This is a genomic window from Lysinibacillus sp. NPDC058147 (genome assembly GCF_042884205.1).
In the GTDB taxonomy this organism is placed as follows: domain Bacteria; phylum Bacillota; class Bacilli; order Bacillales_A; family Planococcaceae; genus Lysinibacillus.
Genome location: NZ_JBHVUJ010000001.1, coordinates 164,276 through 221,946, shown reverse-complemented (window position 1 = coordinate 221,946; position 57,671 = coordinate 164,276). Strand labels below are relative to the sequence as shown.

General features: G+C 37.6%; 54 protein-coding genes and 1 riboswitch (1 of these 55 cut by a window edge). Of the genes, 8 read left to right on the top strand and 46 right to left on the bottom strand.

Annotation, left to right across the window (positions count from 1 at the left end):
- Both ACFVT8_RS01075 and ACFVT8_RS01070 read right to left on the bottom strand, forming a co-directional pair.
- On the bottom strand, positions 1–270 hold the beginning of the coding sequence (locus ACFVT8_RS01075; RefSeq protein ID WP_387082338.1) for a M42 family metallopeptidase. It extends 819 nt beyond the left edge of the window; only the first 270 of its 1,089 coding nucleotides appear in the window; the start codon lies at positions 268–270; its stop codon lies off the left edge, out of view.
- Between the two features lie 97 nt (positions 271–367).
- Entirely contained in the window at positions 368–853 is a 486-nt protein-coding gene (locus tag ACFVT8_RS01070) for a dUTP diphosphatase (RefSeq protein WP_387082339.1), read from the bottom strand.
- 103 nt (positions 854–956) lie between these two features.
- Here ACFVT8_RS01070 and ACFVT8_RS01065 point away from each other — a divergent pair, with 103 nt between their 5' ends.
- Entirely contained in the window at positions 957–1,352 is a 396-nt protein-coding gene (locus tag ACFVT8_RS01065) for a sigma-w pathway protein ysdB (protein WP_387082340.1), read from the top strand.
- A gap of 59 nt (positions 1,353–1,411) precedes the next feature.
- Here ACFVT8_RS01065 and ACFVT8_RS01060 read toward each other — a convergent pair whose 3' ends face one another.
- The 25 genes from ACFVT8_RS01060 to citZ all read right to left on the bottom strand — a co-directional run bounded on the left by ACFVT8_RS01060 (position 1,412) and on the right by citZ (position 27,860).
- Positions 1,412–1,672 carry a DUF1294 domain-containing protein gene (locus ACFVT8_RS01060; protein WP_387082341.1) on the bottom strand — a complete coding sequence of 87 codons (261 nt, stop codon included), beginning with the start codon at positions 1,670–1,672 and terminating at the stop codon, positions 1,412–1,414.
- Positions 1,673–1,767: 95 nt separating this feature from the next.
- Positions 1,768–2,127, bottom strand: a complete 360-nt coding sequence (gene rplT / locus ACFVT8_RS01055) for a 50S ribosomal protein L20 (protein ID WP_004226314.1) — start codon at positions 2,125–2,127, stop codon at positions 1,768–1,770.
- Positions 2,128–2,181: 54 nt separating this feature from the next.
- Positions 2,182–2,382 (bottom strand): 50S ribosomal protein L35, encoded by a 201-nt coding sequence (rpmI, locus tag ACFVT8_RS01050; protein ID WP_004226312.1) that lies wholly within the window; start codon positions 2,380–2,382, stop codon positions 2,182–2,184.
- A gap of 31 nt (positions 2,383–2,413) precedes the next feature.
- Complete coding sequence (gene infC / locus ACFVT8_RS01045; RefSeq protein WP_024363824.1) at positions 2,414–2,917, bottom strand: translation initiation factor IF-3; 504 nt, start codon at positions 2,915–2,917, stop codon at positions 2,414–2,416.
- A gap of 472 nt (positions 2,918–3,389) precedes the next feature.
- Positions 3,390–5,321: a threonine--tRNA ligase gene (thrS, locus tag ACFVT8_RS01040; RefSeq protein ID WP_387082342.1), complete on the bottom strand. Its 1,932-nt coding sequence runs from the start codon at positions 5,319–5,321 to the stop codon at positions 3,390–3,392.
- Positions 5,322–5,962: 641 nt separating this feature from the next.
- A complete protein-coding gene (gene dnaI, locus ACFVT8_RS01035; RefSeq protein WP_387082558.1) occupies positions 5,963–6,892 on the bottom strand; it encodes a primosomal protein DnaI in 930 nt (309 codons plus the stop codon).
- A gap of 11 nt (positions 6,893–6,903) precedes the next feature.
- Positions 6,904–8,286 carry a replication initiation and membrane attachment family protein gene (locus tag ACFVT8_RS01030; RefSeq protein ID WP_387082343.1) on the bottom strand — a complete coding sequence of 461 codons (1,383 nt, stop codon included), beginning with the start codon at positions 8,284–8,286 and terminating at the stop codon, positions 6,904–6,906.
- Between the two features lie 18 nt (positions 8,287–8,304).
- A complete protein-coding gene (gene nrdR / locus ACFVT8_RS01025; protein WP_049667519.1) occupies positions 8,305–8,775 on the bottom strand; it encodes a transcriptional regulator NrdR in 471 nt (156 codons plus the stop codon).
- A gap of 220 nt (positions 8,776–8,995) precedes the next feature.
- Positions 8,996–10,018 carry a glyceraldehyde-3-phosphate dehydrogenase gene (locus tag ACFVT8_RS01020; protein ID WP_387082344.1) on the bottom strand — a complete coding sequence of 341 codons (1,023 nt, stop codon included), beginning with the start codon at positions 10,016–10,018 and terminating at the stop codon, positions 8,996–8,998.
- A 960-nt stretch (positions 10,019–10,978) separates the two neighbouring features.
- Positions 10,979–11,575, bottom strand: a complete 597-nt coding sequence (coaE, locus tag ACFVT8_RS01015) for a dephospho-CoA kinase (protein WP_387082345.1) — start codon at positions 11,573–11,575, stop codon at positions 10,979–10,981.
- 13 nt (positions 11,576–11,588) lie between these two features.
- Positions 11,589–12,461 (bottom strand): bifunctional DNA-formamidopyrimidine glycosylase/DNA-(apurinic or apyrimidinic site) lyase, encoded by an 873-nt coding sequence (gene mutM, locus ACFVT8_RS01010; protein ID WP_387082346.1) that lies wholly within the window; start codon positions 12,459–12,461, stop codon positions 11,589–11,591.
- Between the two features lie 12 nt (positions 12,462–12,473).
- The gene (polA, locus tag ACFVT8_RS01005; protein WP_387082347.1) at positions 12,474–15,101 is read right to left on the bottom strand and encodes a DNA polymerase I; all 2,628 of its coding nucleotides are present in this window, start codon (positions 15,099–15,101) and stop codon (positions 12,474–12,476) included.
- Between the two features lie 205 nt (positions 15,102–15,306).
- Positions 15,307–15,738 (bottom strand): DNA polymerase I, encoded by a 432-nt coding sequence (locus ACFVT8_RS01000; RefSeq protein WP_387082348.1) that lies wholly within the window; start codon positions 15,736–15,738, stop codon positions 15,307–15,309.
- A gap of 712 nt (positions 15,739–16,450) precedes the next feature.
- Complete coding sequence (hflC, locus tag ACFVT8_RS00995) at positions 16,451–17,461, bottom strand: protease modulator HflC (protein ID WP_387082349.1); 1,011 nt, start codon at positions 17,459–17,461, stop codon at positions 16,451–16,453.
- Positions 17,461–18,450, bottom strand: a complete 990-nt coding sequence (hflK, locus tag ACFVT8_RS00990) for an FtsH protease activity modulator HflK (RefSeq protein WP_387082350.1) — start codon at positions 18,448–18,450, stop codon at positions 17,461–17,463. The genes hflC and hflK overlap by 1 nt, the downstream gene beginning before the upstream one ends.
- 174 nt (positions 18,451–18,624) lie before the next feature.
- Positions 18,625–19,338: an LrgB family protein gene (locus tag ACFVT8_RS00985; RefSeq protein ID WP_387082351.1), complete on the bottom strand. Its 714-nt coding sequence runs from the start codon at positions 19,336–19,338 to the stop codon at positions 18,625–18,627.
- Positions 19,335–19,703, bottom strand: a complete 369-nt coding sequence (locus tag ACFVT8_RS00980) for a CidA/LrgA family holin-like protein (RefSeq protein ID WP_079561583.1) — start codon at positions 19,701–19,703, stop codon at positions 19,335–19,337. The genes ACFVT8_RS00985 and ACFVT8_RS00980 overlap by 4 nt, the downstream gene beginning before the upstream one ends.
- 571 nt (positions 19,704–20,274) lie before the next feature.
- On the bottom strand, positions 20,275–21,810 hold the full coding sequence (gene pnpS / locus ACFVT8_RS00975) for a two-component system histidine kinase PnpS (RefSeq protein WP_387082352.1): 1,536 nt from the start codon (positions 21,808–21,810) through the stop codon (positions 20,275–20,277).
- A complete protein-coding gene (locus ACFVT8_RS00970) occupies positions 21,807–22,523 on the bottom strand; it encodes a response regulator transcription factor (RefSeq protein ID WP_100544894.1) in 717 nt (238 codons plus the stop codon). The genes pnpS and ACFVT8_RS00970 overlap by 4 nt, the downstream gene beginning before the upstream one ends.
- Positions 22,524–22,575: 52 nt before the next feature.
- A complete protein-coding gene (locus ACFVT8_RS00965) occupies positions 22,576–23,016 on the bottom strand; it encodes a MaoC/PaaZ C-terminal domain-containing protein (RefSeq protein ID WP_387082353.1) in 441 nt (146 codons plus the stop codon).
- Positions 23,017–23,232: 216 nt separating this feature from the next.
- A complete protein-coding gene (locus ACFVT8_RS00960; RefSeq protein ID WP_387082354.1) occupies positions 23,233–23,727 on the bottom strand; it encodes a hypothetical protein in 495 nt (164 codons plus the stop codon).
- 164 nt (positions 23,728–23,891) lie between these two features.
- Positions 23,892–24,059: a hypothetical protein gene (locus ACFVT8_RS00955; protein WP_387082355.1), complete on the bottom strand. Its 168-nt coding sequence runs from the start codon at positions 24,057–24,059 to the stop codon at positions 23,892–23,894.
- An 87-nt stretch (positions 24,060–24,146) separates the two neighbouring features.
- Positions 24,147–25,085 (bottom strand): malate dehydrogenase, encoded by a 939-nt coding sequence (gene mdh, locus ACFVT8_RS00950; protein ID WP_387082356.1) that lies wholly within the window; start codon positions 25,083–25,085, stop codon positions 24,147–24,149.
- Positions 25,086–25,401: 316 nt separating this feature from the next.
- The gene (gene icd / locus ACFVT8_RS00945) at positions 25,402–26,664 is read right to left on the bottom strand and encodes an NADP-dependent isocitrate dehydrogenase (protein WP_349659215.1); all 1,263 of its coding nucleotides are present in this window, start codon (positions 26,662–26,664) and stop codon (positions 25,402–25,404) included.
- A gap of 80 nt (positions 26,665–26,744) precedes the next feature.
- Positions 26,745–27,860 carry a citrate synthase gene (citZ, locus tag ACFVT8_RS00940; RefSeq protein WP_370075677.1) on the bottom strand — a complete coding sequence of 372 codons (1,116 nt, stop codon included), beginning with the start codon at positions 27,858–27,860 and terminating at the stop codon, positions 26,745–26,747.
- 251 nt (positions 27,861–28,111) lie between these two features.
- Between citZ and ACFVT8_RS00935 the strand changes: the two genes are divergently transcribed.
- Positions 28,112–29,077 carry an AI-2E family transporter gene (locus ACFVT8_RS00935; protein WP_387082357.1) on the top strand — a complete coding sequence of 322 codons (966 nt, stop codon included), beginning with the start codon at positions 28,112–28,114 and terminating at the stop codon, positions 29,075–29,077.
- Here ACFVT8_RS00935 and ACFVT8_RS00930 read toward each other — a convergent pair.
- The 8 genes from ACFVT8_RS00930 to ACFVT8_RS00895 all read right to left on the bottom strand — a co-directional run bounded on the left by ACFVT8_RS00930 (position 29,061) and on the right by ACFVT8_RS00895 (position 39,769).
- The gene (locus ACFVT8_RS00930) at positions 29,061–29,450 is read right to left on the bottom strand and encodes an FxsA family protein (protein WP_387082358.1); all 390 of its coding nucleotides are present in this window, start codon (positions 29,448–29,450) and stop codon (positions 29,061–29,063) included. The two genes, ACFVT8_RS00935 and ACFVT8_RS00930, sit on opposite strands and share 17 nt — an antisense overlap.
- Positions 29,451–29,768: 318 nt before the next feature.
- The gene (pyk, locus tag ACFVT8_RS00925; RefSeq protein WP_387082359.1) at positions 29,769–31,529 is read right to left on the bottom strand and encodes a pyruvate kinase; all 1,761 of its coding nucleotides are present in this window, start codon (positions 31,527–31,529) and stop codon (positions 29,769–29,771) included.
- A gap of 28 nt (positions 31,530–31,557) precedes the next feature.
- The gene (gene pfkA / locus ACFVT8_RS00920; RefSeq protein ID WP_387082360.1) at positions 31,558–32,517 is read right to left on the bottom strand and encodes a 6-phosphofructokinase; all 960 of its coding nucleotides are present in this window, start codon (positions 32,515–32,517) and stop codon (positions 31,558–31,560) included.
- Positions 32,518–32,784: 267 nt separating this feature from the next.
- Positions 32,785–33,741 carry an acetyl-CoA carboxylase carboxyltransferase subunit alpha gene (locus ACFVT8_RS00915; RefSeq protein WP_387082361.1) on the bottom strand — a complete coding sequence of 319 codons (957 nt, stop codon included), beginning with the start codon at positions 33,739–33,741 and terminating at the stop codon, positions 32,785–32,787.
- On the bottom strand, positions 33,734–34,582 hold the full coding sequence (gene accD, locus ACFVT8_RS00910) for an acetyl-CoA carboxylase, carboxyltransferase subunit beta (protein ID WP_387082362.1): 849 nt from the start codon (positions 34,580–34,582) through the stop codon (positions 33,734–33,736). The genes ACFVT8_RS00915 and accD overlap by 8 nt, the downstream gene beginning before the upstream one ends.
- 21 nt (positions 34,583–34,603) lie before the next feature.
- Entirely contained in the window at positions 34,604–35,245 is a 642-nt protein-coding gene (locus ACFVT8_RS00905; RefSeq protein WP_387082363.1) for a FadR/GntR family transcriptional regulator, read from the bottom strand.
- Positions 35,246–35,699: 454 nt separating this feature from the next.
- Positions 35,700–38,783: a DNA polymerase III subunit alpha gene (gene dnaE, locus ACFVT8_RS00900; RefSeq protein ID WP_387082364.1), complete on the bottom strand. Its 3,084-nt coding sequence runs from the start codon at positions 38,781–38,783 to the stop codon at positions 35,700–35,702.
- A gap of 41 nt (positions 38,784–38,824) precedes the next feature.
- A complete protein-coding gene (locus ACFVT8_RS00895) occupies positions 38,825–39,769 on the bottom strand; it encodes a DHH family phosphoesterase (protein WP_387082365.1) in 945 nt (314 codons plus the stop codon).
- A gap of 90 nt (positions 39,770–39,859) precedes the next feature.
- On the opposite strand from ACFVT8_RS00895, the gene ACFVT8_RS00890 reads away from it, so the two are divergent.
- A complete protein-coding gene (locus ACFVT8_RS00890; RefSeq protein ID WP_376075317.1) occupies positions 39,860–40,165 on the top strand; it encodes a YtpI family protein in 306 nt (101 codons plus the stop codon).
- A 125-nt stretch (positions 40,166–40,290) separates the two neighbouring features.
- On the opposite strand, the gene ACFVT8_RS00885 is transcribed toward ACFVT8_RS00890, so the two are convergent.
- Positions 40,291–41,598, bottom strand: a complete 1,308-nt coding sequence (locus ACFVT8_RS00885) for a DRTGG domain-containing protein (RefSeq protein ID WP_387082366.1) — start codon at positions 41,596–41,598, stop codon at positions 40,291–40,293.
- Positions 41,599–41,750: 152 nt separating this feature from the next.
- Complete coding sequence (locus tag ACFVT8_RS00880; RefSeq protein ID WP_387082367.1) at positions 41,751–42,434, bottom strand: metal-dependent hydrolase; 684 nt, start codon at positions 42,432–42,434, stop codon at positions 41,751–41,753.
- 230 nt (positions 42,435–42,664) lie between these two features.
- Between ACFVT8_RS00880 and ACFVT8_RS00875 the strand changes: the two genes are divergently transcribed.
- A complete protein-coding gene (locus ACFVT8_RS00875) occupies positions 42,665–43,753 on the top strand; it encodes a M24 family metallopeptidase (protein WP_387082368.1) in 1,089 nt (362 codons plus the stop codon).
- A 335-nt stretch (positions 43,754–44,088) separates the two neighbouring features.
- Here the strand turns inward: ACFVT8_RS00875 and ald are convergent, their stop codons facing one another.
- Positions 44,089–45,204 (bottom strand): alanine dehydrogenase, encoded by a 1,116-nt coding sequence (gene ald, locus ACFVT8_RS00870; protein ID WP_387082369.1) that lies wholly within the window; start codon positions 45,202–45,204, stop codon positions 44,089–44,091.
- Between the two features lie 359 nt (positions 45,205–45,563).
- Here ald and ACFVT8_RS00865 point away from each other — a divergent pair, with 359 nt between their 5' ends.
- Positions 45,564–46,013, top strand: coding sequence for a universal stress protein (locus ACFVT8_RS00865; RefSeq protein WP_387082370.1), 450 nt, complete (start codon positions 45,564–45,566; stop codon positions 46,011–46,013).
- 249 nt (positions 46,014–46,262) lie between these two features.
- Here ACFVT8_RS00865 and ACFVT8_RS00860 read toward each other — a convergent pair whose 3' ends face one another.
- From ACFVT8_RS00860 to mbcS, 5 genes are all read right to left on the bottom strand, one after another.
- Positions 46,263–47,192 carry a class I SAM-dependent methyltransferase gene (locus ACFVT8_RS00860; protein ID WP_387082371.1) on the bottom strand — a complete coding sequence of 310 codons (930 nt, stop codon included), beginning with the start codon at positions 47,190–47,192 and terminating at the stop codon, positions 46,263–46,265.
- An 89-nt stretch (positions 47,193–47,281) separates the two neighbouring features.
- Positions 47,282–47,785 (bottom strand): thiol peroxidase, encoded by a 504-nt coding sequence (tpx, locus tag ACFVT8_RS00855; RefSeq protein ID WP_337989065.1) that lies wholly within the window; start codon positions 47,783–47,785, stop codon positions 47,282–47,284.
- 252 nt (positions 47,786–48,037) lie between these two features.
- Positions 48,038–48,655, bottom strand: a complete 618-nt coding sequence (locus ACFVT8_RS00850; RefSeq protein WP_387082372.1) for an RDD family protein — start codon at positions 48,653–48,655, stop codon at positions 48,038–48,040.
- Between the two features lie 12 nt (positions 48,656–48,667).
- Entirely contained in the window at positions 48,668–49,681 is a 1,014-nt protein-coding gene (gene sppA / locus ACFVT8_RS00845) for a signal peptide peptidase SppA (protein ID WP_387082373.1), read from the bottom strand.
- A gap of 437 nt (positions 49,682–50,118) precedes the next feature.
- The gene (gene mbcS, locus ACFVT8_RS00840; RefSeq protein ID WP_387082374.1) at positions 50,119–51,708 is read right to left on the bottom strand and encodes an acyl-CoA synthetase MbcS; all 1,590 of its coding nucleotides are present in this window, start codon (positions 51,706–51,708) and stop codon (positions 50,119–50,121) included.
- A gap of 238 nt (positions 51,709–51,946) precedes the next feature.
- A riboswitch (TPP riboswitch) is annotated at positions 51,947–52,045 on the top strand.
- 87 nt (positions 52,046–52,132) lie between these two features.
- On the opposite strand from mbcS, the gene thiM reads away from it, so the two are divergent.
- The 3 genes from thiM to thiE are packed head-to-tail and all read left to right on the top strand — an operon-like array spanning position 52,133 to position 54,334.
- The gene (gene thiM, locus ACFVT8_RS00835) at positions 52,133–52,888 is read left to right on the top strand and encodes a hydroxyethylthiazole kinase (RefSeq protein ID WP_387082375.1); all 756 of its coding nucleotides are present in this window, start codon (positions 52,133–52,135) and stop codon (positions 52,886–52,888) included.
- Positions 52,888–53,712, top strand: coding sequence for a bifunctional hydroxymethylpyrimidine kinase/phosphomethylpyrimidine kinase (gene thiD / locus ACFVT8_RS00830; protein ID WP_387082559.1), 825 nt, complete (start codon positions 52,888–52,890; stop codon positions 53,710–53,712). Before thiM ends, thiD begins: the two co-directional genes overlap by 1 nt.
- Complete coding sequence (gene thiE, locus ACFVT8_RS00825) at positions 53,702–54,334, top strand: thiamine phosphate synthase (RefSeq protein ID WP_387082376.1); 633 nt, start codon at positions 53,702–53,704, stop codon at positions 54,332–54,334. Before thiD ends, thiE begins: the two co-directional genes overlap by 11 nt.
- 228 nt (positions 54,335–54,562) lie before the next feature.
- On the opposite strand, the gene ACFVT8_RS00820 is transcribed toward thiE, so the two are convergent.
- From ACFVT8_RS00820 to ACFVT8_RS00810, 3 genes are all read right to left on the bottom strand, one after another.
- Entirely contained in the window at positions 54,563–54,775 is a 213-nt protein-coding gene (locus ACFVT8_RS00820) for an alpha/beta-type small acid-soluble spore protein (protein ID WP_387082377.1), read from the bottom strand.
- 151 nt (positions 54,776–54,926) lie between these two features.
- Positions 54,927–56,135 carry a tRNA uracil 4-sulfurtransferase ThiI gene (gene thiI / locus ACFVT8_RS00815; RefSeq protein ID WP_323655207.1) on the bottom strand — a complete coding sequence of 403 codons (1,209 nt, stop codon included), beginning with the start codon at positions 56,133–56,135 and terminating at the stop codon, positions 54,927–54,929.
- 3 nt (positions 56,136–56,138) lie between these two features.
- Positions 56,139–57,293 carry a cysteine desulfurase family protein gene (locus tag ACFVT8_RS00810; protein WP_387082378.1) on the bottom strand — a complete coding sequence of 385 codons (1,155 nt, stop codon included), beginning with the start codon at positions 57,291–57,293 and terminating at the stop codon, positions 56,139–56,141.
- Between the last annotated feature and the right edge of the window lie 378 nt (positions 57,294–57,671).

Here is a 57,671-nt window from a genome sequence, read left to right as displayed (position 1 = left end):
TACAGTTTGGAATTTGATGAACCCTTTGTCATCGATTTGAGTAACCATGAAGCCTACTTCATCTAAATGACCTGCAACCATAATTTTAGGACCATTTTCATCGCCTACTTTTTTAGCAATGACGCTACCTAAATTATCTGTTTCAACTAAGTCTGCATATGGTCCAATGTATTTTTTCATGACCTCGCGTGGTGCACGTTCATTACCTGCAATACCATTCGCATCTGTTAAATCTTTAAACATTTGTATTGTTGGATCTAGTTGTGTCATCCTCTTTGCCTCCTGACTCTTGTATCTTCTCTATTATACTTCGTTTACCGAAATATTCCTAGCTTAATCGTCAGAAAATTGGTGTATTTCTTACACTTTAATATCCTGAACGTTGACGCTTATAATTTTCTTCATTTTTCTCTATATATGCCGTAACAACGTCCTCAAACGAAAAGCCTAGATTAAACGCAAGTAATCCATAGCATTGCCAGATCGCTAAATATCTATCCTCTGTTGGTTGACTAATAAAGCTTAAAATATAGTCTTGTGTCATTAAAAATGTCTCTGTTAAATCTCTCTTCTCTTCAATAACGGGCCATTTCTCTATCTCTGTATAACCTTTTAATAGGCCAAGTGATAATATAAAATGAATAGAATCTACATATTCCTCTAAAATCACTTCTCGTTCTGATGCTCCCTTTGTGCTCCAAAACTTAAAGCAACGTGTCTCATTTGCTAGTTCAGCTAGCTCTACCATTAAAGCTAAACCTTTTTCTTTAAATACATTACGTTCAATATTTTGTGTTTTCTCGATGAAATCATCAAGCTCTTTTTGCATTTTAAACAATTGTTGTAAATTCATTTTTTTCTCCTAAATTTCTTAAAAATATTTATAAAAAGTGAAACTAATTGTCCTCTACAATCGTATAGGAAGGAATAACCTTTCTTCAAGGGGGAAATTAAAAATGTTGCCGTTACTTATTCGTCTTGCTGTTATTGCGCTTATTATCTATGTATTTTATAAAGCGATTCGTTATATATCCGATCCTAAGCGAAAACTTGATGAAGCCTATGAAAAAGGCCAATACTATTTTTATGATGACGTCAAAAATGTCCGAAAAAATTTCTTTATTTCTTATAAGGGTGCTCTTTTCGAAGGTGAAAAATACCTCGGCACGACTGAAGATGCCTTCGAGGTTGTTACGATTTTTGTTGGTGCCCGTGACGCCGCTACACTGCAAGGTTTTACAAAAAGAGACTTTGAATACCTACAGCAAGAAATTCTCTTGAACTATCCGAGCGCAAAAATAAATTGGAAGCAACCCATTGAAAAGCTTATGCGCAACACATCCTCATCATGAGGATGTGTTTTTATTTATCGGAACATTTTTAAGTTTTATCGGATTGTTCTTGTGATTTATCACCATAATTGTACTAGTATAAAAAATTGAATAGCTGCTAGCAGTGGGAAGCCAAATGCAAAGCTATTATGGCGTGTTTTATGGCGGAATAAATACATTCCGAGCACGCCTCCTACTGCACCTCCAGCGATTGCTAATGTAAATAATGTGCGTTCTGCAATACGCCATTCATGTTTTTTGGCTTTTGATTTATCCAAGCCCATCATAACTAACAGGACTATAGAAACAATCGCCATATACGCTAATAATGCTTCTCCCATTGAGTACTCCTTTTTATTATCTATTTACTACTACTCTAACACAAAAAAGACTGACGGATAAATCCATCAGTCTTGTGAAAGCATTATATCACTAATTATTTAGCAACAGCTTTTTTAGCAGCGTCAGCTAATTGAGTGAATGCTGCTGCATCAGTTACAGCTAGGTCAGCTAACATTTTACGGTTAACTTCGATACCAGCAACTTTTAAACCGTGCATTAAACGGCTGTAAGAAAGACCGTTCATGCGAGCAGCTGCGTTGATACGAGTGATCCATAATTTACGGAAATCACGTTTTTTCTGACGACGGTCACGGTATGCATATTGACCTGACTTCATTACTGCTTGGTTTGCAACTTTGTATAATGTATGTTTTGAACCATAGTAACCTTTAGCTAATTTTAATACTTTTTTACGACGTTTGCGCGTCACTGTTCCGCCTTTTACGCGTGGCATATGAATTACCTCCTGCTTTTCATTTAAAAATGAATGTTAGTATTTTTTAGTCAATTATTTCATGTAAACAAGTAAAGATTTGATGCGTTTGAAGTCACCAGATGAAACGATGTTTGCTTTACGTAGGTGACGTTTTTGTTTCGTAGATTTGTTTGCGAATAAGTGGCTTCCATAAGCACGGTCATATTTTAATTTACCTGAACCCGTTTTTTTGAAACGTTTCGCAGCTCCACGGTGAGTTTTCATTTTTGGCATGTCGAATTCCTCCTAAACTGTTCGTCTAATATTATTTCTCGTTCTTTGGTTGAAGAACTAAGAACATGCTTCGGCCTTCCATCTTCGGTTTTTGTTCAACCGTCGATACTTCAGCACAAGCTTCAGCAAAACGATCTAATACACGTTGACCAATGTCTTTGTGTGTAATCGCACGACCTTTGAAACGTAGGCTACATTTTACTTTATCGCCTTTTTCAAGGAATTTAATCGCATTACGTAGCTTCGTTTGGAAATCATGCTCATCGATTGTTGGGCTCAGACGAACCTCTTTCATTACGATGACCTTTTGATTTTTACGAATTTCACGGTCTTTCTTTTGCTGTTCAAACTTAAATTTACCATAGTCCATGATACGAGCGACTGGCGGCTTGGCTTGAGGGGCCACAAGGACAAGATCCAAGTTTACACGAGTGGCGATTTCTAGCGCTTCATTACGTGTCTTTACACCAAGCTGGTCACCATTGTGATCGATTAATCGAAGTTCACGTGCGCGAATGCCTTCGTTTACATACATGTCTTTGCTAATAGTAATCCACCTCCAAGTAGTTGTCGCGAATACATGGTTTGGGCAAAGCCTTGCCCGGTTGAACGGTACATCCTCTTGTCATGTCCATAAAAAAAGGACGGACACTTGAAGATGTCCGCCCGCTATATGTGCATGCGCAAGTCTGCGCAAAACAATTCAACGTGTCATACCTGTTCACAGCCTAAGAGCGTTGTATCAGGTGAGAAGCGGGCAGCCTCTACTTCAACCACAAACTTTGTATTCATTAACCTTAACTATAATAGCATGTACTTTATAAGCTGTCAAATGTTTTTTAGTAACCTAAAAATTTTTGTTCTAAACTACTATAATGGTTCATTATCATGACATGGATTGATTTCCGTTCCGACTGGGCGCTTTCCTGGGGGCATCCGGTAAACCGTTAATCCCCAAGGAGCTACACACAGTCTTCACTTCAATCAATTTACATTAGAAGTTAAATTTATTTTGTAATTTCTGCTTTAATGTTAGCTAAGAAGTCTTGGAAGCTAATTGTTTCTGAGTCTTTTGAGCCGTAACGACGTACATTTACGCCACCAGCCTCTACTTCTTTGTCTCCGATCACAAGCATATACGGGATTTTTTTCATTTGTGCTTCACGGATTTTGTAGCCTAGCTTTTCTTCACGGTCATCCATCTCAACACGTAAGCCTGCTGCAATTAATTGCTCTTCAATTTGTTTTGCATATTCGAAGTGTGCTTCGTTTGAAACTGGAATGACTTCAACTTGTACTGGTGCTAACCATGTTGGGAATGCACCTTTGTACTCTTCGATTAAGAATGCAACGAAACGTTCCATTGTTGATACGACACCACGGTGAATAACAACTGGACGATGTGGTTTACCATCTTCCCCAACGTAAGTTAAGTCAAAGCGTTCTGGTAATAAGAAGTCAAGTTGAACTGTTGATAAAGTTTCTTCTTTACCAATGGCAGTTTTCACTTGCACGTCAAGTTTAGGACCGTAGAATGCAGCTTCACCTTCAGCCTCGAAGTAATCTAAGCCAAGCTCATCCATTGCCTCTTTTAACATACTTTGTGCTTTTTCCCACATTGCATCGTCGTCGAAGTATTTCTCAGTATCTGCTGGGTCACGGTAAGATAAACGGAATGAATAATCATTTAAATCGAAGTCTTTGTAAACTTCTAAAATTAGCTGTACTACTTTTTGGAATTCAGCTTTAATTTGGTCAGGACGAACGAAGATATGTGCATCGTTTAAGGTCATTCCACGTACACGTTGTAAGCCTGAAACAGCGCCTGACATTTCGTAACGGTGCATTGTACCAAGCTCCGCAATACGTAATGGTAGGTTACGATAAGAATGCATGCTGTTTTTGTACACCATCATATGGTGAGGACAGTTCATTGGACGCATAATTAATGTTTCATTGTCCATTTCCATTGGTGGGAAAATAGAATCTTGGTAATGATCCCAGTGACCAGAAGTTTGGTACAGCTCTTTAGAACCAAGTACTGGTGTATAAACATGTTTATAACCAAGAGATAATTCTTTATCTACAATATAGCGCTCAATAACACGACGGATTGTTGCACCATTTGGTAGCCATAGCGGTAAACCTTGACCAACTTTTTGAGAAGTTGTAAATAACTCTAATTCTTTACCGATTTTACGGTGATCACGTTCTTTAGCTTCTTCAAGCATTTGTAGGTGATGTTTTAATTCTTCTTTTTTAAAGAATGCAGTACCATAAACACGTTGTAGCATTTTGTTATCTGAGTTACCTCTCCAGTAAGCACCTGCTAATGAAAGAAGTTTAAACTCACGAAGCTTGCCAGTTGATGGTGCGTGGATACCACGGCAAAGGTCGAAAAATTCACCTTGGTAGTAAATAGAAACTTGCTCATCTGCTGGAATCGCTTCAAGTAATTCTAATTTGTATTCATCGCCGATTTCTTCATAGATCGCTTGTGCATCTGCACGGCTAACATTTTTACGCTCGATTTCTAGGTTTTCAGCGATAATTTTTTTCATTTCTTTTTCGATTGCTGGTAAGTCTTCAGCAGTGATTGGAGTTGGTGCATCAATATCGTAGTAGAAGCCACCTTCAATAACCGGACCAATACCAAGTTTAACATCTGGGAATAGACGTTTAATCGCTTGTGCTGTTAAGTGAGCAGTAGAATGACGTAGGATTTCCAGTGCTTCCTCATCATCCTGTGTAATAATTGAGATTGTTGCGTCCTCTTCAATTGGTGTTTTTAAATCGACTAAGACACCATTTACTTTACCAGCATATGCTTTTTTACGAAGTCCTGGACTAATTGATAATGCTACATCATCAGTAGATGTACCTTTTGCAAATTCCTTTACAGCGCCATCTGGGAAAGTTAATTTAATCATATCTGACATTTTTTTCGCACTCCTTCTTGTTTTGTTGTGATGCATGATTGAAGTCCAAGAATCCTCGGAATTTATCCTTATTCTGTAGGTGTTTGGACACCCACTAAAAAAACTACATCCGCATTCATCTCACCACTATTTTCCATCGAACGGAAATAAAAAAGCTCCGTCCCTACGAAAGGGACGAAGCGTATGCTCGTGGTTCCACCCTTCTTCCTTCCGACTTTTTATAGTCAGACGAAGCTCAAGGCTAGCTAACGGGCTAGGGACCGGCGAAAGATTATCCCTTTCGCTGCTCAGTAGGTAGTAAATAGTGTGCTCGAACTAGGAAGCTTACAGCCAATGACTTCCCTCTCTAAAAGCCGTTACACAAAATTCATGTCCTCATCAATGCATTTGATCAATTATTCCTCGGCATAATTGTGTCCAAAATCGGCTTTGTGCTTAGGCCTGCACGATGCAGGTCAGTTAGCCGTTATCGCATGGATGCGATGATTTTAGGCTAACATCCTATTTGAACTTCTTTCCGATTCCGTGACATCCGCCGGAGGCTTTAACATCTTTAGTGGATGTTTGGACAACCGCTAAAAGATGTAATTTAGTATATGTGACAGTATACGCTCGATTGTCGCAAAATGCAACAGTCAATCTTACATACGGCGATTTTTTCCACCCATTTCAATTGGCTCAGTCAATGCTTTAACACGTTCCATAATACGTCCAGCCTTCACGACTTCAATGTCACCTTTTTGCGACTGTGCTAAATGGTGCTCCAATTCATCATAATTAAAATTAGATGTAATGAATGTTGGCAATTGCTCTGCCATGCGGTAATGGAAAATAGTCCCCAAAATTTCATCTCGCGTCCAAGCAGTCATTGTTTCGGCTCCTAAATCATCGAGCATTAACACTGGTGCCTTTTTCACATAGTCTATTTTTTCATTCAACGTATTATCGCCAATTGCATTTTTCATTTCTCGTAAAAATTCAGGCACGAAAACTACAACTGACTTTACTTTAGCCTTAGCAAGTTCATTAGCTAATGCGCCTAGCACAAAAGATTTCCCCACTCCAAATTGTCCATATAAATAAAAGCCTTTAGCAGGCAAATTCCCTGTATCTAGTACATTTTGAACAAAATCAGTCGCACGGTTAGCAATGTCAACACGTGTATGATCATCTATAAATAAATCACTTATAGTAGCTTGTAGCACATCCTTTGGCATATGCATACTTGCAATCATGTTAGCAACATCTCGGCGCTCATCTTCACGTATCTTTTGCTCGCATCGTACATAATCAATTTCAACAGTACTCCTTACTACACGTAAAGTAGGTAAAAAACCTTTTAAGTAATTTGTACAATTTTCTGTATTGTCACAGCCACAGCAGACTGTAGATTGGCTAATAAATTCATGGAGCTTCGGTAAATTACGTTCAACCGCATCATAGCTTAACTCATCCATATGTTCAGCTAAAAACTCTTGTACACGAGGGTTTTCTAATATTTCTCTACGCATCGCTTCATATCGTTCTTGAAATGATGGTACCTTAATTGCTCTTTTTAATGGTCCATTAATCGGTTCGATTGTTATTCACCTACCTTATTTTGAATATTACCTAATTTTTCTAGTATCTTTTGTCTTTCCTTTTCAAAATCAGTAGTGCCAGTATTTGTTGTATCTTTTATTACTTCCTCTGATTTTTCATTACGCTTATAAAACCAATCTGGTACTTTTTCCTCTCGGCGATTTTTTGTGTAAGAGTTCTTTTTTGCCGAAGACTGGGGTTTATTTTTCCACGTAGTGTACTTATCATGCTCTTGGCGTGCTAGTTCCATTGCTGCTTTTGCCGTTTGAATATTTTTACGTACCCAATGATCCGCAATCGTTTCCACATATTTTTTAGGTAACTTCATATCAGTTGTTAGCATTACATATTCCAGAAGAGCATTAACAACCCCAACTGGCATTCCATGCTGAACAATTAAACTCTCAGCAAGCTGCACGGAGGTCTGTAAAGGTTCTTTGCCATTATTGATATCTCGCAATACTTGCACCGGGGGAGTCGTCTCTAAATATTGTTGAAGCTCCTGATCCTTTGTTTTTTGACCAGATTCTTCTAAGGACGGCGGCTCCATCACTCTAGCAAGCTTTGGTGGTTCTTTTGATACCGTTAGCTTATAAAAGTCTGCAGCGGCCTTACGTAAACGTTCCAGTGAAATACCTAGATCATCATCTAATGCCAATATCACTACTTTTTGCATATCGAGTGCCGTTAAGCGGTATAAAAATGCTAATTTTGCTATTGTTTCACGCACCTCAAATGTTAGTAGGCTTGCCGGCACTAGTTGCTCTGATAAACCAGCTTGCAACAGTTCAAAGTCAAACTGGTCAAAATAAAACGGATATACCTTTTGCTGTTTATCCTTGCTACTAGTATCAGTTTGTAAATCAGCCGGAATCTTTGTACTTACAGGCTTAAAAACATCTATAAAGGCACGCGATACGTCTTTAAATTCTGCATCTCTAGCAGATGGAATAAAACGCTGACGTAACTTCCGATAAGCATGCTCACCTATTTTACTAAATAAAAACATTGAGAGCAGCGGATCTTTCATAAAGCTATCTGCATCGAGTGGACGTATCAGCTCATATAAAAAGCTTCGCTGGTCGGCATCTTCTTTTTTCCATGTGCGTAACAGACCAATTGCTTCAAGCGCAATACGTGCCTCAAATACTTTGCCAATAGGAAGCCCTAACACATTCATTAAATAATAATGTGTCATTTGCTGACTTGGCATTTGCTCAGCTTCTGCCCATAGTGTTAAATAAAGGCTGATTGGTTCCGCTCCAATTAAAGGTTGATAAAAAAGCGTTACTAATTGACGTTCCTGCGTAGAAAGTGCATGAGGTAGACGAATGTCAAAAGAATCAGCTGGCTGCAATTCCTTATACAAATGGATCAACGTCATTCACCCTCTCTGTTTTCCCTATAATTTCTGTTCTGTCTGACGTTGGATAATTTCTTTTATCTCTTCAATAAAGACATTGATATCTTTAAATTGACGATAAACCGATGCAAAGCGTACATAAGCAACCTCATCGATTTTTGCTAAGCGATCCATTACCATTTCTCCTACATCCTCGGATCGGACTTCAGAATTCCCTATGCGGCGAAGATCTTTTTCAATGGACATTACTAGTCCCTCAAGTACTTCAAGAGAAACAGGACGTTTTTCGCAAGCACGAATAAGTCCACGAAGTACCTTTTCACGGCTAAATTCTTCTCGTGAACCTTCTTTTTTCACTACAACTAAAGGTGTCTCTTCAATTTTTTCAAACGTTGTAAAGCGGAAGCCACATGACTCACATTCACGACGTCTACGAATTTCTTTATTATCATCAACTGGCCTCGAATCCACAACACGCGTTCCGTTAAATTGGCAAGATGGACATCTCATATAATTACTCTCCTGATTTCACAACAATTTAATATTTCTATTATAACAAATTTCCTATGTATAAGAAAAGCGCATTGACGCTAGTGTGCTCATGATAAACCTTGAAAGGAGAAAGTACAAGCATAGATTCTGCTGTCTAATAAAAAAAAGCACATTGAAATCACTTAGATTTCAATGTGCACAGTTTAGCTTCTTTCAGCGGGTGTCACTGAATTATGAATTATGCATTAACTGTTTCTAAAGCTTTTGCCACTTTTTTTACAAGATCTACTACACGTGCAGAATAACCCCACTCATTATCATACCAAGCTAGTACTTTCACTTTACGGTTACCCATTACCATAGTAGAAAGTCCATCTACTGTAGAAGAGTAAGTTGTTGTATTGTAATCAGAAGATACTAGAGGCTCAACTGAGAAGTTTAAGATACCTTTCATAGGGCCTTCAGTTGCAGCCTTCACAAATGCAGCATTGATAGAATCAACTGTTACGTCTGTGTTTAAATCAACTACTAGGTCCACTAATGATACGTTCGGTGTTGGAACACGAAGCGCCATACCATGAATTTTGCCTTCTAATTCTGGTAACACTAATTTTAATGCTTTTGCAGCACCTGTAGATGTTGGGATGATTGATTGTGCGCAACCACGTGCACGACGTAAATCTTTATGTGGATTGTCTAAATTCTTTTGGTCATTTGTATAAGCGTGAACTGTTGTCATTAATCCGCTTTCAATACCAAATGTGTCATTTAATACTTTGGCAACTGGTGCTAAGCAGTTTGTTGTACAAGAAGCATTTGAAATAACATCATGTTTTGCGATATCAAGTTTCTCATCATTTACACCTAAAACAATTGTTACGTCCTCGTTTTTACCTGGTGCTGTTAAGATAACTTTTTTTGCGCCTGCTTCTAAGTGCATTGCTGCTTTTTCACGATCATTAAATTTACCAGTTGCTTCAATAACGATATCCACACCCATTGTAGCCCATGGTAATTTTAATGGGTCACGTTCGCTAATAATTTGAACTCGTTTACCGTTGACAATTAAAGCATCGCCTGCTGGCTCAACTGTACCTTCGAATGTTCCGTGATTTGTGTCATACTTAATTAAATGTGCTAACGTTTCAGCTGGATAGCTAGCGTTAATTGCAACGATATTTAAATTCTCTTGCATGATCGCTTGGCGGAAAACCATACGTCCGATACGTCCGAAACCATTAATAGCAACTGATACTGTCATTTATAAAATCCTCCTGTGAGTACATACTCAGATTAAATATACTTTATGGTGATTAGTATAACACAATTTTAAAAAAGATGAACATTATATATTCATAATATAAAAGTTCTTATTTTCTGAAAAATAAAATCGCCTAAATTAGTCCTTATTATGGTATAAATCCACAAAAAAATGCATAGCAAAGTGTTTTTGCTACGCATTCGTGTTGTTGAATATAATGTCAATGAGATTAATGTGTCATATTAAATAAAGCGTGGCTCTTCGGCAAAGCTAGGGGTTGATTTCCGTTCCGGCTGGGCGCTTTGTAGCTGTCGCTTTGCTTTCGCTACAGAAAACATTTGCCGCTGACGCTTCGCTTTCGCTACAAAAAACATTTGCCGCTGACGCTTCGCTTTCGCGCAGAGCAGAGCTTCCTGGGGGCGTCCGATGAGCCGCTTCGCTGCGCTGCAGGGTCTCGGGCCAACACGATGTTGGTCACGAAGGCGTTATCACAGGATGTGATGCTTTTAGCCTTCGTTCCTCTATCGCTAATCCCCAAGGAGTCGCCCAGCCTCCACTCCAATCAACCACTTCACTTAGCGTGTATTTTCTAGCATGTCACTCTAATTTACAGTGATAATGCTTCAGTAAGATGTTTTCTGGAAAGCAAAGGAACAGGACAAGATGTTTTTTGTGCAAAAAGCAAAGCAGAAGCAACGGAAGATGTACAACGCGTCTCTGTAATAAGTCCTTTCTGTTTGACTATTGAGCAGGATAACGCTCACTTTTGAAAAACTTAAAATAAAAAAGTTCTACGTATCATTGATTAAAGTGAAAAGCTACTCGACTCCCGTTTTGAAAGCTCAATGAACACCCTACAAGCACCTCAGTATTCAAAGAGATTCCTTTTTATTTTGTTAATCAAAAATAAGAATGCGTAGCAATATGTCATTGCTACGCATCGAATGATTTTATAGATTTTTAATTAATTACGTCCCAATAAGACAGGATTTTTTTTAATTGGTGCTCTGTTTGTTCTAAATTTTCATTATTATAAATAACCGCATGTGCACCTTTTTCTTTCACTGACAAAGGTAGCTGAGAACGTATTCGAGCTAGTGCATCCTCTTTTGATAAGTTGTTACGCTCCATTAATCGACGAAGCTGTACCTCTTCACTAACCGATACCACAATAATACGCTCAACAAAATGCTGCAATTTACTTTCAAATAACAGTGGAATATCCATCACAACATGCTTTTCTCCAGCATCTAAATAAGCATCACGCTGGCGTAACATTTCCTGACGAATAGCAGGATGCATAATATCATTTAAAATTTTACGTTTTGCAGGTTCATGAAAAATAATATCGCCAAGCTTGGCACGGTTTAAACTACCGTCTACTAGCAATATATCTTGTCCAAAGTTTTCAGCTATTAACTTTAAAGTCTCCGTTCCTGGTTCTACAACATCACGCGCAACAATATCTGCATCGACAATCGGTAAACCAAGTGCTGTCATCATTTTTGCTACTGTACTTTTTCCGCTCGCAATACTTCCCGTTAGTCCAATAATCATAGTTAAATCCCCTTTAATGTTGACAATTTGGGCAAAAGACCGATGTGCGCCCACCTATCGTCATTTGGCTCGTTGCAGTATCACACGTTGGACACATCTTTTTCCCATACATTTGCAGTCGATTCTGCATACTTCCAGCCTCGCCATTGATATTACGATAATCTGAAATTGTTGAACCTCCTGCTTCAATGCTCTGGCGTAAAATAGCGACAATTGCCTCGAATAATGCACGCTTACGCTTTTCACTAATGCGATTCATTGTGCGGGCCGGATGAATTTTTTGAGCAAATAATGCTTCTGTAGCATAAATATTGCCACAGCCCGAAATAACCTGCCCATCCATAATTACATCCTTAACAGCCTTTTTCTCATATTTCGGTAACTTTGATTTCGTAATAAAATAATCACATGCTATGTCATCAAAAGGCTCTGGTGCCATTTTTGTTAATGGTGCATGATCTTCAATTTTTGTTAAAAAACGTAGTTCACCAAAGCGGCGTATATCCGAATAAATCAAATAACCACCATCTGCCATTAGAAATGTAGCATGAATATGTTTTTTAAATTTCGCCTCATGGATCTCTTCAGGCGAATCCACCACAAACCATGCACCCGTCATCCCTAAATGACTAACAAGCACATAAGGGACATCCTCTTTCAGCAAGTAAAAAAAGATGTATTTTGCACGTCGTTCGATTTTTGTAATCGTCATTTGAGACAAAGATATTTCAAATGCATCAGGCTCAGCTTGCTTCACGATACACTGCTTTCCTTCACCAAAGGAAAGACGAATAATCTCAGATAGTTGAACCTGTTTAATTGTACGTCCTTCAATTTTAGGTTTTAATGCCTGGACGACACCTTCAACCTCTGGTAATTCAGGCATTTTAACCCCTCCTTATTTTGCTTCGTACCAAGTAGCACCGTAGTTAAAATCTACTTTTAATGGTACTGAAAGCTCGATTGCGTTCTCCATAACTTCTGGTACTATTTTTTCAAGCAATGCAATTTCCTCTTTAGGTGCTTCAAAAATTAATTCATCATGCACTTGTAATAAGAGCTTTGCTTGCATATTTTCTTTTTTCAAGCGAGCATCCATATCAATCATTGCTTTTTTAATAATATCAGCTGCACTTCCCTGAATTGGTGTATTCATCGCAGTACGTTCTGCAAAGCTTCTTAGATTGAAATTTGAGCTCGTAATGTCAGGCAAATATCGACGTCTATTTAAAATCGTTGTCACATAACCATTAAACTTCGCATCTTGGACGATATCATCCATATATTGTTTTACACCAGGGAAACTCGCAAAATATTTCTCGATAAATGTAGCAGCTTCCTTACGCGTAATATCCAAGTTTTGCGATAAGCCGTAATCACTAATACCGTAGACAATACCAAAGTTAACCGCTTTTGCAGCACGACGCATATTACTATCGACCTCATCTTCTGAGACATGGAATACATCCATCGCAGTACGTGTATGAACATCCATACCTTCACGGAAAGCTTCGACTAAATTTTTATCTTTAGACATATGGGCCAATACACGCAATTCGATTTGTGAATAATCGGCAGAAAATAGTATCCAATCATCTTGCGATGGCACAAACGCTTGACGAATTTTTCGCCCTTCTTCTAAACGGATCGGTATGTTTTGTAAATTCGGATCCGTTGAGCTTAAACGCCCTGTAGCTGTTAATGCTTGTTGGAATCGAGTATGCACCTTTCGATCTTCTTCATGGATTTCCTTTAGCAGGCCTTCAATATAAGTTGACTGTAGTTTTCCAAGCTGTCGATACAAAAGAATATGCTCAATAATAGCATGCTCTGGCTTTAATTTCTCCAATACATCTGCTGCAGTGGAATAGCCTGTCTTTGTCTTTTTAATAACAGGAAGACCAAGTTTATCAAAAAGGATAACGCCTAATTGCTTTGGTGAATTTATATTGAAAGCTTCTCCTGCCTCCGTATAAATCTCCTGTTCAATCACAACTAGTTTGTCATTTAGTTCCTGCCCCATGTTTTCTAGTGTGGCACGATTGACCGTGATACCTTCACTTTCCATTTCCCCTAAAATAGAAGCAAGAGGAAGTTCTAAGTTTTTATAGAGTTCGAACTGTTCATTTTCCTTTAACAATGTCTCAAGCTTTGGTTGTAAAGACCACACAGCAAAGACTTTGCGGCTTGCATGCTCAGCAAGTGCATCAATGGCTGGTATAGCTCGTTTCGCCCCTTTACCATAAACGGTCTCATTTGCCTGAACATTACGATAACCCAGTTCTTTCGCAAGTGTTGCCACATCATCACCACTTAGCGCAGGATTATTAATATAAGAAGCAAGCAATAAGTCAAATTCCACACCCGCTAAACGTATTCCCGCACGTTTTAACGCAGCCTGAGATGCTTTTGAATCAGACAAATACTTTATTTTAGTAGCATCTTCTAACCAGAGACGAAGATCATCTGATTTAGCCGCAATATCAAACGGCACGTACATTGTTTTCGTTCCATCTGTTAGAGCAATGCCTAGTTGCTGACATGTATGATAATGCTCGTCCTCTAGCTCCAAGTGCACTGCCATCACATCTTTTAAATGCTCTTGCTTTATTTCTTGTACAATTTCATAGTCAAAAGGTGCTTGTTCTTCTTCTTGGACAGTAAAATCACTTTTCTCTAGCAATGATTTAAAGCCAAGCTCTCGCCACACGCTAATTAATTCTTCCTCATTCGGACCATTATAAGCAAGATCAGAAAGCGTTATTTCAATCGGCGCGTCTGTAAAAATGGTAGCCAGCTTTTTACTCATTAGCGCCTGTTCTTCATTGGCAACTAATTTTTCTTTCATTTTAGAAGCCTTTACCGTATCCATTGCCGCATAAAGTGATTCTACTGAACCATGCTCTTTTAACAATTTAACAGCCGTTTTCTCACCGACACCTGGTACACCAGGGATATTATCTGAAGAATCCCCCATTAAACCCTTCATATCAATAATTTGCCCTGGAGTTAAGCCGTATTTTTCAGCAATAAACGCTGGTGTATTTTTTTCAATTTCAGTAATACCTTTTTTAGTAATGTATACTGTTACTTGCTCAGTTGCTAGCTGTGTTAAGTCACGATCTCCCGATACGACAACGACGTCCATAGCCTGTGATGAAGCTTCTTTGGCAAGTGTCCCTATAATATCGTCCGCTTCGTACAATTCAAGCTCATATCGTTTAATACCATAAGCATCAATAAGCTTACGTATATAAGGAAACTGCTCTGATAATTCTGGTGGAGTCTTTTGTCGACCGCCTTTATATTCCGTAAATGTCTCATGGCGGAAGGTTGTCTTACCCGCATCAAAGGCAACCAAAATTTTCGTTGGCTGCTCTTCCTCTAATATTCTTTGTAACATTGTTGTAAAACCGTACACTGCATTCGTATGAATTCCACTATCATTCGTTAATAGAGGTAACGCAAAAAACGCGCGATATGCTAAACTATTGCCGTCCAATAATAGCAATTTTTCCTTTGTCATGATTTTATCCTCCTGCGTTGTCGTCTTCTTAATTGTAAAACGAAAACGTATGTTTGAAAATGCCTCTTCCTTTTACTTTATCGAGAAAACGGTTATTTTACCAATCATAACGATGAAAATCGCCAAATTTTCTACAACAATAGCTTAGCTTACGATTAATTACACAAAAAAAGCCAATTACTCATTGTAATTGACTTCTTCTATGTTATTCACTGGCATTATTAGTTTTTTCTCTACGATAGAAAATCTCTTCATATATGACTGTCAAAATAAAAGCATTCATAAAGGCAAATACTAAAAATAATGGCATACCACCAAGCTGTGGATGTGTAAGCTCTGTATCGAACACCATTACAGTGCCGATTTGCGCTAAGAAGAAAATGAAGCCGATCCCAACTTGCCATATAGGACGCTTAACTTTGCGTTTTTCATACCAAAATATTTTTTTAAATATTTTTCGTACATCCTCCGCAATAACTAAACCTAATAAAAACAAAATAACAAAAAATACTGGTATATGATAAACACTTTTTGTGATCCATGCAAAATCTGATAGACGGAAGAAAAGTGTAAATAACGATGCAATACTACAGGCTATCAATAAATTTTGGAGCCACTTGCTAATTTGCAATTTCACAACTATTACCCCCATTTTTTAATTCTGAACATTATCATTCTATCAGATAATAGGCATCTACGAAACACAAAATTATAAATTTCTATCATTTTCATATCATATCATCGATAATCGAAAGATATTTATAAAAAATATCGAAATTTCCTGAATTCAAACAATGAAGGCTTATCACCCTAACGTGAAGTTGATTTCCGTTCCGAATGGGCGCTTTGTTGTTGTTGTTGTTGCTGTCGCTTCGCTTTCGCACAGAGCAGAGTCCTGAGGGCGTCCGATGAGCCGCTTGGGCCAACAGATGTTTTTTGTGCGAAAGCGTAGTGCTAACGTAGCGGCAGCAACACGATGTTGGTCACGCTGGCGTTATCACAGAACGTGATTGTTTTAGCCTTCGTTCCTCTATTGCTAATTCCCAAGGAGTCACCCAGTCTCCACTCCAATCAACTTATTGCCATTCATTAAAGTCCCTCCACCTTACTAAAGTATAAAAAAGCCGTCTCAAAAAGTTTGAGACGACCTCATATGCTTACCCCTGCAAGAATAATAGTATTATTTTATCCCGCTTAACGGGCAGTAATTTATCTATACCAAAGTGAAGCGTCAGGTACAAAATTCCGAAAGCAAAGAAGTTAAGCGGGAGATTAACTGCCCGTAAAAGCCCGATTGGTGAAGACTAATAATCAGTGGGGGTTGAAAAAAACCCCCACTGATTAAAGTTTCACTTTATATAGCCAGATAATATTTTCGCATATGGTGAAGTGGATGGTAAAATAATGACCGTATCTTCACCTACAGTTTTCTTATATGATTCTAATGTACGGTACAATGAATAGAATTCAGGGTCTTGAGAGAACGATTTATTGTAAATCTTAGCCGCTTCTGCTTCACCTTCCGCTTGAATCAATGCTGCATCCTTTTTCGCTGTTGCGAGCATTTCTTGAACTTCCTTATCAGTTTGAGCTTCAATACGGCGTTTCTGAGCATCACCTTCTGATAGATATTTTTGCGACATTGATTCACGGTCCGAAATCATATTTGTAAACACGGATTGCTCATTTACAGTTGGCAAGTCGATACGACGAATACGAACATCTATTACTTCGATTCCATACTTATCATTTGAAAGCAATTCATTGACACGTGCAGTTACCTGATCGTTGATACTCCCGCGTGAAGAATCTTCATCATTAATAATCGCCTTATATTCTATTCGACCAAGCTCTGAACGAATAACTGAATAAATAAACTCTTCCATACGTGATTCAACTTTTTCAATTGTTCCTGCATTTGAAATTAATTGCTTTGGATCTGTGATATGCCAAACTGCATAATTATCAATAATAATTCGTTTTTTATCCTTTGTATTAATCTCTTCTTCAGAAACTTCATACGTCATTTGGTTTTTTGGTAGCTTCGTTACGCTTTGAATAAATGGAACCTTTATTTTCAAGCCAGGCTCACTCTGAAATTTCACAACTTCTCCAAACTGTCTTACAACTGCGTATTCGGATTCTTTAACTATATAAACATTAGCAAATAATATTATGGCAATAGCAAAAACGGCTGTTAATGTTACAGCAAGAGAAATATATTTTTTCGGATTCAACGGGCCTTTTTTCGACATTTTGACCACATTATCCACTGTATCCTCTTCTTTTGGAGCAGTATTTTTGGATTTACCTGATAAAAAATTGAGGAATTTTTCAAGATCCTTATTTTTTTGGTCCATTAGTTACCGCCCCCTTCTTTTTTCTCCTCTTTTGGTGTTTCCTGTGCTGCAGGTGTCTCCTGTTTTGCAGGTTGCAATGCTTGAAGAGGCAAGTATTTCATTGTACTGCCATCATCATTCATAATATAAATTTGCGCTTTAGGTAAAACATTTTCAAGCGTTTCTAAAATTAAACGCTCACGTGTAATTTGTTTATTACCCTTATATTGCTCATACATTTTATTAAAGACAGCTACATCCCCTTGAGCCTGCTCAATACGGGCTGTTTTTTCACCTTGAGCCTTCGAGATGATAGCATCTTTTTCACCTACAGCCTCATTAGTACGCTGATTCTTATATTTTTTTGCTTGATTAATTTTTGTATTTTTCATTTCACGCGCGTCTGTAACAGCTGTAAAGGCTGCTCGCACATCTGCATTCGGTAACTCTACATCTTGTAGTTTTACCCCTAAAATACTGATACCAATATCGTATTTTTCAATAAGAGAAACGAGTAAATCTCGTGATTTTGCTTCTATGTCCGCTTTTCCCTCTGTTAACGCAGCGTCGATTTTTGAACTTCCAATAATTGATCGAATCGCACTCGACGTAGCGCTATGTAATATTTTTTCTGGATCTTGTGAGCTGAATAAATACTTTTTCGGTTCAGTAATTTTCCATTGAACTACAAGGTCTGTTAAAACAATATGCTCATCGCCTGTAATCATTTTCGTTTCAGCATCATAAGCTTCCAATTCCCCATTTTTATTTTGCTTATAGCCAAACTGTAAACTAAATGTTTCCTTCGATAAAACCTCAACCGATTGTACAGGCCAAGGTAATTTAAAATGTAAACCTGGTTCTGTTACTGTATTATCGGCACGACCGAACGTAATGACAACTGCTTGTTCTGATTCATCTACCGTGTACCATGATGTAAATACCGCAATAAGTGCAACAATGCCGAAAATACCAAGTCCCACCATCATTAGTGACCTTTTCACACTCATGTCTAATCCTCCCTTATGCTTGGTACTATTGTATACGGGACACTTTATAAAAAGTTTCAAAATATTTTAATAAACCATTTTTTATTTTAGGCAGTTTGACATAAGGAGCAAGCTCACCAAACGTTCTTGCACCGGCCCTCCAAATAAAATAGAACTAAAAAATCCTGCTACCATTTAAGGCAACAGGATATTGATAACTAGATGTTCAAATGCTGGGAAGAATGTTGTTGATAAAACAATGCTAATTAACGCAGCTACAATCATAGCTAAACTTGCAAAAGTACCTTCAAGCTCACCAAATTCAAATGCTTTAGAGGTACCCGTACCATGCGCTCCCATTCCTAACAGTAGACCTCTAGAGGATGGTCGATGGAAACGACATACTTTAATAACTAGCGGTGCTATTAGACTCCCTAAAATACCAGTTACCATAACGAAAACTGCAGTAAGGGTAGGAGAGCCACCAATCATATTGGAAATGTCCATCGCTATTGGTGTAGTAACTGAGCGTGGAACTATGCTATGCACAAGCTCATTATTTAATCCTACTAATACAGCAAAGATAAATGATGATGTAATAGCAACAGCTGAGCCAACTGCAATACTTAGAACAATTTCAAAAGCATGTTTCTTCAATAGGTTAAAATTTTTATAAATTGGTACCGCAAATGCAACTGTTGCTGGCCCTAGTAAATTTGATAAAATACCGGCCCCTGCATTATAAGATTTATAGGATGTACCCGTTAGTAGCAAGATGATAATTGCCACTAATGGTGTGATCAGTATAGGAGTTAACCATTCCTTCTGATACTTTTTATAAAACATTTTACTAGTATAAAAAACTGCAATAGTACCTAGTAAACTTACTATAGCTATTAACAAGCTCATGCAGTATCACCTTTCTTTCGTTGCCCTAGCAATTGTGCTGTGAAACCTGTTGCAAACATTACAACTATGGCACTCAATACAATAACAAGCACAGCTTTCACACCTTGCACACCGAATAATGCAGTATAATCGATTACTCCGATAGCAGATGGAATGAAAAATAGTAATAATTCACTAAGTAATAAACCTGCACCTAGCTCAATCCATTCAAGCTTAATAATATGAAACTGCAAAAGTAAAAACAATAAGACTAGTCCAATTATGCTCCCTGGAATCGGCAAGTGAAGTAGGCGTGCAATACTATTCCCAACAAATAAAATTACATACAGGTAACCGATTTGCACGATACTTTTGACGATTTTCATGGTCATCCTTCTCTCAATTTTTTATCCCGCTTTTACGATCAGTAATATAAATCACTTCTAAATAAAGTGGGCTTATTAGCTGACCGTATAAAGCCCGATTGGTTCAACTAACAAGTACATTGATTGTTAGTTCATGTTGTCGAATTGTATTAAAGAAATTAGATGTCATATTAAATTATGGTTTATCGGTAAAACGAGTGGTTGATTTCCGTTCCGACTGAGCGCTTTCCTAGGGGCGTGCCAGACAGAAATCCCCCTCATTTAAAGCTCTACATCTCCATTCTGTTTTATCAACACTATGAACTAACAATCATTACATTTCTTATTAGTTGAATATTATGCTACTATACTTTACACCTATTTACGTTACGTGTAAAACAGAAAAAGAATCTACCACCAAAAAGTTTGGTAATAGATTCTTCCTATTGGCGATAACTAAGCAACACAATCAAAAAATCTTTATCTAAAGATTTTTTTGGCTATTTTAAAGTCTTAATAATATAGGGGGGTTTCTACTAACAAGTATAAATCCCTATTGTGAATCTAAAATTGTGCTTTTGTAAAGAATTCGTTAATTTTTCGGAATCATGACTATCATTTTTGTCCCGACGCCAACTTCACTTTCTACCTGAATGCGGCCATGATGCGCTTCTACTAAGTGCTTCACAATAGCAAGCCCTAACCCTGTCCCCCCAGAATTCCGGCTTCGCGCACGGTCCACACGGTAAAATCGTTCAAAGACACGGGCAATTTCATGCTTTTCTATCCCTATACCTTGGTCTTCTATTTCAAGAATGCCGTGCGTTTCATTTTCCTTCAATCGAATCGTAACGGTTGTATTTTCTGGAGAGTACGTAATGGCATTGGTAATTAAATTAGTAACAATTTGAATAATACGATTGGCATCACCCATAACTTGAACATCACGTTCAATATCAACATGAAAGCTCATATTTTTCTCATCCAGACGTGGTCCTGTCAGCTCTGCTCCTCGTATAAGTACATCTTGCAAGCCCATTGGCATAATATTAACGGTAAAACCATGCTGTTCAATTTTCGATAACTCCAGTAAATCTTGGATAAGCATCTGTAGACGGTTACTTTCCTTATAAATGATCTCTAAAAAAGATAGCAACATTTTTTCATCCTTATACGCACCATCCAGCAAAGTTTCAGAAAAACCTTTAATAGATGTAATAGGTGTACGCAATTCATGGGATACATTTGCTACAAAGTCCTTACGAATCTGCTCTAAACGAACAAGCTCCGTAATATCATGCATAACAATAACTACACCAAGCCATCGACCATGATCTCCTATTACAGGCGCACCATACACTTCCTTATTATATAGCTCCTGTTGGACCTCCATTTTAATTTGTTGACGATAAGGCATTTCTGTTAGAAACACATGGTCGATAAATTGCTCAAGTGATTTAGGTAAGCCAATTGTACGGAAGACTTTTCCTTGAACATCATCAATTTGCATACCGAAACGCTCTAAAAATACACGGTTTACGATAGATATATTCCCCTCACGCCCAATCATCATAAGGGAGCTTCCCATGTTTTCAATTAACGTTTTAAGTCTTTCCTCTTCTACCTCGCGAATCGTCGTAATATCCTGTAAGTTACGCGCTAAAATATTGATGGAGTGACTAAGTGGCATCATGCGTTCATGCTCATTTTCATGAGCACGAGCACGATAATTTCCTTTCGCCAGTTCAAGTGCTGTATCTGTCACGTTATCAATAGGAGCAGTGAAATTTCGAATCATATAGCGACTTACAATAGCCATTAAAATAAGTGCTATTATAAAAAGAATCGCTAGCACAACATAAAGTCGCGCATGAACATATGATATTAGAGAATCTGTTGCCTCTATGTTTTGAGCAGTATACAGTGCCTCTTTATCTTCTTTTGATAGTTCAATTTTTCGTTCATCTAATACTTGGTTAATGGATTCTTGCATCTGTAAACTAGCCTGCTCATTGTACTGTTCTATATAAACAGGAAAAAGCTGACCTATAACAATCATTAGGACAGCTAATATAGATCCAAGCAATAGCATGAATGTCAAGAATAAGCGGTTGCTCATTGATTTCATGTCGTCTTCGGCTCCTCGAATTTATAGCCAAGGCCGCGAATTGTCTTGATGAACATCGGCTTACGGCTATTTTCTTCGATTTTATCGCGAAGGTGGCTTATGTGCACATCCACAATTCGAGTATCACCAGCAAAGTCATACTTCCATACAGCACTTAATAGCTGATCGCGTGTTAAAACGCGATTTTTATTTTCAAGTAAATAAATGAGTAGCTCAAATTCCTTTGGTGTAAATTCCAGTGCCTCATCCTGTAAAAATACTTCAAAACGCTCTGGAAAGACACGTAATTGTCCAAATTCATACATTTTCTCTTGTGGCCCATTCTTCTCTTCAGGCACTACATTTTGTGTAAAACGTCTCAAAACAGCCTTTACCCGTGCCAACACTTCGCGCGGACTAAAAGGCTTCGTCATATAATCATCTGCCCCTAGTTCTAGACCAAGTACTTTATCGAACTCGTCATCCTTTGCTGTTAACATAATAATAGGTGTATTCATACGCTGTTGACGAATTTGTTTACAAACTTCCATACCATCAAGCCTTGGAAGCATCAAATCTAATAGAATTAAATCCGGCTGTATGTCAATTGCCTTATCAAGACCCTCTTGACCATCTGCAGCTGTTTCTACTACATATCCAGCCTGCTCTAAATTATATTTCAATAATGTCGCAATAGAAAATTCATCTTCTACAACTAAAATCGTTTTTGTCATGTGTAAAGCCTCCGTTAGTGATTTGAAACCCCCATTTCAAATCTCAAGACGTCTATAAAGCGAATGGTGGTGTCACCAGCAAAGTACCCTCTATCATAAGTTGCTTCTGCTCATTATAAGAGTGTACCGATACAGTAATTGTATTTTGTAATTTATTGACTTCTGTTACCTCTAATAGTGTATCAAATAATTCATAATGATAGAGCGGTTCTAAATATTTTATATGTTGCTCAATAATTCGTGCACCTGGCCCAGGAATATACTTTGACACAGCTGACGTAATAATACCATTTAACATGATTGTTGGTACGATTGGCTTTTGAAAAGGTGTCATCGCTGCATAATCATGTTGAATATAAAGCGGATTATTATCATTCGTAAGTCCTAAATAAAGCAGTAAATCCTTATCTTCTATCTTTTCGGTAATATGAATCTTCTCGCCAACTGTAATTTCATCAATAGTGAGACCAAGCTTACTGTTTTTTTGAAGCAAAAATACGCCAACCCCTTTTCTATCATATACCTTCATAGTATCAATTTTATTCCAAAAGTACAACGAAAAGCAGAAGAACCATTTTATCGTCATTCAGCAACATTGTTTTTCTGTGCGAAAGCGAAGCGGCAGTTACATGGTTTGTCTTTAATGCGTCAGCATATACATCCTTTTTCTTCATTTTAATTATTCAGTATCGTTTTCGCTACGTGTTTCTCATCTCTCATTCATTGATTTAATTTTTAAAGTTGTAGCTTTTATTTCTTTATCATAGACCATAGTTATTTCATAATCGACAGTAAAATTTTTAGTTTTGTCATACAATGTAATAATGAATTTTTTTGGGGATTTATAAACTTTTAGAGAATCTAAAACATAAGTAAAAGAATAATCATCACCTTCAAGTGCACTACTTGTAACACTACTCTCTCTTACAATAGCAAAGTTCACCTTTTTTTCAGGTGTATCATAAATTACTATTAAATCTTCAATTCCATCTCCATCAATATCAAGTAATGCATCATTGTACACTGTAGCATCAGGGACTCGTTTTTCGAATTCCTTAAATAATTTATCTTTATTATTACTATCTACTTCCACATTGATTTCAATCGGTTCTATTTTATTTCCCTGTTGTTCACTCTCTTCAATACATCCACTTATTAAAATACCTAATATCATTATCATACTAATACCAGCTATATTCTTCATTTATCCCCCTATTCAAAATAAATTAAATATTCTGTAAATATTATATCACACGTTAAAGAATTTTCCGGATTTTAGGATGTATTAGTGAAAATATAAAGACCATATTAGATCCTTCAATACTTAATAGTCAGCCTGTAGTGGATGAAACAACTAACGATATTTCATCAATAAAAAACCTTTATTTCTACTTCATGTAACCCGTCCATTAATAGTGATGAGCCTTTATCAATATGCATACTATAGCTCTTGTCAAATTGATTATAATATTCTTCATTATGCGTTGGGCAGTTTGCTGAGCATTCTATAATTTGTAAGAATATCCTTTTTGACACACGCACTGTTCGTCCTACTTTTTGATGTCTCAATACTAAAAAAAAAATCGAGTAGGAATGAATCCCACTCGATTTCATAAACTTTTATTAAGCTAAAACTTTCATAACTTCGCGGACAGCCTCTGCCGACTTATCTAAAGCTGCTTTTTCATTGTCTGTTAAATCAAGCTCAAAGATTTTCTCTATACCATTTGCACCTAATAATGTCGGAACACCTAGATATAAATCATTGTAACCATATTCGCCTTCTAAGTATGCAATAGATGGAAGTATACGTTTTTGGTCTTTAATGATAGCTTCCGCCATTTCAATAAGCGCCGCTGATGGAGCATAATATGCAGAACCATTACCAAGAAGATTAACGATTTCAGCGCCGCCTTTACGTGTACGGTCAACAATTTCTTCAAGACGATCCGCCGGGATTAATGATTCTAATGGAATACCACCAGCGAATGAGTAGCGAGTTAGTGGCACCATTGTATCACCATGGCCACCTAACACAAAACCAGTGATATCTTTTACAGAGATATTCAGTTCTTCTGCTACAAACGCACAGAAACGAGCTGTATCAAGTACACCTGATTGACCTATTACACGATTTTTAGGGAAACCAGTTTCTTTGAATACTGTGTAAGTCATTGCATCAACTGGGTTTGTAAGAACGAGGATTGTTGCATTTGGTGAGTACTTAGCAATTTCCTTAGAAACAGCTTTCATTACATCTTGATTGATTTGAACAAGATCGTCACGGCTCATACCTGGTTTACGAGCAACACCAGCAGTGATGATTACTACATCAGAATCTGCAGTATCCGCATAATTAGAAGTACCTTTAACATAAGAATCATAGCCTTGCACTGGTGCAGCTTCCCACATATCTAGAGCTTTACCTTTTGTTGGGTTTTCAGCTTGAGGAATATCCACTAACACTACATCACCAAGTTCTTTTTGAGCTGCTAAAAATGCTGCAGTAGCGCCAGTAAAACCGCTACCGATTACTGAGATTTTTTTTCGTTTCAGAGACATTCGAATACGCTCCTTTAAAATTAGGTTATATAATCAATTATGCCTCGGCATAATTGCATCAGGAATCGGCTTTGTGCAAGCACAAAGAAACTCCTTTCCGATTCCGTGACATCCGCCGGAGGCTTCTTTCAGCGGGTGTTTAAACACCCGCTGAAAGAATTTAAAAAAGGGAGGAGAATAAATTCTCCTCCCTCGATTAAACAAGTTCATCGTAAATATTTTATTAAGCTAAGGTCAATAGAAATTTACATTTCCCTAATTATATCGGCAGAATATACTTCCGCTTTAACTATAATTTCTATTTTAGAATAGAAAATTATAGGTTTTTGATTAATTCAGTAGCGAATTCTGAACATTTTACTTCTTTAGCGCCGTCCATTAAACGAGCGAAGTCGTAAGTTACAACTTTAGAAGAGATTGTTTTCTCTACAGATTTAGTAACCATGTCAGCTGCTTCTTGCCATCCTAAATGTTCAAGCATTAATACACCTGAAAGTAATACTGAAGATGGGTTTACTTTATCTTGACCAGCATATTTTGGAGCTGTACCGTGAGTAGCTTCGAAGATCGCGTGTCCAGTTACATAGTTAATGTTTGCGCCTGGAGCGATACCGATACCACCAACTTGAGCAGCTAATGCGTCAGAGATATAGTCACCGTTTAAGTTCATTGTAGCAACTACGTCGAACTCATTTGGACGAGTTAAGATTTGTTGTAAGAAGATATCAGCGATAGAATCTTTAACTAAGATTTTACCAGCTGCTAAAGCGTCAGCTTGTGCTTTGTTCGCTGCTTCTTCACCTTGTTCAGCTTTAATAGCATCATATTGGTTCCAAGTGAAAGTTTGATCAGCAAATTCTTTTTCAGCTAATTCATAACCCCATTTTTTGAATCCACCTTCAGTGAATTTCATGATGTTACCTTTGTGTACTAAAGTAACAGATGGGCGTTTATGATTAATAGCATATTCGATAGCAGAACGTACTAAACGCTCAGTACCTTCTTTAGATACAGGTTTTACACCGATACCAGAAGTTTCTGGGAAGCGGATTTTGTTAACACCAAATTCAGTTTGTAGGAAGTTGATGATTTTTTGTGCTTGTTCAGAGCCAGATTCGAATTCAATACCAGCGTAGATGTCTTCTGTGTTTTCGCGGAAGATAACCATATCAACGTCTTCTGGACGTTTAACTGGAGAAGGTACTCCATCAAAGTGACGTACTGGACGTAAGCATACATATAGGTCAAGCTGTTGACGTAATGCTACGTTTAGAGAGCGGATACCACCACCGATTGGAGTAGTAAGAGGACCTTTAATTGCGATTAGGTATTCGTTAATTTTGTCTAAAGTTTCTTGTGGTAACCATTCACCAGTTTGGTTGAATGCTTTTTCACCAGCTAGAACTTCTAACCATTCGATTTTCTTTTCACCGTTGTAAGCTTTTTCTACTGCTGCGTCGATTACGCGTGATGCTGCAGCCCAAATATCTGGACCAATTCCGTCACCTTCGATGAAAGGAATCACTGGATTGTTTGGTACATTAAGTACGCCATTTTCAACTACAATTTTGTTTGACATTGATGTTGCCTCCTAAATTCATAATCATAGGACTGTGTTTTCAGTAACACAGTCCCAAATATTCTAGCATATTTTCCGAATTAGCGCTCGCTGACTGGAACATATTTTTGCATACCTGGTCCAACATACTCTGCACGTGGACGGATTAGGCGGTTGTTAGCATATTGCTCTAAAATATGAGCTACCCAACCAGAAGTACGTGATACTGCGAAAATTGGTGTGAATAGGTCATGATCAATACCTAAAGAATCATACACTGACGCAGAGAAGAAGTCTACGTTTGCAGGTAATTTCTTTTGTTCTACGATCATGTCATGGATTTTAACTGACATTTCATAAAGCTCTGGTTTACCAGTTAGCTCAGTTAATTTTTGTGACATTACACGTAAGTGTGGTGCACGTGGATCGCCTTTGCGGTATACGCGGTGACCGAAGCCCATGATTTTTTCTTTGTTGTCTAATTTATTTTGAATATAAGATTCAACGTTTTCAAGTGAGCCGATTTCAGTTAACATTTTCATAACTTGCTCATTTGCACCACCATGAAGTGGTCCTTTTAAAGCACCGATAGCTGCAGTTACACCAGAATAAACATCTGATAATGTAGCTACACATACACGTGCTGTGAATGTAGATGCATTTAATTCGTGATCAGCATGTAATACTAATGCTTTGTCGAATGCTTCCACTTCGATTGCTGCTGGTTCTTCACCTTTAAGCATGTATAAGAAGTTTGCTGCATATCCTAATTCTGGTTTTGGCGCAACTGGCTCTAAACCTTTACGAACACGTGCAAATGCAGTAACTACTGTAGCAATTTTAGCTTGTAAACGGATAGCTTTACGATAGTTAGCTTCTGTATCCATAACATCCGCTTCTTCATCGAATACACCAAGTAAAGATACTGCAGTACGTAGTGCAGCCATTGGATGTACAGTTGAAAGTGGGTATGTTTTGAATTGATCTACAATTGCTTGTGGAATAGACATGTTGTCTGCCAATTGTTGTTTTAATTCAGCTAGCTCGTCCGCTTTTGGTAAACGAGTATGCCATAATAAATAAATTACCTCTTCGAATGACGCGTTCTCTGCTAAATCATCAATGTTGTAACCAACATATGTAAGTGTGTCATCGATAATTGAACTGATTTTAGATTCCGCTGCTACGATACCTTCTAAACCTTTAGTTGCTGACATAAATTATCGCTCCCTCATAATATATTTTTTAGTTGTAAATGCAGATATTAGCTCACATTTACGTTTTTTGCTCATATGAACCATTAAGTTAATCGCTTACATTGCTATTATAATCATTTTTGACAGCTTTGTGAATGAAAAACCTCCGAATAAAGAAAAAGACGCACGAGCGATCATAAATGAGCTTTTAAGAGATTCTTTTGCATATTTTAATATTGATTTATCATTTGAAACGAGGTGAATTTGTAAAAATGAGGAATATTAAATATTTTTCATACGAAAGAACCACAAGTGTTTTATTTTTTATATTCTATTTGGTAATACTGTGGTTCGTATTACCTGTATCGCTCGCCATTTTTTTGTCTTTTTCCACTTATCCTATCATAAAATTTCTTCACTCTTATTGTAAAATTACCTATTGGCTTGCAGCAATTATTGTGGAAGCACTTATACTAGCTTGCGTTTTTCTTCTCGTTATCATATCGATAAACAGTATTATTCTTGTCTTCCCTGAAATCAGAGATACGCTACAAAATTTCCCACTTTTCAATGAATATGAATCAATGTTCATCCAAGTTTTAAAGGAAAAATCGCTTTCGATTTTCGATTCAATCTTTTTATACACCGCTAATATTTTCCAACTATTCATGAAGCATGTAATTGAAGTATTTATATTCCTTGTTGCTTACTATTTCGCCCTTTTGGAAACTCGCAAATCCCGATATTGGTTTTTTCAATATGTGCCAAAAAAATTCCGCAATGAATGGCAGAAGCATTTTTCTAAAATAATGCAGCTATTTCATTATTTTTTGTACGTGGAGTTTCAGCTATTCACAATTACACTGCTTATACTTTGTGCGGGATTTATGATCCTACAATTTGAACAAGCCATCATTAAAGCTTTTATAGTTGCATTTGCAGATGTACTGCCGTTCTTTGGGATTGGGGTATTTCTTGTACCCATGAGTATTTATTTTTACTTAAAAGGTAATACATTTTTATGTGTAGCTATTTTAATTTTGTATCTCTTCGTTCAATTAACAAGGCAGCTAGCTGAATCCATGCTTTGGTCAAATACATTACATTTACGTACATTCCATACTTTTTTCATCAGTGCTGCCTCGATTTTATTATTTGGTTTTTACGGCATTTTACTAAGCCCTATATTTTTATTTTTGGCGGTTAAACTAAAGGATAATGCTATTTTTGAACGATGATAAATTGACCTTTTTTCATTTTTTTCCGCATCCAATAATAAAAGATTGGCTGGAACATTTTGCGGGAAAAAGGCATGAGCAGTAATAAACCAACAAGATCGGTTATAAAACCCGGTAATGTTAGAAGTACCCCACCACTGAAATTTAATACGGTGTCAACTAATGCTGGCCCAGGAGCTTCTCCGCGTGCTATCGTAGCTTTTACCTTTTGTACAGAATTCATACCTTTATTTTTCACTACATAAATACCTATAATACTCGTAGCGACTATAAGCAATAATGTATTTAGAATACCAAAATTTTGACCAATTACTATTAATAACGCCAACTCGGCTAATGCATAGACAATGAAACCAAGAAAAACTTTTCTCATATTTTTCTCCTTTCTATCTAAAAAAGGTATACCTTATATACGTTATTATAGCCCAATAAGTTTCATTAAAAAATCAATGTGTCCTATTTAAGAGATGACGACGCTATTCTTTTTATAGTAAATTCTCATTCTCTGAGAGAAAAGGAATGATTTCAAACTACTATCAACAGAAGTCACCCAACTGTTACGAAGATCAACTTATACACACGACAAAATGTCATCCCTAGATTTCGGTGAAAAACCGCAAAATACTATTTACTTCTTTATTATAAGAAAAGCTCTAGTGCAAATAGTTGCACTAGAGCTTTATATTATAGATTAAAGAACACTTGCATGCCCTTTATAAATAACTCCTGTTTCAGCATCCATTGTAATTTCTTGACCGTGGCGAATCAATGTAGTAGCTTCTTTTACTCCTACGATAACAGGGATACCAAGGCTTAATCCTACAACTGCTGCATGACTTGTAAGTCCGCCCTCCTCTGTAATCAGACCAACACAATTTTCAATCGCTGGCATCATATCACGATCTGAACCAACCGTTACTAAAATGCATCCGTCTGTATCATATGCTAGTGCCTCTGCTGCATTTTTTGCAACTACTGTTTTACCTACTACTGAAGCTTTGCCGATTCCTTGACCACGAGCTAATAAATCACCGATGATGTGTACTTTCATTAAGTTAGTAGTACCTGCTTCACCTACCGGTACACCTGCTGTAATGACAACTGCGTCACCGTGCGTTACAAAACCATGCTTTAAGCTTTCATCAACAGCTAGCTCTAAAATTTCATCTGTTGTCGTAACTCGTTGACAAACAACTGGGTTCACACCCCAAACTAGTGTTAATGCATGAGCTGTATTGGCAGAACCTGTTACCGCAACAATCGGTACACCAGGACGATATTTTGCAATCATTCTAGCTGTGTTACCACTTTCTGTTGGTGCTAGTACTGCTTTCACACCTAAGTTAATCGAAGTGTAAGCTACTGCTTGTGAAATCGCTTCAGTCATATTTGCCTCTTTTTCACGACTACGTGTAGAGACAATTGCCTTATAGTCTAATGAATTTTCTGTACGCTGTGCGATTTTATTCATTGTTTGTACAGACTCTACTGGATAAAGCCCTGCAGCAGTTTCACCAGACAGCATAATTGCATCTGTACCATCGATAATTGCATTTGCTACGTCACTAGCCTCTGCTCGTGTTGGACGCGGATTACGCTGCATCGAATCTAACATTTGTGTAGCTGTAATAACTGGTTTACCAACTTGATTACATTTTAAAATTAATTTCTTTTGTACAAGTGGTACTTCTTCTGCCGGGATTTCTACACCAAGGTCACCACGTGCTACCATTAATCCATCTGAAACTAAGATGATTTCATCGATATTATCGACACCTTCTTGGTTTTCGATTTTCGGGATAATTTGAATGTGGTTACCGCCATTTTGTTCAAGTAATTCTCGAATTTCTAGTACATCCTTTGCTCGACGAACGAATGAGGCTGCAATAAAATCAACACCTTGTTTAATACCGAATAGAATGTCCTGCGCATCTTTTTCTGTAATCCCTGGAAGCTGTACAGAAACACCTGGCACGTTAACACCTTTTTTATTTTTTAAGAGACCTGCATTTTCAACAATCGTATGGATAAGGCCTTTTTCCATATCTTTTGCTAATACACGTAGTTGAATAAGTCCATCATCTAATAAAATTATAGAGTTTTGCTCAACGTCCTCGATTAAACGATCGTACGTTACAGAGAAGCTTGCCTCTGTTCCTTCGACTTCAGTCATCGAAATATCAATTACTTGCCCAGCTGCTAGATGCAATTCTCCGTTTTTCATATTATGTGTACGAATTTCAGGACCTTTTGTATCGAGTAAAATCCCAACTGGTTTACCTAATTTTTGTGCTACTTCGCGAATTAAATTAATACGTACTTCATGCTCATCATGAGAACCATGCGAAAAGTTTAAGCGGGCAACATTCATACCTGCTTCAATTAGTTTCTCTAAAGTTTCTGGTGTCTCACTTGCTGGACCAATTGTACATACGATTTTTGTTTTTCTCATTTTCTGCCCACTCCGTTTTTATGCCAAATTATATTGATAGTTCTTTCATTAAAGTATACAAGCTTACATCTGCCTCATGATTTTTTTCGAAAGCCTCAGGCATATCATAGTCAATAACTTGATGATTGCGGATCCCTACCGCTCTGCCAGACTTTCCTTCCATAAGCAATTCAACTGCATGTGCACCCAATTGACTCGCTATAACACGATCACGCGCAGTAGGTGAACCACCACGTTGGATATGTCCAAGAACAGAAACACGCGTCTCTTTCCCTGTTTTTTCATGTAATAGTTTTGCCAATTCGCTACCAGACATAACACCTTCAGCGACGATAATAATGCTATGCTTTTTCCCACGAGCTGCACCACGGTCTAAGCGTGCCACAATGTCATCCAAATTATAATCTTCTTCTGGAATTAATACTGTTTCAGCCCCAGCTGCAAGACCTGCCCATAAAGCAATGTCCCCTGCATCTCGCCCCATTACCTCAACAATAAATGAATTTTCATGGGAAGTTGCTGTATCACGAATTTTATCTATTGATTCCACGACCGTATTTAGTGCCGTATCGAAACCTATAGTATACTCGGTTCCTGGTACGTCATTATCAATTGTTCCTGGTACACCAACAACAGGAAAGCCTTTTTTCACTAATTCCATAGCACCACGGTAGGAACCATCACCGCCAATAACGACTAGTCCTTCAATGCCAGCTTCACGCATAATGTCAATGCCTCGTTGCTGAACAGCGTCCTCTTTAAATTCAGGACATCTTGCTGAATTTAAATGTGTACCGCCACGTTGAATAATGCCACCTACTGAACCTAAATCAAGATTTTCCATATTGCCTTTTATTAAGCCCTCATAGCCATGCTTAATTCCGACAACATCAATTCCATGATATGCTGCCTTACGAACGACTGCACGAATAGCTGCATTCATTCCTGGCGCATCTCCACCACTTGTTAATACGGCAATTTTTTTCATTGTCGAACCTCCTGCAGATACTATTATTATTCACATTAACATGAAAAAACAAACTATGTAAGGGTTCAGAGGCTAGAAAAACATAACTTTTACATAAAAAATAAAAAGAATGCGCTTTCACACACTCTTTCTATTTGAAAACATCCGAAATTTAACATTTATTCAATATATTTTCCACGCTATTTACTCTAAGTTTTTTATGAATATAAATCACAATTTATATTATTTTCGAGCAAATTTACATATCCAAAAACCTAAAATTGTAATTTACGCTTCTGTATATTGTCCAATCTTTCTGAATTTCTCATAACGATCCTCAATTAATTGTTCGCCATTTAAAGTATCCAATGCTTTTAGTGTGTCGCTTATACATTCTTTTATATAAAGTGCTTGCTTCGCTACATTACGATGAGCTCCACCTGTTATTTCAGGGATAATTCCATCAATAACGCCAAGCTCTTTTAAGTCAGGTGCTGTTATACGCATTGCTTCTGCCGCTTGCTTTCCTAGGCTACCATCTCGCCATAAAATCGATGCAGCCCCTTCTGGTGAGATAACCGAATACGTTGAGTTTTCTAACATAAAGACACGATTCGCTACACCTAAAGCAATTGCACCCCCACTACCGCCTTCTCCAATAACAATAGAGATAACTGGCACTGTTAAGCCCGCCATTTCGACTAGATTTCTGGCAATTGCTTCACTTTGGCCACGTTCCTCAGCTGCCTTACCGGGATAAGCACCCTTCGTATCTATAAAACAAATAATTGGTCGCTTAAATTTCTCCGCCTGCTTCATTAAGCGTAATGCCTTACGATACCCTTCAGGGTGTGGCATACCAAAATTGCGACGAATGTTTTCTTTAGTTGATTTTCCTCTTTGGTGTCCAACAATTGTTACTGGCTGACCTTCAAAAAGAGCAATTCCCCCAAGAATAGCCGCATCATCACCAAACGTACGATCACCATGTAACTCAATAAAGTTTTCACACATAGCTTCTATATATTGTAATGTAGTTGGTCGTTCCGGATGTCTAGCAACCTGTACACGATCCCATGGCTTCATATTGGCATAAATGGATTGTTCTAACTGTGTTAAACGTGTTTCTAACGTTTCGATTTCGCCTGTCATATCTACATCCGCATCGGCAGCAATCGTTTTTAACTCATCAATTTTTTCACGTAATTGTACTACTGGTTCTTCAAAAGCTAAATTTTTAGACATGTTGCACGCCGCCTTTCGTATGCATTTTCACAAGCACTGCTACTTGGTTTCGTAAATCTTTTCGATGGAAGATTGCATCAAGCTGACCATGCGCTAGTAAAAATTCCGCTGTTTGGAAATCACTTGGTAGTTTTTCTCTTACTGTCTCTTCGATTACACGACGACCAGCAAAGCCAATCAACGCTTGTGGTTCCGCAATATTAATATCTCCAACAGAGGCAAAACTTGCAGAAACGCCACCTGTTGTAGGATGCGTCAAAATAGAAATAAACAGTAGTCCTTCATCGCTATGACGTTTTAAGGCCACACTCGTTTTTGCCATTTGCATTAATGATAGAATACCTTCTTGCATGCGCGCCCCACCACTAGCAGTAAAGATAATAAACGGTAAACGCAATTCAGTAGCTTTTTCAACAGCAAGTGTGATTTTTTCTCCAACAACTGAGCCCATTGAGCCCATACGGAAATGAGAATCCATAATTGCTACAACAATTTCTTCTCCATCCAGGGTACCTAACCCAGTCAGTACAGCTTCGCTTAACCCCGTTTTTTGTTGATCCGCTGAAATTTTTTCTACATAAGCAGGGAAATTAAGTGGGTTACTTGTTTGTAAATGATCGTCCATTGAAACAAATGAACCTTCATCTAAGAAATCTGCTACGCGCTCCTGCGCTGTCATTTTGAAATGATGATCACATTTTGAACATACTTTATGATTTTTTTCTAATTCCTTCGTTAACTGAATATGACGGCATTCTGGACACTTTGTCATAAGTCCTTCTGGAAAACCCTTTTCTTGTCCATCCTCTTTCTTTTTAGTAAATATGCTGCGAATTGCCATCTTTGACTCCCCCTTTGTTGTCTAATTACTTTGTACAATCTTCATCCACTGCTCGTGAGCTTTTAATGCTTCTTTTTCATAGCCAAGCTGCATCGATTTCAACATCGTTTGAATGTTCAATTTTTCTTCTTCTGTTGAGTTTCGATTTAAACGGTCACCATCATAAGCTGCTAACTGAAACCAGATTTTTAGTGAAAGACGATTTCCTGACGTGATAATTATTTCTCGTAAAACATCCCGGCAATTAATCGTACCTTCTATTTCTAGCTTTACAAAAAAACTGTCCCACACTGGTAGTGTTCGCAGAGTCTCTGTACAACTTATTACGCGAATGGCTTCCTTTTCATGAATTTGTCGCGTTAATTCGACATCCTTTTTTGATTTTTCATCTTCTAATATAAACATCGACAATGTTTCCACGAGCTGATGCTTATGTGTGGTAGCTAGAAAAGTACCTCCCCCATGTCTCGTTTCAATAAGACCTAACAATTCTAAGCTTCGCAATGCCTCTCTCACGGAGGATCGCCCGACACCTAGACGTTCTGAAAGGACCCGTTCGGAAGGTAGTTTTTCACCAGCCTGTATTTTTTCCATTTTAATAAGTTGTCGTAATTGTTGGACGATATCTAAAAACACTTTCTTTTGTTCGGTTTTTTTATCCATACGATCAACTCCTCGTTCTATCAATTTCACCTTGGCGTAAATGTTGCCAATAAAGGCTTTGGCCAACAGATGTTTTATGCGCGAAAGCGAAGTGCTAACGTAGCGTCAGCAAAGTGTTTTTGTCTGTGCGAAAGCGTAGTGCAACGTAGCGACAGTAATAGTATGTTGTTGGTCATTCAGTCGTGTGTTGTTGTTGCTATTGCTTCACTTTCGTACAGATAAATTGCCACAGGACGTGGCTTTCTTAAACTGAGTTCCTCTATTTCAGTAGGTGTTTGGATGCCTACTGAAAAGAAACGAAATCCACCACCTTCAGAAGATGGCGTCTTCCACTGAATGAAGACAAAAGTGGTCAGACCACTTTTGACGTTGACTCTAGCTTACAAAATAATTATTAAAAAGTAAAGAAAAAACTGCATAAGAAATTATGCAGTTTCTAAGATTTTCTTCAATTTCATATTCTTTTCGTCGCTTGTGCATGTTTTACTTTCACTTGTGGTTTACCGAAGCGCCTTTCAAGCGTTCCCTCAATGTAAAGCAATTCATCTTCTAGTAACAACTCTTGAACAAGATGAAAAACTTGTGGGAATAAAGTTACAGATACCGTTCCAAACTCATCCTGAAGCTGTACAAAGGCCATTTGCTCACCTTTTTTTGTGCGTATTTTTTTTACTTCTTCTATGATGCCAATCATTTTTACAAACGTTCCTTCACGAGCATGCTTTAACTCTCGGCACGTACTATTTACTTCATTCCAAAAAGCTCTTTCCTCTGAGACTGGATGTGCTGATATATAAAAACCAAGACTTTCCTTTTCATGTAGTAATTTTTCCTTTTGTGACATCGCTTCAGCTTCCATATACTTCGGCTTACCAAAACTAAAGGCAGTAGCCGATTCTATATCAATATCCACAGTTGGTCTTAGCAGTTCAGCTTGCTTTAAGGCTGCCTCCAATGTTGCTACTAGGACAGCACGATCTTTCCCTATATAATCGAGGGCTCCAGCGAAAATTAAAGATTCCATTACTTTTGGTTTAAAATGCTGCGCACTCAAGGCAACCGCCAAGTCAAATAGATTATCAAATGCTTCTGCGTTCGTTTGGCGTAAGGCATTCACTGTCTCTATAAATGTATGAGGTACTCCCTTTATTCCCGATAAACTATAGCGTATTCCATCTTTTTCAACAGTAAAAAATTTAGTACTTTGTTTTAATGAAGGTGGATAAAATGGAATCCCTTTCTCTTTCGCCTCACTCACAATCTGTAGGATCTTCTCCACATTCCCTGTTGCATTTGATAAAAGTGCCGTATAAAAACTTTGGGGGAAATGTGCCTTTAAGTAAGCCATTTGGTACGAAATAACACTGTATGCGACAGCATGGCTTTTAGGGAAACCATAGTCTGCAAAGCGTACAATTAATGCATACACTTCTTCCGCAACATGCACGTCAAAGCCTTGCTTCATTGATCCATTTACAAATGCGGCACGTTGCTCTTCTAATACTTGACGATTTTTCTTACTTACCGCTCGACGCAATAAATCCGCTTGTCCCATCGTAAAACCAGCCATCATCGAAGCAATTTGCATGATCTGTTCTTGATATACTATGACACCGTATGTCTCTCGTAAAATGGGTTCTAAAGCTGGATGTGGCATAGTAACCGATTCCCTTCCTGCTTTCCGTCTTGCATACACAGGAATAAAATCCATCGGACCAGGGCGATACAACGCATTGACTGCTACTATATCTAAAAAATGGGTTGGATGAATATCACGTAAAGCTTGCTTCATACCTTCTGATTCTAATTGAAAAATCCCTAATGTATCTCCCGTTTGAAGAAGTTGAAATGTCTTATCATCTTGCATCGGAATAAGCTCAAACTCTATCCAAGGACCACCTGCTTTATATATGGACCAACGTATCTGCTCTAAAATTGTCAGGTTGCGCAAACCTAAAAAATCCATTTTGACAAGTCCACAAGCTTCTACATCCGCCATTGGCCATTGCGTACAATATATTCCATCATGCCCTTCTTCAATCGGTATCGTATTGACTAGTGGTGAAGGAGACAACACAATTCCGGCCGCATGAGTAGAAGAATTTCTTGGCACCCCTTCAAGTTTTAGCGCCACCTCAAACCAGCGACGATGCTTTTCATCCTCGGCCAACCAGCCTTGTAAGCCTTGTGATTCGGCCACTGCTTTTTGCAATGTTATCCCGGGTTTATTCGGAATCATTTTTGAGATTTTCTCCAATGTTTCAGCGTCAAAACCAAAAACACGGGCAACATCTCTAGCAACTGCCTTAGCAGATAAAGTGCCAAATGTAATAATTTGCGCTACATTTGCCTTCCCATATTTCTGAGTGACATATTGGATGACTTTTTGTCTTTTACTGTCGACAAAATCGATATCTATATCTGGCAGTGTAACACGTTCAGGGTTTAAAAATCGTTCAAATAATAAGCCGTAAACTAATGGATCTACTTGCGTAATGTATAAGCTATAAGCTACAAGAGAACTTGCTGATGAACCACGACCAGGACCTGTTAAAATACGATTATCTTTAGCAAAATGCATAAAATCTGCAACAATTAAAAAATAATCTGCATAGCCCATTGAGCAAATAATTTCAAGCTCGTATTGAAGTCGCTCCCGATAAACTAGAGGAAGTTCAGTTTGCTTTAAACGTTCTGCCAATCCTGCAAAAGTCTCTTTAACGAGCAAGCTTTCGGCTGTTTCACCTGTTGGCACAGGAAATTTAGGCATTTGCACGTGCATTTCAGGAATTTCAGCCGTACAGCTAGCAAGCATCATTGCACTAGACTCAAGCCATTCTGGATGATCAGCAAACCAACTTTGCCATTCCTTTTTCGTTGGGGCGAAATAACCTTGTAAATGAGCTGATAACATTGTATCGGTAATCTTGTCACCTGAATCTATTGCTCTTGCAACCTCAAAGGCAAAATGATCTTCTGGACGTAAAAAATAGCAGCTCTGTGAGGCAACCACCGTTATGTTCATAGTTTCACACCATGATACATACGTTTCTTCTTTTTCAGTTATCATTCCTGCAGGTCTTACTATACCCATAAATAAATGCTTACCAAATACCTTATTTAGAGCACTTGCTACTTCAATCCAATCCTCAATTTCTATTAAATCATCCGAAGAAAGTAATGCCACACAGCCCGCTGCATATCCTTCAAGCCATTTCCATGGAAGTGCATCATCCTCTCTAATCGAAACTGCACTACTAATCTTTAATAGATGTCGGTAACCTTCTTGCGTCTGAGCATACAGCACAAGTGGAACCTTTCTATCTTGCCACTGTACATTAATCGTGAGCCCTAAAACAGCATGAATATTTGCTTGCTGCAACGCTTTACAAAAAGGCAAAAGCCCGTACAATTTTGAATTGACGATTGCACAGGCCTGAGTATTTTGCTCGTGTAAAAAAGGGATCAATTGTTCAAGCCGAATCGTACTTTTCAATAAATCCGCACTCGTATGCATTTTCGTGTATACATGTGTCAAATGAATCCCTCCCTTTCTATGTTTCGATCAATAAAGCCGTTTTATTGATATGCCTTACAAATTTCTTGTACTCTCGTTATAACACGGTCTGTTTCTTCCCATGAGTAAGCAGTAGCTCCAGAAGCGAGTGGATGTCCACCACCATTAAATTCCTTCGCCAAAGTGTTAATAATAGGACCTTTTGAGCGTAAACGCACACGAATTTGATCGGCCTCTTCAATGAAGACCACCCATGCACAAATACCTTTTACACTTCCAAGACAGCCAACTAATAGAGAAGCCTCTGACGGAACAACATTAAATTCTGCCAGCAATTCCTTTGTCAGCTTGATATGTGCTGCTCCATACTCATCCATTTTGAAATTTTGATAAATATAGCCCTGTAAATTTAATAGCTTTTGCTCCATTTCATACATTCCATCGAAAATTTGATTTCGATCAAAATTATATGTAATAAGATCTCCTGCAATTTTAAACGTTTTTACGGTCGTGCTAGGGAATTGGAAACGACCTGTATCACCTACAATACCAGCAAATAATAATCTTGCGGAGGCATCAGATAGAATCCAATTTGCAACTTGTTTTCCTTCCTCAAAAAGCTCATAAATCATTTCACTGCAAGAGCTCGCATTCGTATCCACCCACAGTAAATCACCATACGGATCATCATTTGGGTGATGATCTATTTTAATGACCATTTTACCCTTTGTATAGCGTTGATCGTCTACACGTTCAGTATTTGCCGTATCTGTCACAATAACTAACGCATTGTCGTAAATATCATCTGTAATACGATCTGGATTTGCTAAAAATGATAAAGATTCATCATGCTCGCCTACAGCATAAACCTTCTTTTCCGGATAGTTTGCTAAAATAAGCTCTTTTAACCCTTGCTGAGATCCATAAGCGTCAGGATCTGGACGCACATGGCGATGAATAATGATTGTTTCATATGAAGCAATTGTGTCAATGATTTGTCTTTTCAAATTAATTTCCCCCAAAATGATAGTAATAACCGTTAGCATTTTTCTTTAATAATCGTTACAATAATGACTAGTTATGCTAGGAGGTTTACTATGCTCAATTTAATATTTGTGTTTGCAATAATCATATCATTTGTTTTTTATTTTTATTTTAAAACAAAACAGTTTCGTTCTTCATTACCAATCGCTAAAAATTGGTACAAAAGTAAAGCTAATGTAAGCTTCGGTACATTTATTCTGTTATTCGGTTTAAACCAAGCCTATTTATTCCCTGGGTTATATACATTTATTATTGTAGCAATTCTTGTCGTTTTAGGCATCTTTGTTATTATCGAAAATATTAAAAGGGTTCGTCACTACGGTCAATTTGTTGACGAGGAGTACCGAATTAACCAATGAATAGTCAATTATGCCTGGGCATAATTGTAGCTGTCGCTACAGGTAAACAATGCGTCTGAAAACGGCTGAAAGAAGTGAAAGGGATGGTCTAGCATTTACCCTAGACCATCCCTTTTTGTATTTTCTTAACGTTCCAGTAGTTGGAACATCATCATTGCCTTCCCAACAAGCATTTGTTGATTAAACACTTCGAAGTCCATTTTCACAAACTTACGACTCATGTCTAATATTCGAGGCTTTACAGTAAGTGTACTTTCCATTTGCACAGGCTTGATGAAATAAATCGTCATGTTTTCGGCAACTGCATCCCCACGTTTACGGCGCTTCAATGCAAATGAGCCAACTTCCGCTAACAAAGTCGTAAATGCTCCATAAGAAATTGCCCCATATTGGTTTGTCATTTGAGGTGTTACTTTAAATTCTACGATTAATTCTTCATCGCCAAGTACCTTCATCTCATTTTTCACTAAATCATCAATCGTTTCACCATGCTGTGGTTGTCTTTGAGCAAGCTGAAGCGCTTTTAGTACATCTTGTCGACTAATGACACCTTGCAAAACATTGTCATCATCGACAATTGGTAACAGATCAATCCCTTCCCAAATCATACGATGTCCTGCAGAAGCAACACTCATTTTCATCGACCCGGCAATTGGATTTTTTGTCATAACCTTATCAATAAGCTCGTTCTCTTCTCGACCAATAACGTCTTTTACGGTAATCATCCCAACAAGCTTATTGTTTGCTGTAACAACAGGAAATGCACCATGAGTTGTTCGTTCATTTAGCTTTTGGAAATGATGAATTGTTTCATCATTTCGAAGAACAGAAGTATCCGTCATCGGCACATAAATATCTTCAATAAATAAAATATCTTTTTTGATTAATTGGTCATATATTGCACGATTAATCATTGTTGCAACAGTAAAGGTATCATAGCTTGTTGAAATGATCGGTAGGTCCAAGGAATCTGCTAGTAACTTGTTTTCATCCGTTGTATCAAAACCCCCCGTAATTAAAACAGCTGCACCAGCTCGTAGTGCATTTTCATGTGCTTTAATACGGTTACCAACGATGAGCAAACTTCCTGCATCTGTATAACGCATCATATCTTCTAACTGCATGGCACCGATAACAAATTTCGTTAACGTTTTATGAAGCCCTGTTTTGCCACCCAAAACTTGGCCGTCTATAATGTTAACTATTTCAGCGAAGGTTAATCGCTCAATATTCTCTTTCTTTTTCTTCTCAATACGAATTGTTCCAACACGTTCAATAGAGCTTACTAAACGGCGATTTTCCGCTTCTTTAATGGCACGGTATGCCGTTCCTTCACTCACCTGCATTTCCTTTGCAATTTGACGTACTGAAATTTTATCACCCACAGGTAGTGATTCGATGTATTGTAAAATTCTCTCATGTTTTGTAGACAAAATATCACCTATTTCTCAAGCATCAAATTCTGCTCTTAGTGTACCATATTTTTTATGAAAATATTTAATATAAAGTGATAATTTGTTTTACTTTTCCCATCGTTTCAACTACGCACGTGATACCAACTCATATAGTACAGCAGTGTCACTGATTAGGAACAGTTTACTTTTTCACCCGCTTTTAAAATTTGAACCTCTGCATTTTGCACTAAATCTGCAAAAATTTGTGGATCCTGCTCGATTGGAGGGAATGTATTGTAATGAATTGGTACGACAATTTTCGGCTTCAAAAATGAAACTGCACAAGCCGCATCTTCTGGTCCCATTGTGAAATTGTCACCAATTGGTAAAAACGCAATATCAATAGGATGACGTTCTCCAATTAATTTCATATCACTAAACAAAGCTGTATCCCCTGCATGATAAATTGTTAATCCTTCGATAAATAATAAAATACCAGCAGGCATTCCCATATATATAATTTCATTATTTTCTGTTACATATGACGACCCGTGGAACGCTTGAGTAAACTTCACTTTACCAAAATCAAATTCCTTGGCTCCCCCTATATGCATTGGATGCGCCTTCACCCCTTGCCAAGATATCCAGTTGGCTAGCTCATTCGGTGCAATGACGAGTGCATCTTTTTTCTTTGCAAGTTCTACTGTATCACCGACATGATCATTATGGCCATGTGTTAGTAAAATAATATCTGGTGCTTCATCAGCAACCTTTAAATCGGTTTGCCCATTTCCATTAATGAATGGATCTATCAATATTGTTTTCCCATTTGATTGTATTTTGACAACAGAATGTCCATGATAACTAATCTCCATATAAGTTTCCTCCCAGCAGTACATATTGTGCTACATCATTTTTATTCGCTATCCATGCGATTTTTCCCTTTTTTTGATATGCTTGTACAGAGAATAATAGATTCTTTCTAACAAAGCTATACCTAGTTAGGAAACAATCTTTCATTCGGTCAAAGCCCCATGCCGGGTTGGCTATAAATTTAGCCAAGCACGTGAAAATTTTTTCATTGCAATTAGAGGAGGAACAGTTTATGTCAAAGGTTAAAGAAATTCAAAATTATTTACAACAAAACCAAATTGATGCCGCTTTCGTAACGACACCAGACAATGTTTTTTACGTTTCAGGATTTAAAAGTAATCCACATGAGAGATTACTAGGTGTGATGATTTTTAAAGAAGCAGAACCTTTTTTAATTTGCCCAAAAATGGAAATACCAGATGCTAAAGAAGCAGGTTGGTCTTATGAGGTCATCGGTCACCAAGATACTGAAAATTCAATGGACGTTCTTGCACAAGCGATAAAAGCTCGTAATGTTAACCCACAAACGTTTGCTATTGAAAAAGCTCAGCTTATTGTTGAGCGTTTAGAAGCCCTACAACAATCATTCCCGCAGGCAAGTTTTGTCCGTCTCGACGAAAAAATCAATGCTATGCGTGTAATTAAAGATGAAAATGAATTAGAAAAATTACGTAAAGCTGCAGAACTAGCTGACTATGCTATTGAAATCGGCTGTAAAGAAATCGCTGAAGGCAAAACAGAAATGGAAATCTTAACAGCGATAGAAAGTGCTATTCAGGATAAAGGCTGCAAGATGTCCTTTGAAACAATGGTTTTGAGCGGTCCAAAAACGGCCTCTCCACACGGTAAACCAGGTGCTAGAAAAATAGCAAAAGGCGATATGATATTATTCGACCTTGGCGTAATCTTCGACGGTTATTGCTCTGACATTACACGTACGGTTGCCTTTGGTGAACCTAGTGAGGCACAAAAGGAAATCTACAACACAGTACTATCTGCTAACACAAATGCAATTGCAGCAGTCAAACCAGATGTTCGCGCAATGGATTTAGATAAAATTGCCCGTGATACTATCACTGAAGCAGGTTATGGCGAATACTTCACACATCGTCTTGGTCATGGACTTGGCATTTCTGTACATGAATTCCCATCTGTTACAGGCGCAAATGAAATGACTATGGAAGAAGGCATGGTCTTCACAATTGAACCAGGTATCTATAAATCTGATGTAACTGGTGTCCGTATTGAAGATGATGTAGTCGTTACAAAAGACGGAGTAGAAGTACTAACAAAATTCCCAAAAGACTTGATTGTACTGTAATTCTATTTAAGGAAAAGGAAGCAACCAACACGGTGCTTCCTTTTTTAGTATAAAGTATGCTTCTTCGTCAAAACGAGGTGTTGATTTCCGTTCCACATGATATACGTTTTAACAATATGTCATCCAACTTTTGAGTTTTATCGGAACACTTTCACGTTTTATCGCCCAACTTTTGAATTTTATCGATTAACTTTCACGTTTTATCACCCAACTTCTGATTTTTATCGACATCCCCTCATTTTGCAGAAGATCCATACCTTAATAGGACACTTTAATAGTCTTTCAACATAACAAAAGGAAGCAACCAAACATGGTGCTTCCTTTTGTTATGTTACTTATTGAATTAATTCATCAACATTTACATATGGCAAACCTTGAGAATCTGCAACAGCTTTGTAAACAAGATGTCCCTCTATAGTATTAACACCTTTTTTCAACGCAGCGTTTTCAACACATGCTTGTCTATAACCCTTATTAGCAATTTGAAGTGCATAAGGAATAGTATTATTTGTTAAAGCAATTGTTGAAGTACGTGGTACAGCTCCTGGCATATTTGCTACTGCATAATGCACAACTCCATGTTTAACATAAGTTGGGTCATCATGAGTCGTCACTCGATCAGATGACTCAAAAATACCGCCTTGGTCAATAGCAATATCGACTACGACAGAACCTGGTTGCATTGACTGAATCATTTCCTCGGAAACAAGCTTTGGTGCTTTTGCTCCAGGAATTAAAACTGCCCCAACTACTAGATCTGAGTTTTTCACTGATTCTGCAATATTATAAGGATTGGACATTAATGTTTGAACATCACGACCAAATAAATCTTCTAATTGACGTAAACGCTCTGGGCTTAAATCAATAACCGTTACATCAGCACCCATTCCGACAGCTACTTTCGCCGCATTTGTTCCAGCTATACCACCACCGATCACTGTAACTTTACCGCGTGGTACACCTGATACGCCGCCTAGTAAAATACCTTTACCTTCATGATTTTTCTCTAAGAATTGTGCCCCAATTTGTGTTGCCATTTTACCTGCAACTTCACTCATTGGTGTTAAAAGAGGTAAAGAACCATTTCCTAATTGCACCGTTTCATATGCAATACCTACAACTTTTTTATTTAAAAGTGCCTGCGTTAATTCAAGCTCTGGCGCTAAATGTAAATAAGTAAATAAGATTTGACCTTCATAGAAGTAATCGTATTCTGATGCTACAGGTTCTTTTACTTTCATGATCATTTCTTGCGCCCATGCTTCTTTTGCCGCCTCAACAATATGAGCACCTGCAGCAACGTAATCTGCATCTGTGAAGCTTGAACCTAAACCTGCTCCAGTTTCAATGTACACTTCATGCCCAGCATTTGTTAATGTAACAACCCCAGCTGGTGTCATGGCTACACGATTTTCATTGTTTTTAATCTCTTTTGGAATACCAATCTTCATCTTCCCTATCCCCTTCCATTACCTAAAAAATAAGCACATTTTGTTACATACTCTTCGATGTATTGATGCACCCCTTGCACTTCCATATTACCAAACATAAACAAAAAATGCTTTAATTAAAATAATAATAGATAAAATTTCTAATATTCTAATAATGATAAATATTTCAATCCCATTAATCAGTAGAGGCTTCCTGGGGAATGTCACGTAAGTAACAAAAAATATGCTTGTAAATAGTAATATTTATTTTGTTGTGAATTAAATGCCTTTACTTTTTCACATTTTTTCTTTCGGAAAGTATTTCCTTTAGAAAATCATTTGGTATAATCAACATATACAAATCAGGGAGGTAATTCAAAATGGCTAATAAATATAAAAGCATTGTAGTTGCAGTAGACGGTTCAAAGGAAGCTGAATACGCTTTCCGTAAATCGATTGACGTAGCAAAACGTAACGAAGGTGCTGTATTAAACTTAGTAAATGTTATTGATACACGTTCATTCGCTGCAATCGAAGCATACGACCGTTCAATTGCTGAGCGTGCTCAAGCATTCTCTGAAGAGCTATTAAATGGTTACAAAAAACAAGCTGAAGAAGAAGGCTTAACAAATGTTAACCTTGTAATTGAATACGGCTCACCAAAAAATATCATTACAAAAGAGCTTTCTAAAATTGTAGACGCAGACTTAATCATCTGTGGTGCAACTGGCCTAAATGCAGTAGAACGCTTCCTAATCGGTTCAGTTTCTGAAGCAATTGTACGTTCAGCTCAATGTGACGTACTTGTTATCCGTACACCTGAAAATTAATTTTGTCTTACATAAAAGGTATCCAATTTCGGATACCTTTTTCTTATTGTTGAAAAACTATTGATATTAAAGTTCCTATTAAATAAAGTATGGCTCTTCAGCAAAACGAAGGGTTGGGATATAAGTATATTTTTTAAAGCAAAATTAAAAAATTTCACATTAGAAAAGCGCGAGAATTCAATATTTCTAAAATTGATTTCTCACGCTTTTTAAGGTTTTTGACCAGTTTTGCCCCAGCCTCTTTTTTGCTTATTTCCCTTCTTGCCACATCTTCACTTTTTCAAAGAACATAGCAAGCGCTTGTTTATTTTGCATATTTGGTACTTTTGCTAACAGCACCTCTTTTGGAGCTTTGAAATCCGCACCTTGCTTTTGCAAAATGACAATGCTCTTTTCAAGTGCTTTATTAGCGAACATTGTATCTGGCAATTGAATAATCGCTTGAATCCAAGCATGCTTTTGAATGTATTTATGCAGTTGTTTCGACTGCTCAGATTCAAAGAGATGGGTTGGCGCAAGGAAAAATAAGTAGCCTCCATCCTTTGTGTAGTTAATGGACTGCTCAATAAATAAGTGATGTGCATAACTCATTCCTTCTGAAGCGCATAGTTCATAATCTAATGCGACATCTTCATTCGGATAATATCCGACCGGTAAATCACAAACAACAGCATCTGCAGGATTTACTAATAGGTCTTGTAAAGCATCTTGACGGAATAAGGAAACTGTCTGCTCTGTCAAATCAGCTGTAGCAGCAGCTATACGAATAAGTAGCTCATCAACCTCAACACCTGTTGCTTCTATTTTTCCGTCTAATAAATTCATAACTGTTAATAGTAAATTCCCTGTACCTACCGCTGGATCTAAAACAGAAATTTTTTCTGTTTCTATACGCTCTGCAAATAATTGCTCCACAAAATAACCAACTAGTAATCCAAGAGTATCAGGTGTCATTTGGTGATTCGGCTGGGATCCTTTTCTCATCCCCTTTAAAACAGCAATTTGAATCGCTTTGCGCACATCTTCCTTTGTAGCCCCTTCTTGTGAAAAATCAACTTCCCCATCTAGCCATGCCTCTAGGCCATCTAGAATACCCTCTAATAATGTAATATTATGTTCTTTTTCTATCTTTTCAGCATGTTCATTTAGCATACCAAATAACTTTTCGATATTTTCCATACATAACTTCCTTTCACGCAGAAAAGAGCCGTGACAAAAACTTGTCACAGCCCCTTTGTCTAGTAATATCTTAGCCTAAAATCAATAAATTATGCTAGTGCTTTGACAGCTGCAATTGCTGCTTCGTAGTTTGGATGGTCTGTTGCTTCAGGAACATATTCCACATATGTCACTTTGTCATTTGCATCCACAACAAACACCGCACGCGTTAGAAGGCGTAATTCTTGGATGTAGACACCATATGCTTCACCAAATGAAAGGTCACGGTGATCTGAAACTGTTTGAACAGCATCAATGCCCGCTGCACCACACCAACGTTTTTGAGCAAATGGAAGGTCAACAGATACCGTATAGATAACTACATTGTCACCTAAGTTTGCTGCTTCTTCATTAAAACGACGTGTTTGTGCATCACAAACACCAGTATCTAATGATGGTACAACGCTAAATAAACGAATTTTCCCCTCTGAATCTTTTAGTGTAACAGGTGATAGATCATTCGCTAATACAGTAAAGTCTGGTGCTTTGTCTCCAACTTTTACTTCGTTACCTACAAGTGTTACTGGGCCATTTTTAAATGTTACTTGTGCCATATAAACGCCTCCTAATCTTCATATGTACATAATATTACTAAATGGAGGGAATTAATTGCAACTGAGACAGCTCATCAAAATAGTATTAAAAGAATTTTTTCGAACCTGTTCTGCCATATTTGATTAAGGGTGAATCATTACCCAAGCTTATCACCATAATACAGGCTGATTTCCACACGGACTTTTGGGGCTATTTTTCAACGAACTAAACATATAAAGAGCTGTCTCACCGTAATGAGACAGCTCTAACCATTATTCTTCGTTATGTTTCTCTAGCTTTTCAGTTTCTGGTTTTTCCTCTTGAGGTACAGATTCAGTCTTTTCTTCTTTGATTGGCAAAGACTGTTGCACAACATCTTTTTCAATATAAGTTTTTTCATGAACGACTGTTGTATCCGCGAAAAAATCATGTAGACCTTGATTGTTCGGTAAAATGGCTACAAGAATATAAAGTGGCATAAAAACGCTGTTGATAATACGCCCTACCCAGTCACGGAATAACACATCTGACCAAGTCAGCTTCTCATGCTTTAATGAAATAACACGTAACCCAAATATCATTTTCCCTAATGTTTGCCCAAAAAATTTCGTCATTAATACGAAATAACTGTAATAAAGAATAGCGGATATAATCGAAATTGGTGCATACCATACTGTTTCAGATAATGACCAATCCATTAAATAAAAAATTGGGTTAACGAGAATTCCACCTATAGCTGTAATAACGAACCCATCTAATAAAAATGCCCAAAAACGTATCCAAAAGCCTGCTGTTTTTAAGGCATAATTTTTATCTATAATTGGCTTATCTATTAGGAGGGCATTCTCCATAGAGGGTGAACCTTGCATAACAATTTCATTGTTTGTCATTGTACTCCCTCCTTAGTTTTCGCCATATAAGTACATCATTTTTGGTGCTTTATAATCTGCCATAATTTTCGTCAGCATTTTTTCCTCTGCTGAAGGACCAAAGATTGAACCAATCTTCATCCCAACATATGATTGCCAGCCACCCTCATCATATGAATACTCGAATAATTCTGCGTCCTCTAAACCAAAGTCTTTACGCAGCGCAGCAATTGTTGCTTCCTCATCGCCAATCTCATCTACTAAGCCCGCTTCAAGAGCCTTCTTACCACTAAGAATTCGTCCATCGGCAACTTTTTTCACATTGGCTTCAGACATATTACGCCCTTTGGCAACAATATGAACGAATTCCTGATAAGTTTCATTAATCATGTCTTGCATCATAGCACGCTCTTCCGGTGTCACTTCACGCATTGGACTAAGCATATCTTTATGTTCACCAGATTTAAACGTTTCATATTTAATACCAACTTTCTCTGCTAGAGCCTGATAATTAATAGACTGCATAATGACACCAATTGAACCTGTAATTGTATCACGTTGCGCAAATATTTTATCTGCAGGTGCTGAAATGTAATAACCACCTGAAGCTGCCATCGAATCCATAGATACATAGATTGGAATTTGTCGTTCTTCCTTAACTTCCATGAGTTTCTTATATATCTCAGCTGATTCCTTTACTCCGCCACCTGGTGAATTAACACTTAAGACGATACCTTCTACAGTATCATCATATAAAATATTATCTAATTGATCTAAGAAAAATTGATGATCATAAGAAACTGGTTGCCATAATGTACTTGAGCCAACATCTTGAATCGTACCATCAACCTTTAAGTATGCAATACGTTTATCCATATCGCCACCTTCTTTAACCTCTTCCATTACCGTTAAGTCATTTCCAGCCACCCAGCCATCAAAATTGCTGAAGAAATCCGATTTAAATATTGCAAAAATAGTGTTGATCCCTAAAGAGAATACTAATAATACACTAGCAATTATTAAAGCAGTCCACCTTTTAACATTCATGTCTTTCCGCCTCCTCATACGTTATACGATAGATATTCTAATTTGTTTCATACTTATTGCAATAATATGGCTTATCACCATAACATGGGTTGATTTCTGTTCCGACTAGACTCTCTGTGCAAAAGAGTTTTTTGTGCGAAAGCGCAGCGTTTTCACAGAATGTGATACTTTTAGCCTTCGTCTCCTCTACTTGGCACACTCCATGGTCTAAATCTATGACGTTAATCCCTAAGGAGTGTCAAGATTCCAATTAACTTATATACAAGTCACACGTTTTAACAAATATAATTCCCAACTTTCGGCAGTTAGCCAATACTTTGCAAAAGCTTTAACCTATTTAACCTATTCAACCTATACTACATTATCTAATAATAAAAAAAAATCAAAGTTCATAAACAAAGCAGGAACTTTGATTTTCGACATTATTTCCTAGGAAATTAATGATGAATAATAGAATAGGCTTTTTCTTGTTCTCGTAATTCGACACGACGAATTTTGCCTGATGCAGTCTTCGGTAGCTCAGTAACAAACTCAATTGCACGAGGATATTTATAAGGGGCTGTTAATGTTTTTACATGGCTTTGTAGTTTTTTAATAAGCGCTTCATCTCCAACTTCTCCATCAGATAGTACAACAAATGCCTTTACTACATTTCCACGAACTGCATCTGGACTTGCGACAACGGCAGTTTCTTTTACTGCCGGATGTTTCAATAACGCATCTTCTACCTCAAATGGGCCAATCGTATAGCCAGACGATATAATGACATCATCCCCACGTCCTTCAAACCAAAAATAGCCATCTTCATCTTTATATGCACGATCTCCGGTAATGTACCATTCACCTCTAAATTGTAAATTTGTACGCTCCGGATCGTTTAAATATTTTTTAAATAATGCGGGTGTTTCACAGTGTACAGCAATATCTCCAACTTCTCCGATTGCAACAGGATTTCCAAGATCATTGATAATTTCAACAGTATTACCTGGAGTAGGTGTTCCCATTGAGCCCATTTTAGCTTCCATCCCAACCATTGTACCAACAAGTAATGTATTCTCTGTTTGTCCATAACCATCTCGTACTTGTAAGTTAAAGGCATCGGAAAATATTTTTATCACTTCACTATTTAAAGGTTCACCCGCTGACACAGCCTGACGTATTGTACTTAAATTGAAATCTCGTAAATTTTCAAGGCTCGCCATAAATCGATATTCGGTTGGCGTGCAGCACAGAATATTAATATTGAATTTTTCAAGCAGTGCAAGGTATGTTGCCGCATCGAAGTGACCTTTGTAAACAAATGCTGTTGCACCACTTCCTAGAGTAGCAAGGAACGGACTCCAAATCCATTTTTGCCAACCAGGAGCCGCTGTAGCCCAAACCATATCACCTTCTTGGACACCTAACCAGTTTGGTGCAGTAGTTCGTAAGTGCGCGTAGCCCCAGCCATGTGTATGTACCGCTGCCTTCGGATTGCCTGTTGTACCACTCGTATATGCTAAAAATGCAATGTCTGTACTCTTAGTTGGTGTAGAACTAATATAGGTTGTTGGTTGGTTTTCCATTTTTTCAAGCAATGCTTGCCAAGATCCATGTGCATGACCAATGACAAATTGCTGTATTTCTTGTAAATTCCCCACATTATCGAACTGCTCAATATAAGGCTCAAATGCAATAACACCTTTTGCATTGGCATGATTGATTCGATATTCAATATCCTTCGTTCTCAGCATTTCTGAGCTAGGTATAATGGTTAAACCTGCCTTTAAGGCAGCAATATAGACGATATACGCTTCAACTGATCTCGGCACCATGACTAAAATAACATCACCTTTTTTTAAACCTTGAGATGTAAATACATGTGCTGCCTGATTCGCCTTTTCAAGTAAAGCTGTATATGTTATATATTGAATTTCTTCATTTTCGTTATAAACTACTAATGCATTTTTCGTAGAATCCTGTGCATATTTTTCAATTTCCTCAGAAATGTTATACCATTCTGGTGCGATTAAATCTTCTCTTTTCATGGCAAGTGCCCCCTTTTGTTACGCTCATTATAAAACTCAATTTTTATCATTTTCAATGGAATTCGCTCTAATTCATTAAAGTCGTGACAACTATCATGCTCTGCTATATGGCATCAGTCACGTATTGCTTCTATCAATTTCATCTTGGTGTAATGGGTACTGTCGCTTCGCTTTCGCACAGATAAAAACTCCCTATTGAACACGAACGAATAATATGGTACATTTTGGACAACTAAAAGCATGATTGCAGGGGGACTCATTTAGAGTTGAGAAGGTAAAACCTGACCCTTTGAACCTGTTAGTTAATACTGACGTAGGGAGCAATATACATCTATTTACTGATGAAAGGCTCTTTTGCGTGTTTTTTTACACGAAAAAGAGCCTTTTTTGCACGCTTACGTCCATCCAACAAGGAGGACTAAAAATGGTATTTCATACTATCCGTAAACAAAATCCACTTATTCATTGCATTACTAATTATGTTGTGGCTAATTTTCAAGCAAATGGCTTATTAGCAATAGGCGCTTCTCCAGTTATGGCTGATGACAGTCATGAAGTTGAAGAAATGGTCGCAATTGCCTCAGGATTATTGATCAATATCGGTACCCTTAATGAACGAATGAAAGAATCAATGTTACTTGCTGGAAAAAAAGCAAATACTCTTGGCATTCCCGTTGTTTTAGATCCCGTTGCTGCAGGTGCAACGACTTACCGGAAACAAACGGTACAACAATTACTCGAGGAAATAAATTTTGCGGCAATTCGTTGTAATACCGGAGAGCTTGCAGCTATAGCCGATATAGAATGGCAACAAAAAGGTGTAGATAGTGGTAGTGGTTCCATTTCTTTAGAAGTTGAGGCACAAAAAGTAGCTCAACTCTACGATTGTATTGTTATTGTGACCGGTGAAAAGGATTTTATTACTGATGGTGAACACCAGCAATGGGTTACAGGTGGAAATTCCCAAATGACAGAAGTTACTGGAACAGGTTGCTTATTGAGTGCAATTTGTTGTGCATCCTACGTCGCAGGAAATAAACCATTTGATCAATTGGTAGAAACGTTATCACTTTATAAAAAAGTGGCAGAGCAAGCCGCTTCTTCTACTCCATACATTGGCGATTTTCAAATTGCAGTATTGAATGAACTACATCGTATTTCCAAGGATGGTGAACAATGATGAATATTGTAATGACAATTGCTGGTTCTGATAGTGGTGGCGGTGCAGGAATACAGGCTGATTTAAAAACATTTCAGGAATTAAAAGTGTTTGGAACGTCTGTTATTACAGCTTTAACTGCTCAGAATACACTTGGTGTATCGGATGTATTTCCAATTGAAGTTAGTTTTGTTGAGAAACAACTTCAAGCGCTAGTCGAGGATTTTTCAATAAGCGCCGTTAAAACCGGAATGCTGTTTTCCTCTGAAATAATCCAATCAATTGCACAAATTTTAGCTGAAATAAATATTCCGCTTATTGTCGATCCTGTCATGATAGCAAAAGGTGGAGAAAGTTTATTACAGCAAGAAGCAATTGAGGCTTTACGCAGTTGTTTGCTACCTTTAGCAACAGTCATAACACCGAACATTCCTGAGGCAGAAACCCTTTCTGGAAGGACCATCAATTCTTTAGCTGATATTAAAGAAGCAGCTCAAGTCTTATTACAAATGGGCGTTCAATGCGTCATTATTAAAGGAGGTCATTTAGAGGATAAATGTTATGCTACTGATTATGTATTTTTCCAAGATGGTCGGTCATTTTCCATGCAGTCCACTCGTATTGCAACAAAAAATACGCATGGTACAGGCTGTACTTTTTCGGCTGCATTAACTGCTTTTCTTGGTCGTGGACTACCTTTAGAAAAAGCGATTGAGGAAGCTAAAAAATTTATTCAATTAGCAATAACTCATGATTTATCTATTGGTAATGGCCATGGTCCTACAAATCATTTTGCTTATCAAAACTTGAAGGATTCCTGCGAGGTGATTATTCATGAAACGTAAAGATCTACAGCTATATTTTATAATGGGTACAGGTAATGTTTTCAAACAAGATCCATTAAACGTTTTAGAGAAAGCTCTACAATCTGGAATTACTATGTTTCAATATCGTGAAAAAGGATCGAATACACTAACTGGGCAAGCCTATGAAGATTTTGCTCGGAAATGTCAAAAGCTCTGTCGGCAGTATAATGTTCCGTTTATTGTCAACGATGATGTTGAGTTAGCAATAAAACTTAGAGCTGATGGTGTTCATATTGGACAAAAGGATTCTCCTGTGTCGATGGTACGTAAAAAAATTGGCCCTATGATTTTAGGTGTTTCTGTTCATTCACATACTGAATTACAAACTGCTCTACAGTATGGTGCTGATTATGTAGGAATTGGTCCGATTTTTTCAACCACTTCTAAAAGTGACGCCAATCCACCTAGTGGAACTGATTTTTTACAGCAAGTTCGGATTCAATATCCGGAGCTCCCAATCGTTGCAATCGGAGGCATAAACTGTTCGAATGCTCCTACGGTATTTAAAGCAGGTGCGGATGGAATAGCAGTTATTTCTGCAATTTGCCAAAGTGAGGATATTTCAAATACAGTCTCTACATTTAAATCATTTGTAGGATAAAGTGAAACTTTAATCAGTGGAGGTCTTTCACCAATGGGTTTTTACAGGCAGTTAACCCCACGTATTTCTTTGCTCTCGTTGAACTGAAATGGGATAGCCTGACGCTTCTCTATTCATACAGATAAATTACTCCCGTTAATACGGGATAAAAAAATAAAAATTTAAACAAACTAAAACCAGTGCCTTTTACGGTCACTGGTTTTAATTTTATAATTGCTTATTAAGCAATTATTGGTTGTTTGGCATGCCTTTTAATTGAGATTCTGCCATTTGTACAAGACGTTTAGTGATTTCACCGCCAACGGAACCGTTAGCACGAGCTGAAGCGTCAGCTCCTAATTGAACACCAAATTCTTGTGCAATTTCGTATTTCATTTGATCAAGCGCTTGTTGTACGCCAGGTACTGCAAGCTGGTTTGAACTGCGATTTGTGTTTGCCATGTGTCTCACCTCCTTGTGAATATAGAATGTGCGTTATTAGATTTTTAATACAAAAATTTTATCGGTAAATTGTACCTGCAAAGGAAATGAACAAAAAAACCGACTCAAGATTTTTGAGTCGGCTCGTTAGCTTAAGAAATCGCAGTTTCTTCTATAAAAGATCTGCAAATTTATCGGCTTCTTGCTCTTTTTTCGGGAAAATATAGACTTCACGGTTTTTCACTGCTCGTTCAATTAGTTCATCAAAATCCGAGAAGCTTTCGTAATGCTCAACCTTTTCAAGCTTTGGCTTTGTTTTTGGACTTGCTGGAGTAAAAATTGTACAGCAGTCTTCAAATGGTTGGATAGACGTTTCGTATGTGCCTATTTTCTCTGCAATATCGATAATTTCTAATTTATCTGATGAGATTAATGGACGTAAAATTGGTGTGTTCGTTACGGCATTAATAGCTGTTAGGCTTTCAAGAGTTTGACTCGCTACTTGTCCAAGACTTTCACCTGTAACAATTGCTAATGCACCGATTTCTTCACGTACTTTGTCAGCAACTTTTAACATCATACGACGAGTTGTTGTCATCGAAACATTAGAAGGTACTTTTTCTTTAATAAGAACTTGGATTTCAGTGAAAGGAATAACATGTAAACGTATACTAGCGCCAAATTTCGTTAATTCATTAGCAAGCACCTTTACTTTTTCCAATGAATTTTGGCTTGTATAAGGTGGACTAAAGAAGTGGATCGCTTCTAAGCGCACTCCACGTTTCATCATTAAATAACCAGCAACAGGACTATCTATACCACCAGAAAGCATTAATAAAGATTTACCATTCGAACCTACAGGCATTCCACCTGCACCAGGAATAACTTGTGCCATCATATATGTTGCGTCATGACGCACTTCTACACGAAGTTCGATATCAGGCTGTTTCACCTTTACTGATAAATTTTGATATTGTGGTAAAACATAACCACCAATTTCGCGTTGAATAGCATGTGATTCTAACGGAAATGTTTTATCAGTGCGTTTTACTTCTACTTTAAAAGTAAGCTGCTCATTTTTAAATGTATCCATAATTGTGATGGCAAGTTTTTTCATGGCCTCCATGTCTTTTTCACATGCTGCCACAGGACTAAATGATTGGATACCAAAAATTTTAGGTAATCCTTTTAATAGTACGTCCATTTGTGTTTCATTTTGAATGGCGATAAACATACGATCGCGCTCTGTACGAATGTGTAAATGTCCTAAATCCGCAAACGCATGACGAATGTTCTCTCGTAGACGACGAATAAAATCCATCTTGTTGCGACCTTTTGTAGAAAGCTCTCCATATCGAATTAAAATTTCTTTCCAAATCATGATTTAAAATTCTCCTTTAAGTTCCATCAATACTTCATCTAATACTTGTTTAAACTTTACTATATCTTCATTTGTTACATGCGCGCCAAAACTTAAACGAATAACACCCTTTTTAAAGTGCTCATCAATATTTAGAGCTTCAACAACATGGCTTGTTTTTGTCTGTTTCGATGAACAAGCACTCGATGTCGATACAATTACATTGCGTTTTTGCAATGCATTAATAATGACTTCACCTTTTAAGTCGCGAATACTAAAAGATAAAATATGTGCCGCACCTTGTGGGGTTGATAAAATATGCACTGCATCTCCATATCCACGTAATTGCGTGCATATTTCTTCATTCCATTGACGATATTTTTTTGCACGATCATTCATCGTTTCTACTGCCATTCGGGCTGCTTTGGATAAGGCTACTGCTTGCGGTACAGCTACTGTTCCACTACGCAAACCAAACTCCTGCCCTCCGCCAAGTGCATACGGTTGCCATTTCATTTTTTTACGAAATGCTAATACACCTGAACCTTTAAAGCCATGAATTTTATGACCAGAAATTGAAATACAGTCTGGTCCCTCGTCATCGTTAAATGATATCGGTAACTTTCCAAAGCTTTGTACAGCATCCACATGAAAAGCTGCGCGACTTGATTCATGAATAATTTTTGCAGCTTCAAAAATTGGTTGGATAGCACCCATTTCATTATTTACATGCATCATACTTACTAAAATGGTATCCTTGCGCACTTTTGTACGAAGCTCCTCTAAAGAAATAACTCCATTTTTATCTGCTTGCAAGTATTCAACATCAAAACCTTCTTGCTCAAGTTGCTTAACAGATTCTAAAACAGATGGATGTTCAATTTCAGTTGTTAAAATATGATTTCCTTTATGTGTATTGCTACGTGCTAAACCAAATATAGCCGTATTATTGGATTCAGTACCACCTGATGTAAATAGCACATTTTTTGCTTCTGTCTGCAAAATATCTGCTACTTGCTCACGTGCACGCATTAACAATTCGTTTGATTCAACACCCATTGCATGAATGGAAGCAGGATTGGCATAATACTGCTCATTCACTGCCATAAATGCTTGCATAACCTCATTTAAAGGTTTTGTTGTTGCACTGTTGTCTAAATAGATTGTATTAACTTCCATTAATATTCACACACTTTCAAAACGTTGATTTAACGGTATTTATCATAACGCAATCTTCAGCAATTGACTACTAACTTTAACAATTATCCTAATTTAATCACTTATTTGTTGCTTTTAATGTGAAAAACCACCCATTATAGAGTGGCATCTTAAAATTTACTATGAACGTTTCCTGAGTATAAAAAATTGGGCTTTTGCATCGTTAGACTTATTACTATAACGTGAGATTGATTTCCGTTCCGGCTGGGCGCTTTGTAGCTGTCGCTTTGCTTTCGCTACAGAAAACATTTGTTGCTGTCGCTTCGCTTTCGCACAGATAAAACATTTGTTGCTGTCGCTTCGCTTTCGCACAGATAAAACATTTGTTGCTGTCGCTTA

What these genes read in the sequence shown, in the direction of transcription:
- thiI (WP_323655207.1), bottom strand. Translation starts at nt 56,135, where the DNA reads ATGATTTGGAAAGAAATTTTAATTCGATATGGAGAGCTTTCTACAAAA.
- ACFVT8_RS00865 (WP_387082370.1), top strand. Translation starts at nt 45,564, where the DNA reads ATGGCTAATAAATATAAAAGCATTGTAGTTGCAGTAGACGGTTCAAAG.
- infC (WP_024363824.1), bottom strand. Translation starts at nt 2,917, where the DNA reads ATGTATGTAAACGAAGGCATTCGCGCACGTGAACTTCGATTAATCGAT.
- thrS (WP_387082342.1), bottom strand. Translation starts at nt 5,321, where the DNA reads ATGTCAGATATGATTAAATTAACTTTCCCAGATGGCGCTGTAAAGGAA.
- ACFVT8_RS00980 (WP_079561583.1), bottom strand. Translation starts at nt 19,703, where the DNA reads ATGAAAATCGTCAAAAGTATCGTGCAAATCGGTTACCTGTATGTAATT.
- sppA (WP_387082373.1), bottom strand. Translation starts at nt 49,681, where the DNA reads ATGAATGTTAAAAGGTGGACTGCTTTAATAATTGCTAGTGTATTATTA.
- ACFVT8_RS00935 (WP_387082357.1), top strand. Translation starts at nt 28,112, where the DNA reads ATGAGGAATATTAAATATTTTTCATACGAAAGAACCACAAGTGTTTTA.
- ACFVT8_RS00875 (WP_387082368.1), top strand. Translation starts at nt 42,665, where the DNA reads ATGTCAAAGGTTAAAGAAATTCAAAATTATTTACAACAAAACCAAATT.
- ACFVT8_RS00960 (WP_387082354.1), bottom strand. Translation starts at nt 23,727, where the DNA reads ATGAAGAATATAGCTGGTATTAGTATGATAATGATATTAGGTATTTTA.
- mutM (WP_387082346.1), bottom strand. Translation starts at nt 12,461, where the DNA reads ATGCCTGAATTACCAGAGGTTGAAGGTGTCGTCCAGGCATTAAAACCT.
- accD (WP_387082362.1), bottom strand. Translation starts at nt 34,582, where the DNA reads ATGGCAATTCGCAGCATATTTACTAAAAAGAAAGAGGATGGACAAGAA.
- ACFVT8_RS01065 (WP_387082340.1), top strand. Translation starts at nt 957, where the DNA reads ATGTTGCCGTTACTTATTCGTCTTGCTGTTATTGCGCTTATTATCTAT.
- ACFVT8_RS00850 (WP_387082372.1), bottom strand. Translation starts at nt 48,655, where the DNA reads ATGACAAACAATGAAATTGTTATGCAAGGTTCACCCTCTATGGAGAAT.
- ACFVT8_RS01030 (WP_387082343.1), bottom strand. Translation starts at nt 8,286, where the DNA reads ATGACGTTGATCCATTTGTATAAGGAATTGCAGCCAGCTGATTCTTTT.
- icd (WP_349659215.1), bottom strand. Translation starts at nt 26,664, where the DNA reads ATGTCAAACAAAATTGTAGTTGAAAATGGCGTACTTAATGTACCAAAC.
- nrdR (WP_049667519.1), bottom strand. Translation starts at nt 8,775, where the DNA reads ATGAGATGTCCATCTTGCCAATTTAACGGAACGCGTGTTGTGGATTCG.
- pfkA (WP_387082360.1), bottom strand. Translation starts at nt 32,517, where the DNA reads ATGAAAAAAATTGCCGTATTAACAAGTGGTGGAGATGCGCCAGGAATG.
- ACFVT8_RS00930 (WP_387082358.1), bottom strand. Translation starts at nt 29,450, where the DNA reads ATGAGAAAAGTTTTTCTTGGTTTCATTGTCTATGCATTAGCCGAGTTG.
- ACFVT8_RS00985 (WP_387082351.1), bottom strand. Translation starts at nt 19,338, where the DNA reads ATGAGCTTGTTAATAGCTATAGTAAGTTTACTAGGTACTATTGCAGTT.
- ACFVT8_RS00810 (WP_387082378.1), bottom strand. Translation starts at nt 57,293, where the DNA reads ATGGAAGTTAATACAATCTATTTAGACAACAGTGCAACAACAAAACCT.
- ACFVT8_RS00915 (WP_387082361.1), bottom strand. Translation starts at nt 33,741, where the DNA reads ATGTCTAAAAATTTAGCTTTTGAAGAACCAGTAGTACAATTACGTGAA.
- ACFVT8_RS00860 (WP_387082371.1), bottom strand. Translation starts at nt 47,192, where the DNA reads ATGGAAAATATCGAAAAGTTATTTGGTATGCTAAATGAACATGCTGAA.
- ACFVT8_RS01020 (WP_387082344.1), bottom strand. Translation starts at nt 10,018, where the DNA reads ATGACAGTATCAGTTGCTATTAATGGTTTCGGACGTATCGGACGTATG.
- thiD (WP_387082559.1), top strand. Translation starts at nt 52,888, where the DNA reads ATGAATATTGTAATGACAATTGCTGGTTCTGATAGTGGTGGCGGTGCA.
- ACFVT8_RS00905 (WP_387082363.1), bottom strand. Translation starts at nt 35,245, where the DNA reads ATGGATAAAAAAACCGAACAAAAGAAAGTGTTTTTAGATATCGTCCAA.
- rplT (WP_004226314.1), bottom strand. Translation starts at nt 2,127, where the DNA reads ATGCCACGCGTAAAAGGCGGAACAGTGACGCGCAAACGTCGTAAAAAA.
- ald (WP_387082369.1), bottom strand. Translation starts at nt 45,204, where the DNA reads ATGAAGATTGGTATTCCAAAAGAGATTAAAAACAATGAAAATCGTGTA.
- pnpS (WP_387082352.1), bottom strand. Translation starts at nt 21,810, where the DNA reads ATGAAATCAATGAGCAACCGCTTATTCTTGACATTCATGCTATTGCTT.
- hflC (WP_387082349.1), bottom strand. Translation starts at nt 17,461, where the DNA reads ATGGACCAAAAAAATAAGGATCTTGAAAAATTCCTCAATTTTTTATCA.
- mbcS (WP_387082374.1), bottom strand. Translation starts at nt 51,708, where the DNA reads ATGAAAAGAGAAGATTTAATCGCACCAGAATGGTATAACATTTCTGAG.
- rpmI (WP_004226312.1), bottom strand. Translation starts at nt 2,382, where the DNA reads ATGCCAAAAATGAAAACTCACCGTGGAGCTGCGAAACGTTTCAAAAAA.
- ACFVT8_RS00890 (WP_376075317.1), top strand. Translation starts at nt 39,860, where the DNA reads ATGCTCAATTTAATATTTGTGTTTGCAATAATCATATCATTTGTTTTT.
- ACFVT8_RS00820 (WP_387082377.1), bottom strand. Translation starts at nt 54,775, where the DNA reads ATGGCAAACACAAATCGCAGTTCAAACCAGCTTGCAGTACCTGGCGTA.
- ACFVT8_RS01070 (WP_387082339.1), bottom strand. Translation starts at nt 853, where the DNA reads ATGAATTTACAACAATTGTTTAAAATGCAAAAAGAGCTTGATGATTTC.
- ACFVT8_RS00880 (WP_387082367.1), bottom strand. Translation starts at nt 42,434, where the DNA reads ATGGAGATTAGTTATCATGGACATTCTGTTGTCAAAATACAATCAAAT.
- ACFVT8_RS01060 (WP_387082341.1), bottom strand. Translation starts at nt 1,672, where the DNA reads ATGGGAGAAGCATTATTAGCGTATATGGCGATTGTTTCTATAGTCCTG.
- polA (WP_387082347.1), bottom strand. Translation starts at nt 15,101, where the DNA reads ATGACAAAGGAAAAATTGCTATTATTGGACGGCAATAGTTTAGCATAT.
- tpx (WP_337989065.1), bottom strand. Translation starts at nt 47,785, where the DNA reads ATGGCACAAGTAACATTTAAAAATGGCCCAGTAACACTTGTAGGTAAC.
- pyk (WP_387082359.1), bottom strand. Translation starts at nt 31,529, where the DNA reads ATGAGAAAAACAAAAATCGTATGTACAATTGGTCCAGCAAGTGAGACA.
- coaE (WP_387082345.1), bottom strand. Translation starts at nt 11,575, where the DNA reads ATGATTATTGGACTAACGGGAAGTATTGCGAGCGGAAAAAGTACAGTA.
- mdh (WP_387082356.1), bottom strand. Translation starts at nt 25,085, where the DNA reads ATGTCTCTGAAACGAAAAAAAATCTCAGTAATCGGTAGCGGTTTTACT.
- thiM (WP_387082375.1), top strand. Translation starts at nt 52,133, where the DNA reads ATGGTATTTCATACTATCCGTAAACAAAATCCACTTATTCATTGCATT.
- hflK (WP_387082350.1), bottom strand. Translation starts at nt 18,450, where the DNA reads ATGAGTGTGAAAAGGTCACTAATGATGGTGGGACTTGGTATTTTCGGC.
- citZ (WP_370075677.1), bottom strand. Translation starts at nt 27,860, where the DNA reads ATGTCAGCAACTAAAGGTTTAGAAGGTATCGTAGCAGCGGAATCTAAA.
- thiE (WP_387082376.1), top strand. Translation starts at nt 53,702, where the DNA reads ATGAAACGTAAAGATCTACAGCTATATTTTATAATGGGTACAGGTAAT.
- ACFVT8_RS00970 (WP_100544894.1), bottom strand. Translation starts at nt 22,523, where the DNA reads ATGACAAAAACGATTTTAGTTGTAGAAGATGAATTTTCTATTGCGACA.